We start from the raw sequence: 56,421 nt of genomic DNA on the forward strand, positions 1-56,421 counted from the left end.
GTGAAATGATTCAAGTCCCACTGGACTTTATTGAGCGCCTCGCAGACGCACTTTGCTACGCCGCCTGACAGTATCCAATGGCCAAAGTCGAGCTAAGTAGAACAACGTTTATCTTTAGATAAACCGAGCAAAGCGAGAAGGTGGAAAAGTACGGCCAGATGGGAGTGGAGGGATGGAGCGTTTTTGGCGGAATCCCAAAACGGTAATCTGGCCGTACTTAACTGCGCCGCGTAGAGACTCTGATTCAGCCGCCCATACTGCGTACTGGATTCCCAAGAATATATATAAGTCCCTCCTTGTGGGTAGTCAATTTAATTTATATAACGAAGGATACGCGGATGCTTCTGCTCACGCGCCAAGTATATTAGCCTCGGTTGTACTGTGTATCACAGCTATTACTATCACGATGCTAAAGCACCGGCTAACGCCCTGCGCGCCAAGTCTGAACTCGACTGAACTCATATTTTATATATTCTTAGGAAGCTGTACTCTCAAGGCCGTTAATTTCAATTTCTACATCTGATGCCAGTGCTGGCGAATGGATTTTGCCTTGGTGTCCGTCGAGCGGCCCGCCTGAAAAGCCCCGGCTGGCGGCCAACAACTCGGCGACGATGCTGATGGCCACTTCGGTGGTGGTATCGGCTCCAATGGCGAGGCCCAGCGGATTGCGAATGCGGCTCAGTTCGGCTGGAGTGAGGGGCAGGCCTTCGTCTTGGGCGTTGGCGGCCAGCTTGTCGAGGCGGCTGCGTGGCCCCAACAGCCCGATGAAAGGAGCCTCAGACTGTAAAGCCCGGCGCAGGCTGGCCAGATCGAGGAGAAAATGGTGGTTCATCACGACGACAAAGCTGCGCGGCCCGATGGACAATTGGGGAAACTGCTCCGGCGTAAGGGGGGAGAGGGCCGCGCCGGGAAAGCGCTCTGGCGTGAGCAGCCCCGCCCGCATATCCACCACCCGGACCCGGAAGCCCGATTCGCAGGCGAGGCGCACCACCGCTTGGCTGTCGTGCGCGGCTCCAAACAGCAGGAGCTCCGGCGGCGGGATATTGACATCCAGAAAGTAGGTCAATCCGCCTAGATCGACTAAGCCAGCTTTGGGTTGGGGCAAGGCCAGCCGCCGGCGCATAAGGGCTTCGGCCTGCTCCTGCACCGCACCGAGCGAGCCGCATACTTCCAGCGGCGTGAGGATGGTTCGCGCTCCCGAGCCGCCAAGGCAAGTCAGCTGCGCGGCCAGTTCAAAGTTCTCCCACGTCTGATGCCAGCGCTGTTGGAGGGGGTCATTGGGATTGGCCGCCTCGATATAAATATCCATTTCGCCCGCGCAGCCGATGCCCAAGCCGAACATTCGCTCCTCGTCGAGGTTGTAGCGCTGCAAACGTGCCTCGCCGGAATGCATCACTTCCTGCGCCAGAAAAACGATTTCACCCTCGAGGCAGCCGCCCGAAACGAGGCAGGTATACGTGCCGTCAGCCCGAACCAGCATCACGGTGCCCTCACGTCGGTAGGCGCTGCCGATCACGTTGACCACCGTTGCGAGGGCCGCTCGCTCACCCAGAAAACGGGCTTCACGCAAACCATTCAAAACGTCCAGACGCTCCATAGTTCCTCCACTTGTTGCCCGTTATGTTAGCCGCAAAGCCGCCGGGTAAATGGGTCTGTGCCTTCACGGGGCCAAGTGACGCTGGAGCAGCCTCACTTTTCTCTCTGTGCGAGCGGGTGGGCATTTTGCCTAAGAAGCTACCTGCAACAGTTCCACAATGAGAAGGGAGCCAAAGCGGCCATGAACACGCACGCTGTATACGAGCACGCCAAGGCCATCGTGGTGGTCGCCCATAATAAGCAGATGCCGGATTTGTGTGACCAAGTGGTGAGCATCGTCAGCGCTCAGCTCCGAGATTAAAAGAGTGCGACGCTTTTCTTCCAACAATGCCTCTCTTCAGTTCCGACCCTCCGCCACCGAGTTGCTCATTTGCCTGTTCAAGGAGTTTTGACATGAAAACACCTATCACCGTTCTGCGCTGGATCGTCCGTATTGCTGGTATCGCCGCCCTCGGAATGGGCCTCATCTTCTGGGGCGGGAGCGGCTACGCCCTGCTGAGCGCCCATCAAGGTTTAGGCTACCTCGTTACTCTCGGGCTGCTGCTGCTGGCTATTCTCGGATTCAGGCAAGGCGTCGCGCCGGGCCTGTTGATCACGGCCATCATCTGGAGCTTGGTCGTCCCGGCCATCGGCAGTATGCAGCTCAAATTGCTGCCTGGCGATCAGCACTGGGTGATTCAAGTCTTTCACCTGCTGCTCGGCGTGGGGGCCATCGCTTTCTCAGAAATCATCGCTGGCCGCGCACTGCGTAGCTGCGCCGCCTAGCGGCTTTACGGAGGCTGGCTGGCTGAGCCAAAAGCACGCTCAGCCAGCCAGCCTCCCAAACACTCCCTTTATTCCGCTGCCGTTGATTGATCAGTAAAAAAGCTCTTTCTTGACCAATGCTCTAAGCTGCCAGTAATTCTCGACACACCGAAAGAAAAAACAAAAACGGGTGTTGAGCGCCACCTCGGCACCCAAGACAGCTCTCAATCCTCGGCCCAGCGCCAGTTTTTCACGTCGGGCAGGTCGTCTCCGGTGGCACGCACATAAGCGTGATGCTCGGCGAGCTTGGCCAGAAGCTGTTGCCTGACATCTGTACCCGCCTCCTTGAGGTGAGGCACGCGGTTAATCACGTCAAGGGCGAGGTGGAAGCGGTCGAGATCGTTGAGCACTGTCATGTCAAAGGGGGTGGTGGTCGTGCCCTCTCCCTTGTAACCGTGGACGTGCAGATTGCGGTGTCCGGCGCGGCGGTAGGTCAGGCGGTGGATCAGCCAGGGATAGCCGTGGTACGCGAAGATGATCGGCGCGTCCGTCGTGAAGATCTCGTCAAAGGCCGCGTCGGACAGCCCGTGGGGATGCTCGATCTGCGGTTGCAGGGTCATTAAGTCCACCACATTCACCACCCGGATCTTCAAATCGGGAAAAGCTTCCCGCAACAGGCTCACCGCTGCGAGCGTCTCCAGGGTCGGCACGTCGCCCGCGCAGGCCATCACCACGTCGGGCGTGTCTCCCCGGTCGGTGCTGGCCCAGGCCCAGACACCCAGTCCGTCCGCGCAGTGCTTGGCGGCGTCGGCCATGTTCAGCCACTGAAGTTCGGGCTGCTTGCCCGCCACGATCACGTTGACATACTCGCGGCTGCGCAGGCAGTGATCGGTGACCGACAGCAGCGTATTGGCGTCAGGCGGCAGATAGACCCGCACCACGGCAGGCGCTTTGTTCACCATCAAATCGATGAAGCCGGGGTCCTGGTGCGAGGAGCCGTTGTGGTCTTGCCGCCAGACGTGCGAGGTGAGCAAGATGTTCAGCGACGGCACCGGACGACGCCAGGGAATTTCCCGGCTGGTGCCGAGCCACTTGGCGTGCTGCCCGACCATCGAGTCCACCACATGGATAAACGCTTCATAGCAGGAGAACAAACCGTGGCGTCCCGTCAGGGTGTAACCTTCCAGCCAGCCCTCGCACAGGTGCTCGCTCAGCACCTCCATCACCCGCCCATCTGGGGAGAGGTGAAGGTCGGTGCTGAGCTGCGGTTCCTCCCAGGTCTTCCCGCTGGCAGCGTACACGCCGTCTAAGCGGTTAGAAGCCGTCTCATCGGGGCCGAACAGCCGGAAGATGTTCATGTTGCGTTCCATGACACCCTTCAGGAACGTGCCGAGCACCCGCGTGGCCTCGCCGTCTACCGCGCCGGGCTGAGGCACGGCCAGTCCGTAGTCGCGGAAGTCGGGCAAGTCGAGGTCACGCGGCAGCAGGCCGCCGTTCGATACCGGGTTCATACCCATGCGGCGCTCGCCGGATGGAGCCAGCGCCGCGAGTTCCGGGCGCAGCATACCAGCTTCGTCGAAAAGTTCCTCGGGGCGGTAGCTGAGCAGCCATTCTTCGAGCTGGCGAAGGTGTTCCGGGGAATCGCTCAGACCGGCAAGCGGCACCTGATGGGCACGCCAAGTGCCCTCAACTGGCAAGCCGTCGACCACTTTTGGGCCAGTCCAGCCTTTGGGACTGCGCAGCACGATCATCGGCCAAGCGGGGCGCTCCTGCACGCCGTCCACGCGGGCGCGGCGCTGGATGGCGGCGATGTCGGCGTAAACCTGCTCCAGCGTCCGGGCCATCTGCTGATGCATCAGGACTGGCTCGTCGCCCTCCACGTAGTACGGCGTATGGCCGTAGCCGCGCAGCAGGGTGTCGAGTTCCGCATGACTCAGACGGGCCAGGACGGTCGGGTTGGCGATCTTGTAGCCGTTGAGGTGCAGGATCGGCAACACTGCGCCGTCCGTGCGGGCGTTCAGGAACTTGTTGCCGTGCCAGCTGGCGGCCAGCGGCCCGGTCTCGGCCTCGCCGTCGCCGATCACGCAGGCCACCAGCAGCTCCGGGTGGTCGAACGCCGCGCCGTAAGCGTGCGTCAAGCTGAAACCCAGTTCGCCGCCCTCGTGGATCGAGCCGGGCGTCTGGGGCGCGGCGTGGCTGGGAATGCCGCCGGGAAAGGAGAACTGCCGGAAGAGTTTGCGCAGGCCGTCCTCGCCTAACCCGATGTCCGGGTACAGCTCGCTGTAACTGCCTTCCAAGTAGACGTTGGCGACCACACCGGGAGCGCCGTGACCCGGCCCGGCCACGTACAGCACGCTGAGATCGTGCTCCTTGATCAGGCGGTTGAGATGAACATAGATGAAATTCAGGCCCGGCGTGGTGCCCCAGTGGCCCAGCAACCTCGGTTTGACGTGCTTCAAGGTAAGCGGCTCGCGCAGCAGTGGGTTGGCCAGCAAGTAGATCTGTCCCACCGACAGGTAGTTGGCGGCCCGCCAATAAGCGTCGAGGTGCTGGAGTTCAGTCGGTGAAAGGGTTGAGCGTGACGTCGTGGGTGCGGTCATGGTAAACCTCCGGAAGTGGACTGAGGACAGGGGCGGCGGTATCAGCAGTCTGGCAGCTGAGCGGGTAGGTCTGGTCAAGGGCCGGTCAGCACCCTCGGCGTTCAAGACGTCCCACAGATCACTCGGGTTCGGACAGCAGAGTCACAGTGAGCCGCCCACGCTCAGGCGGGCGGTCGTGGAGAAGGGGCGTTGGCCGCTTCAGGCTGGGGGCGCAGTTCTGGTTCTTCTACCGAACGGTCGCTGGCTGCGCAGCACTCGGCGGGGTAGCCGTTACCCCAAAAAGAGCGAGTACCCAGCGGTCAAGGCCCCACCAGCCCGCGACGCGCCAGCCGAGCACCAACCACGTCGCCAGAATGAACAGCAGCGGATTGGTGCTGATGGTGCCTGCCAGCAAGTAACTGGCATTCATCACGCCGCCAAAAAAAGCCGCGATGCCGGTGAACAGCCCCACGATCAGGGCCGCGCCCACCAGCACCTCGCCGTAAGCCACCAGATACGAAAAGGTGGCGGCGTTGGGCAGCGCCACATGCTGCAAGAACCAAGCGTACCAGCCCTGCACGTCGGGATGTGCGCCGCCCGTCTTGGCGAGTGCGCCGGTCAGAAAGCCGCCGACGGCGGTTCCGGCCTTCTCGCCGACCCACACCCCAGCCGGATTGGTGATCTTTTCCCAACCGGCCATCAGCCACTCGTAGCCGACATAAATACGCAGCAGCGCCCAGATGGGAGCGAGCCGGGGATCGGCGAAGAGCAGGCGCGACACATTGGGTTCGCGCAGCAGACCGGGACTGGCCCGCTGAAGGCGTGAAGTGGTCACGCACCCACCTCCTGCGCGGCGGCTTTGTGTGTCACCGGCGCAGCGGTCTTGGGTGCCCGCACCAGCAGCACCGGCACCCCGATCCGGCGCATGACGCCCTCAGCGACGCTGCCCAGGAAGAAACGGTCCAGTCCGCTGCGGCCATGTGTGCCCATCACCACCAGCGAGCACTGCTGCTGCTCGGCCACATCGGCAATCGCCTGAGCGGTTCGTGGATCGCCGCCCTCCAAGCACAACAAACGGATGTTGGGCGATCCCAGCGCTGTGCGGGCGTCTTTCAACAGGCGCTGACCCTCAGCTTTGGCGCGTTCGCTGGCGTCCGGATCATCGTAGGCGTAGACCGCGTCGCCGTAAATCAAGGGAAGCGGAGGCACGACGTACAGCACGGTCAAGGTGCTGTGGTGGCAACGGGCCATTTCGGCGGCAACTGGCAGGGCAAGAGCACTCAGTGGGCTGCCATCAATCGGGATGAGAATGTGATCAAACATAAACAACTCCTTTTTGCTGTGAGATGCAGAACGGCTTCAGTACCGCAGCACAGCGGCCAGCCCGCCCATCTGGGTGTCCAGCTGCTGGGTGTCTAACCGCTGGGCGCGGGCACCAGTCAGGAAGCGGACATGCACGCCGTAGCGCCGACGCAGCAGGGGCAGCACCTCCCGCAGGGCACGCTCGGTCACGCCGCCGCCGGTGAGCGGTGAAACGCTTGAGGCCGGAACCTGCGCGTAGACGTACCCGGAAGTGTCTTGCCAAACGCGCTGCGCCGAGCCGCTCCCAGACACGAGGAGTTGGGCCACTCGGCCCTCCTGCACCGCTGCTAGGGTGGGTGCGCCGCCGTACAGACCGCGCTCTAGAGCTTCGTCTAGGATGGCCGTTTCGAGTTGTTCTTCCAAGCTGAGCAAAGCCGCTTGAGCAGCGGTGAGAAGTGCGGCGGCAGTGGCGTCGCCGGGAGCGGCGAACTCACCGGCAACGGTGCCCCGTAAGTCTGGGCCGAGCTGTGCGCGGAAGTCGGCGCGGCCACGCACCGAACCGCCGATCAGCAACTTCTCGAAAGCCCCCACGCCATGCAGGCGCTGCACTTGGGCCAGCAGGGCGTGGTGAAAGCGGCCACCCTGCTGAGCGCTCTTATGCTGAACCGGCGCGTTTCTCGGCGCTTCCTCGGCAGCCGACTCGAGCGAGTGGGCGTCCGGCTCCGGCATGACGTGGACACGGAAGGTGTCGGCGGTGTCCAGAACATTTTCCAGCCGGTAGAGTTCGGTGATCTCGCCCAGATGAACGCTCAGCAGCCGTCCCCACTCGTCGTCGATCACAGCCAGTAAAACGCGGGCGCTGGATTCGAGGGCGAAGTGAAGCGGTTCCAAGTCTGGAGCGCCGTAGCGGCTGGTTTCATCCAGTTGGAGTTGAGTGTCCACCGTCTGCCGCTGGACGTGCCCGTGCTCATCCCACAAAAAGGATAAGCGGGTGTGGGTGCGGCGCTGGGCATCGTCGAGGTCGTCCATCACGGCGGCGGCGAGCGCGGCGGGAGCGTCCACGGCGTCCAGCAGATGCTGAGCGCGTAGGTGCAGGCCGCCGCCCTGATTGGTGACGCTGCCCGGACTGACGTCAAGCACGATGGACAGCACGCGCCGTACCGGCAGGGCCGGCTCCAGCAGCGTCAAGGTGGCGTTGCCCAGCTGGGAGTGGTGGGTCGTGGGTGCCGTGGACATAAAGTCTCCGTTGGACAGTCAAAGTGGAGTTGAGCAAAATCAGTAGCCGGGCCAACTCATGCTGGGGTAGCCGTAATGCAGGTAATAAGCATTCCAGAACGCCGCGTCGTGCCAGTTGCTGAGGACAGGATCGTAGAGCGGGGCCGACTTGACGGTGTCGAGCGTTTGGCCGAGGTGGACCTTCAGCGGCGCTAAGCTGGTAATGTCTTCCACTGGAACGAGGAAAGCCCGCTCGCCAAGCCCCAAGAAGCCGCCCGCACTGACCTGCAAGAACCGGACCTTGCGGTCTTGACGGTCGATGAACAGGGCACTGACATGCCCGATGGCTTTGCCAGCCGAGTCGGTGACGGCGCGGTGACGCAGGTCTTGGGTGGGGTCGAGCAGGGTCAGGTCGGTGTCGCCGAGTTTGACCAGGGCGATGTGATCTGCGGCGGGGTGGGGCGAGGCGGTGTTGATGCCTGGCGTTACGGGTGTCGTCATGATGAGTCCTCGCGGCGCGTGGCCGTTCCGTCAGCAGGCTGGGTGTAGGCGCAGGGCAGTTGCTGAACGGCCAGGTCGAAAGCCACGCTGAGGCTGACCTGCTGGCTGATGGTCACCAGCCGTTCGCCACCTTTTTCCCAAGCGAAGCCGGCGAGGTCGAGCCGCCTGGCCTCCAGGCCGTTTTGCTGAATGACGCGGGCCAGGGCCAGTTGCGTCGGGCTGAGGTCATTGATCCAAGCGGGAGAGGCGTTCGTGAAACTCTGGGTCATGGGTATCGCTGCTCCTTGAGGGCGCTGTTGCCAGCGCAAGTGGCGTAAATAGGGACAAGCGCAGCCGCGTAAGCTGGGCGGGTTGGTCGCCGCAGGGCCAGCAGCACGGTAGCCAGTAGCCCAGTGGTCAGCAACCCAGTGACCGTCCCCAGCACCCACAGCAGTCCATCTGGCACGGACATCAGCGCTCCTGTTCCGACTGACGCGGCGGGCGGTGCGACTGCTTGCGCCACGCGGCGTCGTCGGGATCGTCACCGCAGCCGCCCTCGTTCACCCAGCGGTCTAGGGCAATCACCCAAGGCGGGATAACCAGCGCGGGCGTGCCGGCCTGGAGCGTGCCGGCTTGGAGCGTGCCGGCTTGGAGCGTGGGCTGACTCACGGGCGTGTTCATTTGTCGGCTGGCCAAGCTTTCAGCTCTGCTTTGGTCAGCCAGCCCGCTTTGGCAGAGGAGGGAATTTTGGACAAGTAGACTTGGTGGCCCACCACGCCGCCGACCCAGCTTCTGGGGATGTAGCGGCGTTTACCGCCTGGAGCGTCGCGGCGGCGCAGCTTGATGAAGTTCTTTTTCAGACCCGCGATCCGCCCGAGGTATACGGCCTCGTCTCCGTCTCCAGCCTGCACAACCATTCCATTCTTGATTTGACCTGACTTGATGTGAATTGGAGAGTTCATAGGATACCTCCGAGGTTCATTTGAGAGTTTTCAGGTAGGCCTGCTTTGACGAGTCATTCAGCGCCGGGCTTGAAGTGACCGCAGGCGCGGCTCCGTAGAGCGCGGTCAATTAGGACTGGCGCTGAACAAGCTCAGGCTGCTCCTGCGCCGACTGGTCCAAAATGGCCTTGAGCATGTCGCTGATGGTGATGACGCCCAGCAGGTGCCCGCCCTCGCCCATCACCGGCAAACCGTGAACGTCCGCCGAGAGCATGGCTTTCATGGCTTCCTCCATCGGGGCGCTGCTGCGGACTTGTGCGCCGGACGGTTTCATCAAGTCGGTGACTTTCAGCTGGCCCAGCATGAACTGATCAGACAGCACCGTGTCGCCGTGAGCCGAAGAAGCCCGCTCCACCGCCGCGAAAACGTCCTTTTCGTGTAGCACGCCCACCAGCCTGCCGCCTTCCAGCACCGGCAGCACCCGGAGCTGCGAGATTTTGAGGCGGGCAGCTCCCTCCGACGCCAGCGCTCCGGCGTCCACGCTGACTGTGCTGGAGGTCATGTGATTGCCCACCCGCCCCCACGTCAGCGGCGCGGCTTGGGCAGCGGCCTTGAGCACGTCCGTCAGGGTCAGAATGCCGACCAGCCCGCCGTCCTCATTGACCACCGGCACACCTCCGATGCGGCGCTCGACCATCATTTCGAGGGCCGCACCCAGGCGGCTGTGTTCCTCCACCGTCAGCACCGGGGAACGCATAGCCTGACGCACCAGTAAGCTGCCCGCCCGCACGGCAAATTCCCAAGGTGTCAGGCCCTCGTGAATGGCGGGAAGGGCGCGGCGCACCTCGCCGTCGGTGAGGATGCCGACGAGCTGGCCCTGATGAACAACCGGCAACCGCTCGACACGCATCGTCTGCATGGTCATGGCCGCTTTGGCCAGGTTGGCAGACGGCGAAAGGGTAAGTGGCCTGGGCGTCATGACCTCGCTGACGGGTCTGGAAGTGTTCATGCGCTGAGTGTGGCAGCGGGGCGTTACCAGAGCATTACCTGTCGAGTGCTGGGCTGTGGTGGAGTGGGGGCCAGCAGCGGGTCAACGCCTCCCGGCTAGCGCTGACCCAGTTCGCGCCAGCGGTCTAGGGGTTCGCCGAGGGGTCCAGGCCGCGTGGTGGCCAGCGGAATGACCTGCACCGGAACGCTGGCTCCCAGCAGCACGCCGCAGGTCACGCGGCCCAGCCGCAGCCGCCGGGGATCATGGCCGCTGTGCAGGCCCAACATCACCAACTGACTGCCCCGCGCCTGTGAGGCGGCCAAGATGCTCTCACTCACTTCTTCCTCGGCCGCCAGCACCATCAGGCACACCGGAGGACGGCGGTACCAACGGGCGATTTGGGTCAGCCGCGACTCGGCCAGCTCCGCATCTTCGCCCGGGAGCAGCACGTGCAGCAGCGTGACCTGACCGCCAGACGCCCGCGTCAGGTGAGCGCCGAACGCCGCCGCCCGCAGGCTGCACGGCCCAAAGTCCACCGGCACCACCACCTGGCTGATCCTTTCTAAGCGCGGCGGAGAACGGTAGGGCAAGAATTCATCCATCGTTGACCTCCACCATCTGTGACCTCCACGCCCTGCTGAGCCTCGCCCTAGCGCGTTACTCAGGCATTACACCTTAAGCTGACCTTCACCCACCTGAAGGCCGAGCCGAGACCGACTCAAGGCTAAAAAGAGTACGATGGCTTACCAACCGGATGAAAACGGTGGTTGTCAACCCGCATCCGGGTCACAACGCACAGGCACACGCAGGGTCAAGTGTGCCAGAGGAGGAGGCGTATGATCACCCTCCACATTCAGACCCTAGGCCAGACCCGCATGACCCGTGGCGGCACTGAACTCAAGTGGAGCGCCCAGAGCGCCCGCGAACTGCTGCTGTATCTGCTTTCCTTTCCGGAAGGCCGCACCCGCAGCCAAGTTTTCGAGGACTTGTGGCAACAGGACGTAGACGCCGCCAGCAACAACCGCTTCCGCGTCACCCTGCACCGCCTACGCACCTGCTTGGAGATGCCGCAGGCGGTATCCGAGGAACATGGCCGTTACCGACTTGCCCCGGAGGTGTGGCACGGCTCGGACGTGTACGCTTTTTATCAAGCGCTCGGTCAGGCGGAAATGGGAACGGCCGCGCAGCGCCGGGAAGCCTTGCAGCAGGCCATCAACCTTTACAGCGGCGATTATCTGGCCGAGGAGGGAGAGGAGTGGGTCATCAAGGCGCGGGGCGAGCATCAGGCCGCTTACGTGCAGGCCAATCTCGAACTCAGCTTGCTGCACTGCGACGAACATGCCTGCGACCTGTCGGTTCTGGCGATGGTTCGCGCCCTGAGAGCCGATCCCTACGTGGGTGAGCAGTACCACCAGCGGCTGATGACTTGCCTGTCGGTAGTAGAGAACAAGTACCAGTCGATAGACCATTACCGCCGGTTTTTGAAGTTTCTGCGTGAGGAAGTCAACGACTTGCCGATGCCCGAGACTTTACAACTGGCCGAGCGGATCAAAGCTGGAGAGCGCATCTGCCAGCACGACGACGGAGCCGTGCTGGCAATGCCGCAGGTTCGTCACTGCCCGCTGGCCTCCGACGGGCAGTGTCCCGGCACTTTGCAGGCACTGATAGAGCTGGAGACGTGGCCTACACCGCCTACAGGCACTACCACAGCCGCAACGTTTACCACAAACGCAGCCCCGGCACCGGGTGCGGATTGAGCAGCAAGCTGATAAAGGTGGGCAGGTACATCACCATCACCAGCGCCAGTGCCAGCGCGAAGAACACCCACAGCCGCTCCAGCACCCGCACCGCGCCCGCGATTTTGGGCGAGCCGCCGTTGCCTGCCAGGGCCTCAACTTCGGCCAGCGACTGACTGAACGGAATCGGCACCTCGGCCTGTGCACTGACGCGGGTGCGGCCCAGCAGGGTGCGGAAGATCACCGTGAAGTACAGCACGGCGGCCACTGCCAGCACCATGCCGCTGATACCGGTCAGCGCCAACGGCACTTGAGCGCGGCTGATCATCTCGCTCAGGCCGGTGGCTCCCGCGAAATAGGTGCGGCGCGGAATGCCGATGAGGCCTTCCCAGTGCATGCCGACGGCGAAGATGATCATGCCCCAAAACCACAGCCAAGCTGACCAGAGGGCCATTTTGACGCTTGCCAGCGGCTTGCGGGTCAGGTGCGGCAGCAGCCAGAAGCTGATCGCGAAAAAGGTCAAAGTCGTGGCGGTGCCCACCGTGATGTGAAAGTGACCGGGAATCCAGGCAGTGTTGTGAACGGCGGTGTCCAGAGCCAAACTGGCGTTCACGATGCCGCCCGCGCCGCCGGGAATAAAGGAGATCATGGCCAGCACCTGTGCCGTGAACACCGGGTCTTTCCAGGGCAGGCGGCGCGTCCAGCCAAAGTAGCCGCCGCCGCCACGGGCCTGTGCGGCCAGTTCCAGCGACGCGCCCACACTGAAAGCGGTCAGCATTGAGGGCACCACCACCAAAAAGGTCAGCAGCATCTGCACCGTCTTCCAGCCGATCGACAGTCCGGTATCGGAATACTGGTGGTGCAGGCCCACCGGGGTGGAGAGCAGCAAGAACAGCACGAACGAAAGCCGCGCCATGCTGTCCGAGGCGATCACGCCGCCGGCTTGGCGCGGCAGCAGCGCGTACCACGAAATGTAAGCGGGCAGCACCCAGAAATACACGATGGCGTGTCCGGTGTACCAAAACAGGGTGCGGGCCAGCAGCGGATCGACGCCCTTGGTCCAGCCCAGCGACCAGGGAATCAAAAAGACGACGACCTCGACCACCAAGCCCAGCGAAGCGATTACCCACATCATCCAGGTCGCCACGCTCATGTAAGCGGCCAGGGGAGTGATTTCGCCGGGGTGTGAGCGCTTCCAGCCGGTCCAGATGACGATCACCTGCGCGGCGATAATCAAGCTGCCGACCACCAGCAAGGCCGCCCCGATGTAAAAGAGTGGGCTGCCCTGAAGCGGCGGGTAAAAAGTGTAGAGCAGCGTGGCGTTGTTGCCCAACACTGCCCAGGCGGCCATCAGCACGCCTATAGTCATTGTCCAGTAAGCGGCCCAGGCCACCACCAGATTCGGGCGCACCCCCAGGGCGCGGCAAGGCAAGTAGAGCAGCAGCCCGCTGATGAAGTAGGTGGTAAACACCAGCGCGTTGAGAACGCCGTGCAGCGACAGGCCCTGGTAATAAGACTTGAGAAAGGGCAGGTACTGATACACGTCGATGTTGGCGTAGTTGAGCGCTTGCAGCGGGCCAATGGCGACGCCGATCAGCAGCATCAGCAGGCCGGTCACCAGAAAATAAAGCGTGACCTTTTTTTCAGGGTGGCCGAGGTAGACCTGCTCGGTTGGTAAGGCAGGCGCGGAGACGGTTGGGGGCGGGGCAGTGGTCACTTGGGAGCCTCCACGATCAAGGTAAAGCTCATGGTTTGGTGCCCGCTGCCGCAGTACTCGTTGCACTGGCTCACGAAGGTGCCGGGGGACTTGAAGGTGCGCGTGAAGGTGGCGACGTGGCCGGGAATCAGCTCGGCGTTGACATTGCCCTGACCCAGCATCAAGCCGTGAATGACGTCAGCGGCGATGAAATGCAGCGTAACGGGCGTGTTGGCCGGCACCCGCAGCACGCTGGGCTGAAACTGAAAAGCCCGCGCCACCATGTAGGCGTTCACCGATCCGTCAGGGGACACCTTCAGGCCCGGCGCGGCGAACTCAGTCTGCGAGAGTTGGGTGGGATTGATATAGCGGGCGGGCGAGCCGAACATTCCCGGCACCGTCTCGGTGATCATGCTGGCGATGACGCCGGCGAACATCAGCAAGACCATGACGACGGCCACCACCAGCCAGCCGAGCTCGTAGCGCTCGATGGTGTGATGATCGAGCATCTTTAGCTCCGGCCCTGCACGACGCCCAGCACCAGCATCCACAAAATCATGGTCGTGGCGAAGACCAGGCCCACCACCAGCAAAGTGCCTTTGGGTGTTTTCTCGTTCATTTCAAGTCTCCTGTTGGACTTTGTGCTCTGCTCACAGGCCGCGCACGAAGGCGTAGAGATCGGCCATCTGGGCTTCGCTGGGCGGCTGACCGTCTAGGCCAGCGGTTCTGAAGTGCGGCATCATGGCGCTCAGGATTCGTCCGCCGGGCGCGTGGCCGTCCAGCACGGCGGCGTCAAATTCGGCGGCGCTCCAGGGCTTGACCAGACCCGCCAGCTTGGGGCCGATGCCGCCCCCGCCCGCTACGCCGTGACAGCCCGCGCAGTTGCCGGCGAACAGGGCCGTACCGCCAGTGCCCGCCGGAGCCGCCGTTGCCACGGCGGCGGATTCCTGAATGCCGGAAAGTTGGGTGCCCGCGTAATACGACAGACCCAGCACCGCGAAAAAAAGGGTCAGCAAACCCGGAAGAACGATCTGCCCGGCTCTCAAGCGTGCCGCCGGAAGATGAATGACGATGCTTGCATAAAGTGTCCTCCTGACCTTGAGCCTGCACAAAAAGCATTACCAAGCCGTTACGGCAACTTTTCGGCTTGGGCAATGCAAACTGACGCCGCGAATGGACATCCCCCAAGGACGCCACTTCAGTCTCAAGTGATGGGCACTGATTCGGTTCGGTAAACACCGCGCCACACTCAACCGACCCATCACAAGGCTGGAATGAAAGCATGCTGTTCGCTCTGATATTTACTAAATCGTCTTCTAATATTCTATTTATAACGTAATCATTGATGTTGTTTAGTATCGCTTGCACCATTCAGACTCTGGTGTTATAGTCCTGTAGAACACTTTAACCAGTGTTGTGCGTCTGCTCATCTGTTGGTGCCTTGACAAAAGAGTCGTAGAAGTGCTTTCCGCTGCCTGGCAGCCGAACAATCCAGAGGAGATCCAATGAAGAGACTGACCCGCGCCGCGCTCGCCCTTGCCGCCACGCTCTCTCTCGGTCAAGCCCTCGGCGTTACACGCGGCGGCCAGATGGTGTTTGGCCGCTACGCCGACTCGCTGTTTCTCGACCCGGTGCTCAACGACGCCAACCTCGACATCTGGATTCTGACCAACCTCTACGACACGCTGCTGCAACCCACCCCCGACGGCAAGCGCGTGCAGCCGGGCCTGGCCAGCCGCTACGTGCTGTCTAAAGACGGCAAGACGATTACCCTGACGCTGCGTCCCAACATCAAGTTTGCCGACGGCAGCCCGATCACCTCCGCCGACGTGAAGTGGAGCTTAGATCGCGCCCGCAACCCCGACAACGGCGCGTGGGTGGATCTGCTCGGCTCGATTGCCAGTGTGGCCGTCAGCGGCAACACCGTGACCGTGAATCTCAAGAACCCTGATCCTTCGATCATCCCGGCGCTGGCGACTTTCAACACCGGCATCATGCCGCAGAAGCTTTTCAACGCCGCGCCCGGCAAGAACGACGCCGAAAAAGCCAAGGCGTTTGCCGAGAAGCCCATTGGCTCGGGCCCCTTCGTGCTCAGCGAGTGGAAGCGCGGCTCGTACATGGTCCTCAAGCGCAACCCGTATTACTGGAAGATGGGCGAGGACAAGAAGTCGCTGCCTTACCTCGATACCCTGCGCTTCGAGATCATCCCCGACGACAACACCCGCATCCTCAAGATGCAGGCCGGCGAGTTGCAGGGAGCCGAATTCATTCCGCTGAGCCGGGTGGCCGAACTCAAGGCCGATCCCAAGATCAATATGGCGCTGTTTCCCTCAACACAGGTCAGCAGCGTCTTCATGAATAACCGTCCCAAGCTCAAGGACGGCAGCGCCAACCCACTATCGGACGTGCGGGTGCGTCAGGCGCTCAATTACGCCGTGAACCGTCCGGCCCTGATTCAGCTGGTGACCTTCGGCAACGGCAAACCGATGAAGTCGTTCATGTCGTCGTCTACCCCGCTGTTCGACAAGTCACAGAAAGGTTACACCTACGATTTGGCCAAAGCCAAGTCCCTGTTGGCGGCAGCGGGTTACGCCAACGGCACTGACGTAAGCATCCTGGTGACCTCCGGTAGCGCCAACGGACAGGCGCTGGCGACGGCCCTCCAGCAGATGTGGGGCGCGGTGGGCGTGCGGCTCAAGATTGAGCAGCTCGACGCTGCCAGCAGTACTGCCCGCTACCGCGCCAACGACTTTCAGATGCGCGCCAGCGCTTGGACCGACGACATCGCCGATCCCAGCGAGATCACCAGCTACTTCGCCGTGGCAGGTGCCACTGAAGCGGCCCACACCGGCTTCACCGATCCCACCATCGAAAAGCTGTTTGTGCAGAGCCAGCAGGAAACTGACAAAGTCAAACGCGCCGCGCAGTACAAGCAGATTCAGACCATCTACACCAACGCTTCTCCCATCATCTACCTCTACGAGACGCCGTATCCAGTGGCGCTGGCCCAATTCGTCAAGGGCTTTAACCAAATTCCTCTCGGCAACAACATCTTCGAGAAAACCAGCATCGAGAAATAAGCTCTGGGGACTGGGTTCCAAGAGGTAATTTCTAAATTCGAAGTCGGAAGTTTAGCTTTTCGAATACTGTAATTTTTAATAACCATCATGTTTTGCTGTGCGCCACGCTTCCTGTTCTGGCGTGGCGCATCTTCTATGCCGCAACTGTTAGGCAATTGTGCTGATAGCCCAGATTTAAGCCGTTTCGGCAGCTTCTCAAGGAGATGGAATGCATTCCAGCTATATTCTGCGGCGACTTCTTCAGATCATTCCGCTGTTCCTGGCGGTGATGGTGGTCGTTTTCGTGCTCGTTCACCTCATTCCCGGCGACCCGGTAAGCGCCATACTTGGCGACCGCGCCACCCCAGATAAAGTGGCGCGTGCCAACCGTGAGCTGGGGCTGGACAAGCCTCTGGCCGTGCAGTTCGGCCTCTTTGTGAATCAGGTGCTGCACGGCAACCTGGGCGAGAGCATCAACCTCAAGGTGCCGGTGGTGCGCCTGATTCTCGACCGGCTGCCAGTCACCCTCTTTGTGGACGTATACGCCGCCGTGTTGGGTGTGGTGATGGCGGTGCCGCTGGCGGTGCTGGCCGCTGTGCGCCGCAACACCTGGATAGACGGCCTGATCCGGGCGGTGTTTCAAGTGGGTCTGTCGCTGCCAGTCTTCTATGTGGCCCTACAGCTGCTGACGCTGCTGGGGGCGCGGTTGGGCTGGTTTCCTATTGGCGGCTACGGCACTACCTTCAGCGAGCACCTTTACCACCTGTTTTTGCCGGCCCTGACGCTGGGCCTCAACTTGGCGGCGATTTTGGTTCGCACCCTCCGCAACAGCGTGATCGAAGTCCTGACCGCCGAATACGTGGATTTCGCCCGTGCCAAGGGTTTACGCAGCCGCGTCATCATGACCCGCCATGTGCTGCGTAACGCGCTGATCGCCACCGTCACGCTACTGGGACTGAATATCGGCGGGCTGATCGGCGGAGCCGTCATCACCGAAACGGTCTTCGCCATTCCCGGCGTCGGGAAACTGATGGTCGACGCCATCTTCGGGCGCGACTATCCAGTGATTCAGGGCCTGACGCTGACCTTTGCCGTGCTGGTATCGCTGGTCTTTCTGGCCACCGACTTGATTCACGCCCGGCTCGACCCGCGTGCGGAGCTGTCGTGAGCAGCTTTGAGCTGGATCAATCCCCCGCCCTCCTCTGGCTGCTGCTCCAAGCTGCAAACCACGCGCCACACGCCGCCCGGAGGGCTCAATGACCACCATGCACTCCCCCGCGCTGGAGGTGCCGACTCGCCCGCGCCGCCGAATGCCCAAGGCGACGCTGCTGATCGGCTTGGTGCTGCTGCTGCTCTTGATCGTGGCCGCCATTTTCCCGCAGTATCTGGCCCGCTACAGCCCCACCGACTTCGATTACGAAGCGATCTTGCAGGGGCCGAATGCCAAGCATGTCTTCGGCACCGACAACTTCGGGCGCGACATTCTGAGCCGGATCATCTACGGCACCCGCGTCGATATGCAGATCGCCGTGTTTACCACTCTCTTTCCGTTCATCTTCGGCACGCTGCTGGGAGCCCTGACCGGTTACCTGGGCAAATGGAGCGACGCGGTGGTGGGCCGCTTCGCCGATCTGGTGGTGGTCTTTCCCTTCCTGGTGCTGGTCATCGCCATCGTGGCGGTGCTGGGGCCGGGCCTTACCAACATGTACATCGCGGTCAGCGCGGTGGGCTGGGTCAGCTACTGGCGGCTGACACGCGGCGAGGTCATGGCGCAGAAGAAAGCCGAATATGCGCAGGCCGGACGGGTGCTCGGGTACAGCCCAGGACGCATTCTGCTGCGCCACCTGCTGCCCAACGCCGTCACGCCCGCCATCGTCTATCTGATGACCGACATGAGCCTGGGCATTCTGCTGGGCGCGTCGCTCGGCTATCTGGGCCTGGGCGCACAGCCGCCCACACCCGAATGGGGCGTGATGGTGGCCGACGGTAAAAACTTCATGGCCACCGCGTGGTGGATCAGCACCTTTCCGGGCCTGGCCCTGACGCTGGCAGGCGTGACCTTCAGCCTGATCGGTGACGGATTGGCCGACGCCCTGAGGCCCCGCGCATGACCGCTTTTGTTAAGGAACAGGCTCCACTCCTGACTGTGCGCGATCTGAACGTCCGCATTCCCACACCTGGTGGGGTGCTCCACGCGGTGCGCGGCGTCAACTTCGATTTGATGCCCGGCGAGGTGCTGGGCCTGGTGGGCGAGTCGGGCAGCGGCAAGAGCGTGACCCTGCGCTCGCTGATCCGGCTGCACCGCCCGCCGATTCAGATGACCGGAACCGTCGAGTACGGCGGCCAGAATCTGCTGGGCGTCTCCGACTCGAAGCTGCGCTCGGTGCGCGGCGGGCAGATCAGCATGATCTTTCAGGAGCCGATGTCAGCCCTCAATCCGGTGCTGACGGTGGGCGAGCAGATCGAGGAGAACCTGCGCGAACACAAAGGCTTGCGTGGCAAGGCGGCGCAGAACCGGGCCGCTGAACTGCTGGACCTGACCGGCATTCCCAGCCCCCGCGCCCGCCTCGCGGATTACCCACACCAGTTTTCCGGCGGGATGCGCCAGCGGGCCATGATCGCCATTGCGCTGGCTTCCGAGCCGCAATTGCTGCTGGCTGACGAGCCGACGACGGCACTCGACGTGACCATCCAGGATCAGATCCTGAGACTCCTGCTGCGGCTGCGAGAGGAACTGCACATGAGCGTGATTCTGGTGACGCACGATCTGGGCGTGGTGGCGCAGACCTGTGACCGGGTGGCCGTGATGTACGGCGGGCGATTGGTGGAAACGGCGGGTGTGAACGACCTGTTTCACGCGCCCAAACACGCCTACACGCTGGGCCTCTTGCGGAGCCTGCCGGGGGCCGGGGAGCACCGACGCCCGCTTCAGCCGATTCCCGGCGGGCCGCCTGATTTGCGTTCGCTGCCGCCGGGTTGCCCCTTTGCGCCGCGCTGCGAATACGTGACGGACGACTGCCGGGGCAACGAGCCGCCCCTGCTGGAAGTTGCGCCGGGACGGTTCAGCGCCTGCATTCATTACGCCGAATTGCCAGCCCTCAAAGCCAGTCTCGAGGAGGTAGGAGTATGACCGTGCCTCTCTCCAAATCCACTCCGCCTTTAATGGAAATCCACGGTCTGACCAAGACGTTTCCGGTGGCGCAGAGCTTACTTTCGCGCTGGAGAGGCCAACCGCAGCGGGCGGTGCAGGCCCTGACCGACGTGGAGCTGAACGTGCGGCGCGGCGAGACGCTCGGCATCGTGGGCGAGAGTGGCTGCGGCAAGTCCACGCTGGCCCGCACGCTGGTCCGGCTCTACGACGCCGACCGGGGCAGCGTCCGTTACGGCGATCTGGACGTGCTGGCGCTGCGCGGCGCGGACTTGCGGCAATACAACCGCCGGGTTCAGATGATCTTTCAAGATCCCTATTCCAGCCTCAACCCGCGTATGACCGTTGAAGCTGTGCTGCGCGAGGCGCTGAGCGTCCACAAGATGCGCCCGCCCGCCGAGCAGCCCGCCCGCGTGCGCGAACTGCTGAAGCTGGTGGGTCTGCCACCCGAGGCTGCTGGACGCCTGCCGCACGAGTTCTCCGGCGGCCAACGCCAGCGCATCGGCATCGCGCGGGCGCTGGCGCTGGAACCCGAATGCCTAATCGCCGACGAGCTGGTGTCGGCGCTGGACGTGTCGGTGCAGGCGCAGGTGGTCAACCTGCTGCTGGAGTTGCAGGAACGCCTGGACCTGACGGTGCTGTTCGTGGCCCACGATTTGCGGCTGGTGCGTCACATCTCGCACCGGGTGGCGGTGATGTATTTGGGCCGGGTGGTGGAAGTCTCGGACACGGAGACGATCTTCACGGCTCCGCGTCATCCGTACACGCAGGCTCTTCTCGCCGCTGCGCCCACCCTCGATCCGAGCCAGCGCACGGCGGCCCCGGCCATCATGGGCGAGTTGCCCAGCCCGCTGAACGTGCCGAGCGGCTGCGCCTTCAGAACACGCTGCCCGTACGCCTTCGAGCGCTGCGCCACCGAGCGGCCCGCCCTGCTCAAGTTGGAAGACGGCCCGGAGGTGGCCTGCCATCTGTACGACCCTGCCCAAACTGCGCCCTTCAAGCTGGCGACATGAAATCTCCCGTGCAGGAACCATCTTCCGGAGCCGCTGAGCCTTTTGTCTGGCCGCTGGGCATCGACCGCAGTCTGGGGGTGCCGGTCAACACCCAACTGCGCGGGCAACTGGAATACGGGATTGCCTGCGGGGACATCCCGCGCGGCGCACGGCTGCCCAGCGTGCGCGAACTGTCTCAGGAACTGGGCGTGGCGCACATGACGGTGGCGGGCGTCTACAAAGAACTGCTGGGGCTGGGCCTGATCATGACCTCACGCGGGCGCGGCACCTTCGTGGCCGCCGCGCCGCAGCCGCCGCCCGGCCCTGATTTGACGCGGCTGACCCGGCTGCTCTCGGACACGCTGGCGCGGGCCGAGGGCGAGGGCTACAGCCTGCGCCAGATCGGGGAGGCCATGAACGCCCTGATCGCACGCGGCGCACAGCCGCAGCAAACCGGTGTCAGCGTGCTGCTGGTGGGCTTATTTGCCGACGCCACCCGCAGTTACGCGGCGAACGTTCAGGCGGCGCTGCCTGCCGGAGACCGGGTGCAGGCAGTCACGCTGGACGACCTGCGTTCCGGGCGCTCGCACACCGACGCGCAAAACGCCGACGTGGTGCTGGCGCTGGCCCACCGCCTGAATGAGACGCGGGCACTTTTGCCGGGCCGGGAGATTATTCCGGTGGGCTTCATTCCCTCGCAGCGCACCCGAGCGGCGCTGGCGGCCCTCGACCCGATGATCCGGCTGACGATTGTGACGACCTTCGAAGAATTTCTGCCCACCTTTCTGAGCGGCGTCAAACGTTTCGCGCCGCATGTCTTGTCTATTCAGGCCACTCACCTGCACGCCAAGGATTTACAGAGCGTGCTGGACGCCTGTGACGTGGCCACTTACGCCACCGGCTCCGAAAGAGTCCGCACCTTGATACCCAACAAGCCGGCCCTCGAATACCGCCACGTCGTCGACCCGCGCGACATCGGGGGGCTGGTGCTGCCCGCCGTGGAAGCGCAGCGAACGTCCCGAAAAACGCCATCACACAAGCCCAAAAAGGAGCTGTCATGACCGCGATTGAACAGATGAACTGGATGCAGGTCGAAGAGTACCTCAAGAGCGACAACCGCTGCATTTTGCCGCTGGGCAGCACCGAGCAGCATGCGCACCTGAGCCTGTGCGTGGACAACATCTTGCCCTCCAAGCTGGCACATGACGCGGTGGGGGGCTCCGGCGTGCCGGTCTTTCCCGTCTTACCCTACGGCGTCACGCCGTACTTCCGGGCCTATCCGGGCAGCATCAATATCCGGGTGCAGACGTATTTGGCGATCGTGCGCGATATTCTGGACGACCTGCACGAGCAGGGCTTCCGGCGAATATTGATCGTCAACGGACACGGCGGCAACACCCCAGCGCAGGGCTTTACCGCCGAGTGGATGGCCGACCATCCCGGCACGCAGGTCAAGTTTCACAACTGGTGGAACGCCCCGCAGGTCTGGGCCAAAGTGCAGGCCACCGACTCCAACGCCAGCCACGCGTCTTGGATGGAGAATTTTCCGTGGACGCGGCTAGACGGCGTGGAGATGCCGGACACGGAGAAAACTGGCGTGGACTTCGATTACATGCGGTTGCTCGGCCCGGCGGCGCTGCGCGAGTACCTTGGTGAGGGCAATTTCGGCGGCAAATTCCAGCGCCCCGACGCCGACATGCAGGCCATCTGGGACGTGGCCGTGGCCGAAACCCGCGCCATGCTGGAAAAAGGGTGGGCCGAGTGAGCGAGGAGGACTCGCAACGCCTGCTGATCTGGGGAGCCGGGGCCATCGGCGGCACGATTGGCGCGTATCTGCTGCGCGGCGGCTGTGACGTGACCTTCGTGGATGTGGACGCGGGTCACGTCACAGCCATCAATGAACGCGGCCTGAGCATCACCGGCCCGTTTGGAGAGTTCAACGTGACTGCCCCCGCCTTCACCCCAGAGACGCTGAAAAGCCAGTGGGACACCATCTTGCTGTGTACCAAGGCGCAACACACGGCGGCGGCAGCCAAAGCCCTCGCGCCCCATCTCAGCCCCGGCGGCGTGGTGGTGTCCATCCAGAATGGCCTCAACCCGCTGATCATCAACGAACACATCCCGCCGGGGCAGGTGCTGGGCAGCTTCGTCAACTTCGGCGCGGATTATCTGGAGCCGGGCGTGGTGCAGTACGGCGGGCGGGGCGTGGTGGTCATCGGTGAGCAGGACGGACAGTTGACCGATCGGGCGCGGCGAGTCCATCAGATGCTCCAGCACTTCGAGCCTGACGCCGTCCTGAGTCCCAACGTGTTCGGCTACCTGTGGAGCAAGCTCGCTTACGGGGCACTGCTGTTTGCCACCGCCGTGACCAACGACAGCATCGCCGACGCGCTTGCACGGCCCGAAGACCGCGCCCTCTACACCGAACTGGGCCGCGAGGTCATGCGGGTGGCCCTGGCGCACGGGGTCACGCCCGAAGCCTTCAACGGCTTTGACCCGGCGGCCTTTTTGCCGGATGCTGGTGACGCGGCGGCGCAAACAAGTCTGGACGAGATGGTGGCCTTCAACCGCCGCAGCGCCAAGACACACAGTGGCATCTGGCGCGATCTGGCGGTTCGCAAACGCACGACGGAGGTGGACGCGCAACTCGGCTGGGTGGTGCATTTTGGGGCGCAGCACGCCGTTCCCACACCATTAAATGCCCGACTGATCGAGCTGATTCACGAAATAGAGCAAGGAACGCGTGAGCTGGGCCGCGAGAATCTAACGGAGTTGCGCGGCCTCCTTCTTGAGGAACAAGCATGAGCGGCAGTCAACGCTTCACAGGTCAGACCGTCATTGTCACGGGCGCGGCCCACGGCTTCGGGCGCACGATTGCCCACGCTTTCGCTGGTGAGGGAGCGGCGGTCTGGGCCTGCGACGTGAACACCGAGGGGTTGGATGAAACGGCCCGGCTGATTCAGGAAGGCAGCCTGACGATCCAGACCCGGAAAGTGGACGTGGGTGACGCGGCTGCCGTCTCAGCTTTCATGGCCGAAGTCGTGGCCGAGACGGGCCGTGTGGATGTGCTGGTCAACAACGCGGGCGGCGTGCGAGGGCAGGTGGGCCGCCCCATCGAGGAGATCAGCGCCCCGGATTGGCAGGCCATCTTCGCCGTCAACGTGGACGGGGCCTTTTTCTTCGCGCAGGCGGCGGCCCCGCACATGAAGGCCCAGAAGTCGGGCCGGATCATCAACATTTCCAGCGGCGCGGGCCTAGGCATCAGCCTGACCGGTATTCAGGCGTATGCCTCGGCCAAGGCTGCCCAGATCGGCCTGACCCGCCAGTTGGCGCATGAGCTGGGCGCGTGGGGCATCACCGTCAACAACGTGGCTCCCGGTTTCGTCCGCAGCAATCCCACCACCGAGCGCCAGTGGGAAAGCTACGGCGAGGAGGGCCAGCGCAAACTGATAGACGGCATCGCGCTGAAGCGGCTGGGAACCCCTGAAGACATCGCCAATGCGGTGCTGTTCTTCGCCTCCGATCAGGCGGGCTGGGTGACCGGGCAAGTCTTGAGTGTGGACGGCGGTAAATGAGCGGCCTGAACGATGTGCTGAACAAGTTGAGTGAGCGTTCTGAGGCCTCACTCTCCGAACTGATCGAGTTCGCCAGCATCCCCAGCGTCAGCGCCCAGCCGGATCACAAACCGGACATGGAGCGGGCGGCGGCGTGGCTCTCGGAGCGCCTGAAACGCGCTGGCCTGGGGACGGTGGAACGCTGGCCCACCGCCGGACACGCCGCCGTCTACGCCGAGTACTTGGACGCGGGCAAGGACGCGCCCACCCTGCTCGTCTACGGCCACTACGACGTTCAGCCGCCTGACCCGCTGGAGAAATGGCACACGCCACCGTTTACGCTCACGGTCAAAGACGGCAGAATCTATGGGCGTGGCGTCAGCGATGACAAGGGACCGCTGCTGCTGACCGTGCAGGTGGTGGACGCTTACCTGTCCACGCTGGGCAAGTTGCCCCTCAACCTCAAATTCTTGTTCGAGGGCGAGGAGGAGGTTGGCAGCGCCCACCTGAACGAACTCGTCGCGCAGAACGCCGAGCGGCTCAAGGCCGATTTCGTCCTGAGTGCCGACGGCGGGATGTGGAGTGCGGAGATACCCTCACTGACGGTCAGCGCACGCGGGCTGGTGGCGCTGGAACTCACCGTGCGCGGCCCCACCAAAGACCTGCACTCCGGGCGGCACGGCGGCAGTGTCCACAATCCTCTGCACGCGCTAGCGACTTTGATTGCCGGACTTCACGACGAATCAGGCCGCGTGACGGTGCCGGGCTTCTACGACGGCATTGCCGAACTGACGCCCCAGCAGCGTGAGGGCATCCGGCAACTGCCCTTCACCGACGAGGCGTATCTGACCCAGACCGGAGCGCCTGCCGTCTACGGCGAATCCGGCTACTCCACGCTGGAGCGCCAGTGGCACCGGCCCACGCTGGAAGTCAACGGGATGTGGGGCGGCTACACCGGCGAGGGAACCAAAACCGTGCTGCCGAGTGAGGCCCACGCCAAAATCACCTGCCGCCTGGTGCCGGGGCAGGAACCGGGGCGGATCACGCAGCTGCTCAAGCAGCACTTGGAGGACAATTTGCCGCCCGGTGTCACGCTGGAACTTCACCCCGGCGAACACGGCGCGCGCGCCTACCACCTGCCTGATGACCACCCCGGCGGGGCGCTGGCGCGGGAAGTGCTGGCCGAGCTGTACGGCAAGCCGCCGCTGGACGTGGGCATGGGCGGCAGCATTCCGGTGCTGGAGACTTTTCAAAGCGTACTGGGCCTCGACACCGTGTTTTTTAGTTTCTCGGTAGGCGACGAGGACATCCACGCCCCCAACGAATTTTTCCGCATCCCACGCTTGTCCGAGGGCCAGAAGGCTTGGGCGCAGTTGTGGTGGAAGCTGGGCCATCAGGAGAAAAGATGAATGAATTTCAGCGCCGCTCGGCAGAAATCAACGACTTGTTGTGTGTTCTGAATGTGCTCAACTGGGACGCCCGCACCCAGATGCCCGCAGGCGGCAGTTCGGCCCGCGCCCAACAACAGGCAACCATCAGCGCTCTGGCGCAGGAAAAATTGCTCGATCCGGCTTACGAGGCGGCGGCGCAAGCGGTCAGCGCTGACGACAGCGATGATGACGTGGAGAACCGTGCCGCGCAGCAGGCTCTGGCGGCTGTCTCGGCCCTCAAGCGCATTCCCGCCGAACTGACCCGCGAACTGGCCCTGCTCAAATCAGAAGCGCAGGACGTGTGGGCGCGGGCCAAAGCGGCCAACGACTTTCAGATGTTCGCCCCGGCCCTGACACGGATGGTGGAGCTGAACCGCCAACTGGCCGAGGCGCTGGGCTACGAGGGCCACCCTTACGACGCACTGCTCAACCTCTACGAGCCGGGTGTCACGGTGGCCACGCTGCTGCCGCTGTTCGAGCGGCTCCGCGCCCATCATGTGCCGCTCCTCAAGGCCATCCAGCAGCAACCCCAGCCGCGCAGCGATTTCCTGAACCGCTCGTATCCAGCAGACGCGCAAAAGCGTGTTTCCCTGACGCTGGCGCAGAAGTTCGGCTACGACACCCAGCGCGGGCGGCTCGACGAATCGGCCCACCCCTTCGAGATCAGTTTCACCCGTCAGGATGTGCGGATCACCACCCGCTTTCAGGAAAAATTCCTATCGGGCGCACTGTTCGGCACGCTGCATGAAACCGGACACGCCATGTACGAGCAGGGCGTCCGCCCCGAGCTGAGCCGCACTGTGCTGACCAGTGATTTGACGGGCCTCTACGCGGTGGGCGGGGCCAGCTATGGCACGCACGAGAGCCAGTCGCGGCTGTGGGAAAACCGAATTGGGCGCTCAAAGGCGTACTGGAACCTGCACTTTTCGCAGCTTCAGGACGCGTTCCCAGAGCAGTTCGCGGACGTGGACACCGCCGCCTTTCACCGGGCCATCAACACCGTGCGCCCCAGCCTCATCCGGGTGGAGGCCGACGAGCTGACGTATGACCTCCACATCATGCTGCGGGTCGAGCTGGAACGCCAACTCATCGGCGGCGAACTGGCGGTTAAGGACTTGCCCGCCGCCTGGAACGCCCGCATCAAATCCGACCTCGGTCTGGACGTGCCGGACGACGCACACGGCGTGTTGCAAGACATCCACTGGTCGGCGGGTATGATCGGCTCGTTTCCCACCTATACCATCGGCAACGTGATGGCCTCGCAGTTCTATGCGGCAGCGCTGGAGCAGGTGCCAGATCTGGAAGCTGGCCTAGCGCGTGGCGAGTACACCCCCCTGCGCGAGTGGCTCACAGACAACATCTATCAGCATGGCCGCACCTTCACGCCCCACGAACTGCTGATGCGCGTGACCGGGCACGGCCTCGACCCGCAACCTTACCTGGATTACCTCAGCGGCAAATACGGCGAACTCTACGGCCTGGACCTTCAAAAAGTAGGCACTCAAAAGGAGCAAACAACATGACCCAGACAAACGGAAAACTGGCAGGAAAAGTCGCCCTCGTCACCGGAGCCTCCAGCGGCATCGGCGAGGCCACCGCCCTGGCCCTGGCCGAACACGGCGCAGCGGTGGCGCTGGTGGCCCGGCGCAAGGACCGTCTGGATGAACTGGCTGCCAAGATCGAGAGCATGGGCGGCAAGGTGGCCGTGATCGTCTCCGATCTGGCGCAGGCCGGGCAAGGCGCGGAAGTCGTCAAGCAGACCGTCAGCGCCCTGGGCCGCCTGGACATCGTGGTGAACAACGCGGGCGTGATGCTGCTCGGCCCCCTCTCCGGCGGCGATCCCAGCGACCTGACGCGCATGATGGACCTCAACGTCACGGCGCTGATGCACCTCTCGCAGGCGGCGCTGGAAGTCATGAAGCCGCAGAAGAGCGGGCACATCGTCAACATCTCCTCAGTGTCGGGGCGAGGGGCCAGTCCGCTGAGTGCCGGATATAGCGCCAGCAAATGGGCGGTGGGGGGATTTAGCGAGGGCCTGCGGCAGGAAGCCAAAGCCGACCGGATTCGCGTGACCGTCATCGAGCCCGGTGTGGTCGCCACCGAGCTGACCGATCACATTACCCACACCCAGACCAAGGACATGTACGAGGGCCGCATCAAGGACATGGAGATGCTGCAATCGGAAGACATCGCCGCTGCCGTTGTCTATGCCGTGACCCAGCCGGAGCGCGTGAACGTGAATGAGCTGCTGATCCGCCCGCTTGATCAGGGCTGAACTCAGGCTGACTGCCGCCTGCCTGCTTGGTCAAAAAAGAGTTTCTTTTGACCAAGCAGGCAGGTTCAGTAGATGCGGACAGCCCGAGACGTGGAGTCGGGTCTGGCCGTACTTATTCTTCGTGAATGGCGACGCGCATGCCCTCGGCGGTGATCCAGCCTCGGTACATGCCCTCAGTGTTATACGGCAGGGCGACGTTGCCGTCTTTGTCCACCGCGCACAGCCCCGCACCGCCGCCTGCTCCCAGCTTGCCGAGGGCCACCATTTCGCCGTGAATCATGGCGTCGGTGGCCTCACTTAACGCCGCGCCCTGATAAAGCATTCGGGCGTGGATTTCGTGACCGAGCACGCGGCGAATAAAAAACTCCCCCTTACCCGTGCCCGACAGCGCACAGGTGCGGTCATCAGCCCAGGTGCCCGCCCCGATGATCGGTGAGTCGCCGATGCGTCCGGTGGGCTTGGCAGTGTAGCCGCCCGTGGAGGTTGCTGCCGCCAGGTGACCGTGCAGGTCGAGCGCCGCCGCGCCCACCGTGCCGTGCTTGTCGCGCTCGGGAGCGGCGGCCAGTGTACCTTCACGCTCGCGCTCCAACATTCTTTCCAGCGCCTCCCGCCGGGAAGGGGTGGTAAAAAAGCTGTTGTCCACCACTTCAAATCCCCGCTGCCGCGCCCACTCGTCGGCGGCCTCACCCACCAGCAGCAGCGGATCGGCCACCTCGGCCAGTGAGCGGGCCACTCGCACCGGATGGCGAATGCGCCGCGCTCCGGCCACCGCACCTGCCAGGCCCGCCGCGCCGTCCATCACCGAGGCGTCCAGCTCATGGTAGCCGTCCCGGTTGAGGGCCGCGCCGTAGCCCGCGTTGAACACCGGGTCGTCTTCCATCACCGCGACCGCTTCCGTTACCGCGTCGGTGGCCGCGCCGCCCGCCGTCAAGACGCTGAAGCCCGCTTGAAGCGCCCGGCGCAGCGCCTCACGGGCGGCCCGGTTGAGATCCGGGGTCAATTCGTCTTTGGGAATCGCGCCGCAGCCGCCGTGGATCGCCAGCACTGGAGTCCGTCTCGTGGTCGTCATTTGCACCTCTCGCCTCAGCATAGCAACCTTCCCGGTTGTTGGAATGGCCCAGTTCGGTTGAAAAAGTCCAGCACCGGGAACGGGATCACTCGGGCTCCTCGCCCGCCGGTTTGGTTTCTGATTGTGGCAGCGGCAACTCGGGGCCGTTCTTGAATTCTTCCAGCACCACGCAGGTCTGAATCCGGTCGATCACGTCTTGGGCCTGCGCCAGCGTCTGCAACAAATCGCGCAGCTCACTTTGATCGCGCACCAAGATTTTGAGAATGGCGTCACTCGTTCCGGTCAGCGTGTAGCATTCCAGCACCTGAGGAATGTCCGCCACCGCCCGGCGCAGGGCGTCCTGGTTCTCGAAGCGCAAGTTGGAGCGAAACGTCACCAGCATGAACGCCAGCAGGTCAAGTCCCAAGCTGCGCCGGTTCAGGAGCGCCACCGTACGCTGAAAGTACCCCTGACTTTTGAGGCGGGCCAAGCGCTTGTGCAGCCCAGCCGGTGAGAGGCCCACCTCACGGGCCAGCTCAGCGCGGTTGACTTCAGCGTCGCGTTGCAGGGCCGAGAGTAATTGCCGATCTATCTCATCCAAGCGTTCAGGCCGCATAAGAGGGAAAATATATCAACAATTTTGCCGGTCTGGGTAAATAGTCTAGACGGTCGTTGCACTTCTAGAAACATTCATCTACTCTACGGCATGCAACCAAGGGGCTATTTGCTGAAGGGCGCTGGGCCTACCAAGGAAACAAGCTAGATGGGAGCTGATCTCCTGTCAGCTGCCCCCCTCCTGGAAACGCGCGACCTCGCCAAGTCTTTTCGCGGTTTGAGGGCGCTCAGGAATCACGCCATCAGTGTACGCGAACGCGAGATCGTGGGCATTATCGGGCCGAACGGCAGCGGTAAAAGCACGCTGTTTAATCTGGTGACTGGCTTCCTGAAACCGACAGCGGGAGCGGTTTATCTGCGCGGACAGGCCGTCACCAATCTGCCTCCGGCTCAGGTCAACCGGCTGGGCATTGCCCGCACCTTTCAGGGCACCCGGCTGTTTGCTCAACTCAGCGTGCTGGAAAATGTGCTGGCCGCCGCGCAGCTCCGGCACCCCAGCTCGCTGCCCGGCGTGCTGCTGGGCCTGCCCGCCGCCCGCGCCGCCCGGCAAGCCGCCGAGAACACCGCCCGTGAGCTGCTGGCCCTTACCGGCTTGGAACATCAGGCCAATCTGCGGGCTGCCAGCTTGCCCTACGGCGACGGACGCCGCTTAGAGATCGCGCGGGCGATGGCGACCCGCCCCGCGCTACTGATGCTGGACGAACCTGCCGCCGGGCTGAACGCAGGCGAAACTCAGGCTTTGGCGCAGCTGATCGGCAGTCTGCGCGACCGCTACAGCGTGGCCGTCATCGTGATCGAGCACGATATGGATTTGGTCATGAATCTGTGCGAGCGGGTGCAGGTGCTGGCGCAGGGTCAAGTCATCGGCGAGGGCACGCCCGCCGAGGTGCAGGCCAGCGTGCGGGTGCGCGAGGCGTACTTGGGGAGTGACGATGCAGCCTGAGATGAATCAGCCGCTTCTCGCCCTGAATGATCTCTACGTCAATTACGGCGCGGTCAGCGCCCTGCGGGGCGTCAGCTTGCACCTGTATGCCGGTGAAGTCGTGGCGCTGTTGGGAGCCAACGGCGCAGGCAAATCCACCACCCTGCGGGCCATTTCTAACCTCATCAAAGTCGCCAGCGGTCAGATTTTACTGGACGGCTCCCCACTCACCGGCCTGAGTCCCACCGAGGTGGTGGCGCGGGGCGTGGCGCACTGCCCGGAAGGAAGGCGGGTCTTCGGCGGCATGAGCGTGCTGGAAAACCTGCGGCTGGGAGCCAGCGTGCGGAGTGACAGCGAGGGGATTAAAAGTGACACCGAGCGGATGCTGAGCCTCTTCCCGATTCTGGCCGAGCGGCGCAGTCAGGCGGCGGGCACGCTCTCGGGCGGCGAGCAGCAGATGCTGGCGCTGGCCCGCGCCCTGATGGCCCGCCCACGCTTGCTGCTGCTGGACGAACCCTCGCTGGGCGTGGCTCCGCTCATTATCAAAGAAATCTTCAAGATCCTGCGCGAGCTGCGCGAAACGGGCGTGACCATCTTGCTGGTGGAACAAAATGCCCGCGCCGCGCTGGGCTTGGCCGACCGGGCCTACGTGCTGCGAACCGGCAGCGTGGCCCTCTCCGGCAGCGCCGCCGATCTGAGCCAGAGTGAGGAAGTGGCGCAGGCTTACTTGGGTGGGGGCGCGGCGTGACCGGCTTTGAGTACCTGTTCCAGCAACTCGTGAACGCTCTGAGCGTAGGCAGCCTGTACGCCCTGATCGCGGTGGGCCTGTCTCTGATCTTCGGCATCCTGCGACTCTCCAACTTCGCGCACGGCGACATGATGATGATCGGGGCGTTCGCCACCGTGCTGCTGACCACCTCCGGCCTCAGCTTCTTGCCTGCCTGCCTGCTGGGCATCGCCGTCGCGGCGCTGGCGGGCGTCATCATCGAGCGGGTGGCCTACCGCCCAGTGCGCGGCGCACCCGACGTGACCATGCTGCTGACCAGCCTGGCGCTGACCTTCATTCTGGAAAACCTGGGTATTCTGCTGTTCACCGCCTCGCCGCGCAACTTCCCGCTGCCCGATTGGATGACCAAACTGTGGAGTCTGGCGGACGGACGCGTGACCTTTACCAACATCAATGTGTTGAGCGTGGGCCTGACCCTCGTCTCGCTGCTCTTCCTGACTTGGTTCATGCGCCGCACCACCGTCGGGCTGGGGATGCGGGCCGCCGCCGAGGATCTGGGCGCGGCGCAGCTCGTCGGGGTGCGGGTCAACCGGGTCATCGTGGTGGCGTTCATGCTGGCCTCGGCCTTCGCGGGGCTGGCGGGCGTGCTGTGGGCGGCGCAGGCCGGGGTGGTCGATCCGCTGATGGGCTTCACGCCGCTGCTCAAGGCGTTTGTCGCCGCCATCATCGGCGGGCTGGGCAGTTTGCCGGGCGCGGTGCTGGGCGGCTACCTGCTGGGAGCCTTGGAAGTGCTGATCGTGGCCTTTTTGCCGCCGGAAGTCTCGCCCTACCGCGACGCCATCGTGTTCGGCTTGCTGATCGGCTTTCTGCTACTCAGACCCGGCGGCCTGCTCAATGTCACCCGCGAGGTCAAGCTGTGACGCGCTTCTGGCGGCTCAGCGTGGGCCTAGTTCTATTGGCGTTGCTGGCCTGGCTGGGGCCACAGCTCATGCCCGATTACTTCGTGCGGGTGCTGATCGTGATGGCGGTCAACGTGGTGCTGGTTTCCAGCCTGGGGCTGTCCAACGGCTTTACCGGAGTGTTCTCGCTGGGGCATGTGGGCTTCGTGGCGCTGGGCGCGTACAGCAGCGCCATCCTAACCCTGGCGCTGGACAAAAAATTGGCTTACCTGCCCTACCTCCCCGGCTGGCTGGCGCAAATTCAACTCGGCTTTCTGCCCGCCACCCTGATCGCGGGTTTGCTGTGCGCCCTCGTGGGATTGATCGTGGGTGCGCCCCTGATGCGCCTCAACGGCAACTACGTCAGCGTCGCGACCCTGGGCTTTCTGATCATCGTCAACGTGGTGCTGGTCAACGCCGAGAGCTTCACGCGCGGGGCACGGACGTTTACCGGCATCGACACCTCCACCACCTTGCCCTGGGCGCTGGGCTGGATGGTGCTGACCCTATTTATCCTCTCGCGGGTGGCGTACTCGCCGTTTGGCCGGGCCATGCGGGCTACCCGCGAAGACCTGATCGCGGCGCAGGGCATCGGCATCCGGGTACTGCCCACACGGCTGATGGCCTTTATTATCGGGGCCTTCTTCGCGGGCGTGGGCGGTGCGCTGTATGCCCATTACCTCGGTTCCTTCTCCCCGGCCACCTTCTACTTCGCCCTGATGGTCACGCAACTGGCGATGCTGGTGGTGGGCGGGCAGGGCAGTCTCACCGGGGCGGCGGTGGGCGTGGTGCTGGTCACGCTGCTCTCCGAGGTGCTCCGTAACCTCGAGCGCGGCTTCTCGCTCGGCTCTCTCACGCTGCCGCCGCTTTACGGGGTCAGTCAGATCGTGCTGGGCATGGTGTTCATTCTGGTGATGGTCTACCGCCCGTCAGGGCTGCTGGGCGACCGCGAACTTCAACTCGTTGACTCATCGAAGGCGTCTCAGGGCGCTTCATCTGAACAGGAGGCTGTATGAACAATAAGAATCTCGTCCGCTTGATGCTGGCCGCTGGGCTGGCCTCGCTCACCCCCTCGCTGGCGCAGGGAAAGACGCCCATCAAGATCGGCGGAGCGTTCAACCTCACCGGGGCACTCTCCAGCCTGGACGCGCCCGCCGCCAACGGGGCCAAACTGGCGGTCAAGGAGATCAACGCCGCCGGGGGCGTGCTGGGCCGCCCGCTGGAACTGGTCGTCTACGACGGAAAGAGTGACGCCGCCACCATCACCAACGTCGCCTCGCAGCTCATCAGCAGCGCCAAGGTGCGGGCCATCGTGGGCTTCACCGACTCGGACTCGGCTCTGGCGCTGGGCCCGATTGCTCAGAAGGCTGGCGTGCCCTTCGTGACGGCAGGGGCCACTTCACCGCAACTGCCCACCCAGATCGGCGACACCATGTTCCTGGCTCCTTTTGGCGACAACGTACAGGCGGCGGTGGGAGCCGAGTTCGCTTACAAAAACCTGAAGGGCAAAACCGCTTACCTGCTGGTCGACCGCAGCGCCGAGTACACCACTCTGCTCGCCAAGTATTTCAAAGACGCTTACCTCAAAGCGGGCGGCAAGATCACTTTGGAAGACTCGTACAAGTCCGGCGACAAGAACTTCGGGGCGCAGATCACCCGGCTGCGGGCGCTGGCCCAAAAGCCGGATATCCTCTACATCGCCGCTTTACCCGACGACATCGGCACGCTGGTCAAGCAGGTCAGGCAGGCGGGCATCATATCGCCGATCGTGGGGGGCGATGGGTACGACACGCCGCTTCTGGTGCAGGTGGGCGGCACGAGCGCCAACAACGTCTACTTTACCACCCACGCCCTGATCAGTCCCAAGAGCACCCCCGCCGTCAAGAAGTTCATGGCCGGCTATCAGAAGGATTTTGGTAAGGAGCCGGAGAACGCTTTTGCCGCGCTGGGCTACGACTCGGTTTACCTGGTGGCTGACGCCATCAAGCGGGCGGGCAGCGATGAGCCGGCCAAGATCAAGGCGGCGCTGGCAACCACCAAGAACCTCAAAACCGTGACAGGCACCATCACTTACGCGCCCGGCTCGCGGGTGCCGCAGAAAGGCGTGACAGTGATCGGCGTCAAGAACAAAGAACTCACCCTGGCGGCGGAGATGACGCCTACTTATGTCCCCAAACCCTGATCCTTCCACGTCTGAGCAGTTGCCGGGCCTGTGGGCCGCCTACCAGCAGCACCTTCGCGGCGCGACCTACACCGATTTGACCCACGCCTTCTTTCCCGGTCAGCCCCACTTCCCGGCCTTTCCCGATCAAACGTTCGGCAATTTTGTGAGCTTAGCTGACGGCGCACTCTTCGAGGTGCATCAGTACGGCTTTGTCGGGCAATGGGGCACGCACGTCGATCCGCCCTCGCACATGGTGGCGGGCGGGCGCACCATCTCCGAACTGAGCGTCAATGAAATGCTGCTGCCGCTGTGCGTGCTGAATATCAGCGAGCAGGTGAAGGCCGACCCAGATTACCGTCCCACGTTGGCCGATCTGGAAGCCTGGGAGTCGCAACACGGCCGCGTGCCGGAGGGCAGTTTCGTGGCTCTTAGAACCGACTGGTATCAGCGCTGGCCGGACCGGGAACGCATGGCCAACGCGGACGCTGAGGGCGTGGCCCACTTCCCTGGCTGGAGTCTTGAGGTGCTGAAAGCGCTGCTGGAGGAGCGCAGCGTCGTGGCGGTCGGCCACGAAACCACCGACACCGACGGCGGCATTTCTAGCACCCGTGACGGCGATTACAGCCTGGAAGCCTATATCCTGGGCCGCGACTGCTGGCAACTGGAACTCCTCACCAACCTAGATAAAGTGCCTGAAACTGGCGCACTGCTGCTGGCAAGCTGGCCCAACCCGAGGGGCGGCTCCGGCTTCCCGGCGCGGGCGGTGGCAATCCATTTATGATTCCCGACACCGAGACGATCCTTCAGCAAGACGTCCAACTCACCCGCATCCTGTGGACCGACAACGCGGGCCTGACCCGTGCCAAGGCCGTGACCCGCCCCAGTTTGCCGGGAGCGCTGCTGCGCGGCGTGGGCCTGAGTATGGGTCAGCAGGCACTGGCGATGATGGTGGACAGCGTAGTCCCGGAAAGTGGCCTGAGCGCGGTGGGTGAAGTGAGAATCGTGCCCGATCCGGCCAGTTACGTCACTTTGCCCTACGCGCCCGGCTCAGCAGCGATGGTGAGCGACATGCGGACCCTGGACGGAAAAGCCTGGGCGCACTGCCCCCGCGACTTCCTACGCCGTCAGGTAGAGGCCGCTCGGCAACTCGGCTTCACGGTGATGGCGAGTTTTGAAAACGAGTTTTACCTGTTCAAGGACGGAGAGCCGCTGGACAGCAGCGTGTACGGAGCGCTGGAGGGCTTTTCAGCTTCTAACGCCTTCGCGCTGGATGTCCTGGCGGCACTGGACGCCCATGGCCTGAGCCCCGAGATGTACTATCCCGAATCCGGCCCCGGCCAGCAGGAGATTTCCATTGCACCTGCCGAAGGGATAGTCGCCGCTGACTGTCAGGTGCTGTTCAAGATGGCGGTGAATGGCGTGGCGCGTCAGCACGGCCTGCGGGCCTCGTTTGCCGCCAAGCCGGTCAGGGACGGAGCGGGCAGCGGGTGTCACATTCACCTGAGTCTGTGGCGAGACGGAGTCAATACTTTTTATGATCCCAGTGACGATCTTGGATTGTCCCTGACGGCGCGGCAATCCATCGCGGGTGTGCTGACCCATTTACCGGGCCTGTGCGCCCTGACGGTGCCTTCGGTCAATTCATACCGCCGCTTGCTGCCGGGCTGGTGGGCGGGCAGCTACGCCTGCTGGGGCTTGGACAACCGCGAGGCCAGCGTGCGGGTCGCCAGCGGCCACCTGTTGAGCGGCGCGGGCGGGGGCAGCACCAACTTCGAACTCAAGACCTGCGACGCCAGCGCCAACCCGTATCTGGCACTGGGCGGACTGCTGGCCTGTGTACTGGACGGCCTGAAACGCGAACTAGACCCCGGAGCGCCGCTGGATAAGCCGCCGGGCGACCTCACCGACGCAGAGCGGGCCGAGCGCCGCATTCAACGCTTGCCCGAATCGTTACCGGAAGCGCTGGCCACTTGCGAGCAAGACGACGTGCTTCAAGCGGCCCTCGGCCCCGATCTGGCCCGCTCGTTTACGGCTGTGCGCCGCGCCGAGGCCGCCTACTTTGCCACTCAGAACGAGGACACCGAACTTCATATGCACCGTTTCGTCTACTAATTCCGCTTCCGCTCAGGAGACTGCTTTGAACCTCGATCACATCCCGATTCTCGATCACCACGCCCACGCCATCTTTCACGAAGCGGGCTGGCGCACGGCCCCATTGGAAAGCTACTTTACCGAAGCTTACGACCCCGAAGTGCTGAAGCGCCACACCCCGCACGGTATCTTCTACCGCCGCTCCCTGCGCGAGCTGGCTGAATTCTACAGCTGCGAGCCAGAGAGAACGGCGGTGGACGCGGCGCGGCAGGCGGCGGATTATCTGGACGTGGCGCGGCGCATGATCCGTGAAGCCAACATCGACACCGTGCTGCTGGACGACGGCCTGTTCACGGGTCAGTTGATGAGCGTGGCCGAATCGGATTCGCTGCTCCCCTGGCAAGCCCGGCGCGTCCTGCGGCTGGAAGCGGTGCTGGCCGGATTGGTTTGGCAACATGACCGCGTCCCCGATTTGCTTCACTCGTTTGAATCGCATCTGCGGCAAGTCGCCCCCACACTGGCCGGACTCAAGAGCGTCATCGCTTACCGCACCGGGCTGGCGGTGGAGAAGTGGGACGCGGGCGAGGTGCAGGCTGCTTACGACGCCCTCAAACGCGACTTGAAAACAGGTGAGACACCAAAACTCACCAGCAAGCCACTTCTGGACACAGCGCTGCTGCTGGCCTTGCGAGTAGCACGTGACGTGGATTTGCCCGTCCAGTTTCACACCGGCTACGGCGATCCTGACCTTGATTTGCGCCTCGCCAATCCGCTCCATCTGCGCTCCCTGTTTGAAGACCCCGATTTGCGCGGCCTCAAAATCGTGATGCTGCATTGCTACCCGTTTACCCGCGAGGCGGGCTACCTCGCCAGCGTCTACCCCGGCGCGTACCTCGATCTCAGCCTGAGCATTCCCTTCCTCAGTCAGCACGGCATGAGGACACACGTCCATGAGGCGCTGCACCTCTCGCCGCTGAGCAAACTCCTGTTTGCCACCGACGCCTCGCGCACGCCGGAGCTGTTTTATCTGGGCGCTCGCTGGGGCCGCCGGATGCTGGGCGAGGTGCTGGACGACACCGTGCGGGTGGGCGATTTGACGGCCAACGAGGCTGAGGAAGCCGCCGTGATGCTGTTGCGTGGAAATGCTTCGGCGCTGTATCCGGCTCCTGTGCAGCTAACGGCGCCCACACAGGCTCAGGCGTGACCACGCTGCCCGTCGTCAAAACCGCGCCCGCTGCAAAAACGCGCTCGGTGGCCTGGCGGCGCTTCTCACGTGACCGGGCCGCCTTGACCGGACTCGTCATCTGCATTTTGATCGTGCTGGCCGCGCTGCTGGCTCCCTGGCTTTCGCCACACGATCCCAATTTTCAGTTCCCTGACGGCCTCTCTCTGGAGGGTGCACCCCAGTCGCCCAGCCGCACCTTTCTGCTGGGCACCGACCTGCTAGGGCGCGATCTGCTCTCGCGGCTGCTGTGGGGGGCGCGGGCGTCTCTCTTGGTGGGCGTGCTCGCCAACGGGCTGGCGGTCATCATCGGCGTGCTGCTGGGCGCACTCGGCGGACTGTGGCGCGGTGTGGTTGGCACCCTGATCATGCGCTTTACCGACGTGATGATGGCCTTCCCAGTGCTGCTCCTCGCCATCGCTCTGACCGCCATCCTGCGCCCCAGCTTGTGGATCGTGACTTTGGTGATCGCGCTGCTCAACTGGGTGGCGGTGGCGCGGGTCATCTATGCGCAGGTCGTTTCGCTACGCGAGCGCGAATTCGTGGAAGCGGCGCAGGCGGTGGGCGCGTCCGGCACCCGGGTTCTGTTCCGACATGTCGCGCCGCACCTGCTGCCCACCGCGCTGGTGTGGGGGTCGCTGGGCATCGGCACCACCGTACTGTTAGAAGCCACGCTGTCCTTTCTGGGTGTGGGCGTGCAGCCGCCGACGCCGAGTTGGGGCGGCATCATCAATGAGTCACAGAGTTACCTGACCACCGCGCCCTGGCTGGTGCTGTTTCCCGGCGCGGCCATTTTGCTCACCTCGCTGGGCTTCAATCTGCTGGGCGAGGGCCTGCGCGACGCGCTCGATCCCAACGGGAACGGCTGATGCTGCCGTTCGCCGCCTCGCGGGTGATGCAGAGCTTGTTTGTGCTGCTGATCGCCTCGGTGATGACCTTCAGCTTGATTTTTTTGCTGCCTGCCGACCCAGCCCGCTTGGTCGCCGGGCCGAGCGCCAGCGTTCAGACCGTCAACAGCATCCGGCGCGAGCTGGGATTAGATCAGCCGTTCGCCGCCCAGTACGCGCAGTACCTCGGGAAGTTGCTGCAAGGCGATCTGGGCCGCTCCTACAAGCAGCAGTCCAGCGTGCGCGAGTTGCTGGCCTCGCGCATCTGGCCGACCACTCAACTGATGCTGGGGGCCATCGCCCTGGAGCTGCTGCTCGGCCTGCCGCTGGGCATCTGGGCAGCGCTCAGGCGCGGGCGCTGGCCCGACCGGGTGGTGATGGGCTTCGCCTTTCTGGGAGCCTCTGCGCCGCAGTTCTGGCTGGGCCTGAGCTTAGTCTACTTGCTGGCTTACGGCCTGAACCTCTTTCCGCTGGGCGGCTACGGCGGACTGTCGCACCTGTTCTTGCCCGCCCTTACCCTTGGGCTGGGCGGCGCGGGCTGGTACGCACGGGTGATCCGCTCCAGTTTGCTGGAGGTGCTGGCCCGCGATTATGTCCGCACCGCCCGCGCCAAAGGCCTATCACCCTCACGGGTGGTGATTCGCCACGCCCTGCGCAACGCCGTACCGCCCATCATCAGCATGATCGGATTGGATATCGGCGTGTTCATGGGCGGGGTGGTGGTGGTGGAAAGCGTCTTCGGTTGGCCGGGCTTAGGGCGACTCGTCTGGGACGCCATCCGGGTGGTCGATCTTCCGGTCATCGTGGGGGTTGTCATCTTCAGCGCCGTCGTCATCACGCTTGCCAACCTGCTGGCCGACCTCGTTCAGCTCGTCATTGATCCGCGTATTCGCTACTCGTAGTTCCGTTTCCAAAGGAGAAATTATGAAAACACTGACCACAACGGCGCTCCTCGGTTTGACCCTTTTGCTCGGCGGCGCTCTGGCCGCGCCGGGCGGCAACATCACCGTCTCTTACAAAGATGACGTGACCACCCTCGACCCAGCAGTGGGCTACGACTACCAAAACTGGCCGATGGAGAAGATGGTCTTCGACGCTCTGCTGGACTACAAACCCGGCTCCACGACGCTGACGCCGCGCCTGGCCGCCAAGATGCCGGACGTTTCCAAAGACGGCAAGACGTATACCTTCACCCTGCGCAAAGGCGTCAAGTTCCAGAACGGGCGGGTGATGACGGCGGACGACGTGAAATACACCCTGGAGCGCGTCCTCAACCCCAAAACCAAGAGTCCGGGCCAGAGCTTTTACACCGGGATCGCGGGCGCACAGGCGTTCGTGGACGGCAAGGCCAAGGCGGTCTCGGGCATCACCGTGCTGGCCCCTGACAAGCTGCGGATCACGCTGGACGCGCCCAACGCCGCTTTCCTCAACATCATGGCCATGAACTTCGCTTTCATCGTACCCAAGGAGGCGGTCGCCAGCGCCGGAGAGGATTTTGGCCACAAGCCCGTCGGCACCGGGCCGTTTACCCTCAAGTTGTGGGTCAACGGACAGCAGCTCGTGTTTGAACGCAATCCCAATTACTTCATGCCGGGCTTGCCGCAACTTGCCAGCGTCACCGTCAAGGTCGGCCTCGACCCCAGCGTGGCTTACCTCAGCCTCCAGCGCGGCGAGATCGATCTGCTCGGTGACGGCATTCCGCCCGCTCAGTTTCTGCAAGTCACCCGTGATCCTAAGCTCAAGGCCAGCGTGGTGTCCAAGACTTCAGTCAACACCACCTACCTGAGCCTCAACACCGGCATCAAGCCGCTCAACGACCTGCGGGTGCGTCAGGCCATTAACATGGCAGTCGACAAAACCAAGATTTTGCGGATCATCAACGGGCGCGGTGAGATTGCCAAAGGCGTGCTGCCGCCGCTGATGCCCGGCTACGACAAGACTGAAGCGGGGTACGCTTACGACCCGGTTAAAGCCAAAGCGCTGCTGGCGGCGGCGGGCCTGAAGTCCGGCTTCGACACCACGCTCTACACCACCTCCACCGACCCAAATCCGCGTATCGCCCAGAGCATCCAGCAAGACCTCGCCCAGATCGGCGTGCGGGTACAGCTCAAGAGCCTGGCTCAGAGCAGCGTGATCGACGCGGCGGGTACGCCCAAGACGGCGGCGATGGTCTGGTCAGGCGGGCTGGCCTGGACGCAGGACTATCCCGATCCCAGTGATTTTTACTGGCCGATCTTGTCGTGCAAAAGTGCGGTGCAGGGCGGCTGGAACTGGCCTTTCATCTGTGACAAAGCGCTGGACGCCCGCGCCGACAAAGCCGATAGGATGGTGGCCCCGGCTCAGCAAGCGGCCCGCCTGAAAGAATACGCCAGCATTTTCGCCGCCATGAACAAGCAGGCCGCGTGGGTGCCAGTCTTCCACGAGGTGCGCTACACCATGAAGTCTGATCGTCTGGTGGGCAGCGTGGACGATCTGCTTGACCCGACGCACTTCATCAATTACGAGCGGCTGTCGGTCAAATAAAGACCGCGCTGGGCCGACCGTAAGAAGACCGAGCAAGCGCTTGTGGGGAGAGGCGGTGTCATCTCTTTTCCCACAAGCCGCCCGCCACAAATGCAATGGCAAGGAGCAACATGACCGCCAGACCAAAATGCACCATCCACGATCACCATTACGGCTGGGACAACAGCCTAGCGCCCGCTTTGGAAGTCGAGAGCGGCGAGACCATCGAATTTGAAGTCGTCGATTCCGGCGGCGGCCAGTTCACGCCCGCGTCCACCTCCGCCGACGTGACCGCGCTGGACTTCTCCAAGATCAATCCGGTCACTGGCCCGGTGTACGTCCACGGCGCAGAGCCGGGCGACGCCCTGCAAGTCGAGATTTTGGAGTTCCGGCCCTCCGGCTTCGGCTGGACGGCGATCATTCCCGGTTTCGGGCTACTAGCCGATGAATTTTCCGAGCCGTACCTCAAGCTATGGAATTACACCGACACTTCAGCGGAGTTTCATCACGGCATTCAGGTGCCGGTGCGTCCCTTTCCTGGCACCATCGGCAACGCGCCCGCTGAGGCTGGCCATCACAGCGTCGTGCCGCCGAGAGCGGTGGGCGGCAACATGGACATCCGCGATCTGACGGCAGGCAGCACCCTCCACCTGCCCGTCGCGGTCAAGGGCGCACTCTTCTCGGTGGGCGACACCCACGCGGCCCAGGGCGACGGTGAGGTGTGCGGGACGGCGATTGAATCGGCCATGCACATCACGCTGCGTTTTACCTTGAAAAAGGCTGCGAAGCTGAGAACGCCGCGCTTCTCCACGCCCGGCCCGGTCACCGCACATATCGACCAGAAGGGCTATCAGGTGACGACTGGCATCGGCCCCGACCTGTACGCCGCCGCGCAGGACGCCACCCGCAACATGATTGAGCTGATGATGGCCGAGTACGCTCTCAGCGCCCAGGACGCTTACCTGCTGTGCAGCGTGTGCGCCGACCTGCGCATCAGCGAAATTGTGGACGCCCCCAACTGGCTGGTCGGGCTGTACTTGCCAAAGAGTATTTTCAGTTAGAGCCTCTAGGAGGAGCTTCGTAGGCTGCTCCCGGCGACAGGCCCGTGAGGACGCCTGTCATCGGGAATACGCCAGTCCTCAGTCGTCCCAGACGATCACCACTTTGCCAGTCTTGCCAGTATCGAAGGTTTCGTAAGCGCTCTGGGCTTGTTCCAGCGTGAAGCGGTGCGTCACCGTGACTTCAGGGTGCAGCTTCCAGCGCTCCAGCAACTCCACCAAGCGCTGCATTTGCCCAATGCTGCACACCCACGACCCCAGCAGGCTCAGCTGCTTGTGAATCAGCAGCGGGCTGGGCTCAAAATTGAGGGTGCCGCCCTCGCCCACCAGCACCACCCGTCCCCACGTCCTTGCCGCCTCCAAGCACAGGTGCCGCGCTGACGCTACGCCCGAGCAATCGAAGGCCACTTCAAAGCCGCGCTGCCCGCTGAGTGCCATCAACTGCTCCAAGGCGTCCTCACCGGGTTCGGCGATCTGTTCAAAGCCCAGCGAGCGGGCCAGTTCACGCCGTTCTGCGACGCCCTCGACGCCCACCACCTCGGCACCGAGGGCGCGGCAGAGTAGGGCCACACTCAGTCCCACTGGGCCAAGTCCGGTGATCAGCACCCGGTCTTTTCCAGAGACGGCGGCCCGCTCGCAGGCGGCAAAAGCGGTGCCGAACCCGCAGGCGATGATGGCTCCGTCCACGTAGCTGAGCGAGTCGGACAGCCGGACGAGGGTGCGCTCCTCGGCCAGCAGGTACGGCGCGTGGCCGCCGTCGCGCTGCCAGCCGTAAGCGGCCCGCTGCGGCGAGGTACATGAGATCATGTATCCGGCGCGGCAATCGTCGCAGGCCCCGCATCCGGCGATGTGATACAGCACCACCCTATCGCCCGGTGCAAAGGTTTTCACGCCCAGCCCTACCTCCTCCACCACGCCGCAGGGTTCATGTCCGGCGATCACGCCCCGGTACGCCTCGGGGCCATGTCCCTGATCCTTGGGCCGGTAAATGGCCCTGAGGTCGCTGCCACACAAGCTCGACGCCTTCATCCTCACCAGCACCTGACCGGCCTGCGGCCGAGGAATGGGCAGATCACGAAATTCGAATTGCCGCTCACCCGGCAGCACCACGCCCCGCATTGTCGTCATTGACTCTCCTTATTGGGGTCAGCTGCTTGCACTTCCAGAACTGGTTATTAGAAAATTTGTCGTAAAAGTTACAAAACTTTTATGACCGAGCGGAGCGAGTGAAATACGTGCTAGAGCAGATGGGAGTGGAATTGGTGGGGTTCTTTTCCACAACAATGGAACGGACGAATGCTCTAGTCCACTGCGCTGAGTTCAGAGCCTCAACTCATTTGGCCTACAACGTCAGCGGGCAAGGCGTCAGGGCTTGGCCATCACTGGAATCGGCAATGTCAGCGCCTTGCCGCCCCAGTCTTGGCGCATCCAAGCCCAATCCGGCTCATCCACGGGCGGCGTGCTTCTGGCCCCGCCGAGCGCTTCACCGGCCATAAAATTGAGGTAGTAGACATTGCTGCCGGGAGCCGCCGCCACCGGATGATACCCGCGCGGGCTGAGAATGAGGTCGCCGTCACGGGCAATCAGCGCTTCGTCGTAGGCGTCTTCAGGGCTGTAATTGCGGTGAATCGCCCAGCCGTGTTCTGGTTGAATGCGGTAATGGTAGGTTTCTTCGATGTAGAGACTGCCGTGCTGGCCGTCGTGCCGGTGCGGGGGCCAGCCGCTCCAGTTGCCGCTGGGGGTGTAGACCTCATAGATCAGCAGCCGCTCGGCCAACTGGTCAGGGCCGAGCAGGTGGCTGACTTGCCGAGCAGCGTTGGCTCCGCCGCGCATCTCCACTTTGATGTCTTGTGGCCGGATGACTCGCGCCGGGTATTGCCCGGTTGCCGGTGCGCCGCCGTGAGCGAAGGTGCCGCTGCCCGACACCGTGTAATGGGTGTGCGGCGGCAGGTAAACCACCGTCGGCAATTCTTCAAAGACACCTACTCTGGAGAGGTCGTGTTCTTCTTCTCCGAAACGGACACTCAAACGGCCAGATTGCGGCACGATGGCGACCTCGTTCTCGCCGCTGTTGCCCTCAAAACTCGCGCCGTCGAGCGTCATCACACCGAACGAAAGATACGTCCAGCCCGCGCTCTGGGGCGTGACGCTGAGGCTGCCGCCTGCGCCGGGCTTGAGATGGGTTCCCGCGATGTTCACGGGTTAGCCTGAACGTCTTGCACCCGCACTGGGCGATCTTCCTTGAGACTCTGGGTGCAGGCCAGCGCCAGCCGCAAGGATTCCAGCGCGTCGTGGGTGCCGGGATTAGGCGATTGGCCCGCCTGCAACGACGCGACGAAGGCGGCGATCTCAGCGCGGTAGGCGTCTTTGAAGCGGTCCATGAAAAAGTGGTAGTGATCCATCTTGACGCTCTCGCCGTATGCCAGCAGCGGCGTTTTGGGGGTGGCGTCCAGCACGAACTTGCCACCGGAGCCGAAGATTTCGGTGCGGACATCGTAGCCGTACACCGCGCGGCGCGAGTTCTGAATCACGCCCTGAGCGCCGCCGACAAACTTGAGCAGCACGGTGGTGGTGTCGGCGTCGCCCATCTCGGCGATGGCCGGGTCAACTTTGGCGTCCCCGATGGCGATAACTTCTTCCACCTCGCCCACCAAGAAGCGGGCAATATCGAGGTCGTGAATGGCTTGATCCAGAAAAATCCCACCCGACACTTTTAGATATTCCAGTGGCGGCGGGGCGGGGTCGCGTCCAGTGGCGGCAAACTGCTCGATGGTGCCGAGTTCGCCCGCCTCGATGCGCTGCTTGGCCTGAGCAAAGGCCACGTCAAATCGCCGCTGGAAGCCGATCTGAAACGGCACGCCGCATTCCTGCACAATTTTCATGACCCGCTCAGTTTCCACGAGGTCTGCTGCCACAGGCTTCTCGCAGAAGATGGCTTTTCCTGCTTTAGCAGCGGCCTCAATCAGTGCCGCGTGGGTGCTGGTCGGCGTCACGATAATCACCGCCTGCACCTGCGGGTCGTGGATGGCGTCCAGTGGGTCGGCGTAAACCTGATCGGCCCGCAGCAGCCCAGCCAGAGCCTGCGCGGCGTCTGGCAGCGGATCAGCCACCGCAACCACCCGAGTTCTCGGCAGGCCCAGCAGCGCCTGGCCATGTTCGCGGCCCATGCGCCCCGCGCCCAGCAAGGCAAAACGAATCGGGGCGTCGGTGTAAGGGTTGGGTTGTTTCATGACTTGTTCTCCTTGGATATCGGTCTTTGGATTGACTGACGGTTAATGACGGCCTGAGCTTCGTCCCAAGTTGGCGCGAAGTGCGAGCAGCCGATCTCGCCCACCACCACCGCGCCGCAGGCATTGCCCAGGCGGGCGGCTTCCTGCCAGTTCAGCCCGCGCAGCCGCCCGGCAATCAGCCCGCCCGCGAAGGCGTCACCCGCGCCCAGCACACTGATAATCTCAACCGGAAAACCTAAAACGGGCAGGGGAGAGCGGCCCCGCTCGAAGACGGTGCAGCCCCGCGCTCCCTCTTTGCGGATGACCACGCCCACTTCTGCGAGGAGCGCGGTGGTGTTGGCCTCCAAGTCACCCGCGATTTCCGGCGCAGTGTACTGGCTGTGCTTAACGACGACCTGCGACGAGTTCGTCAGCAGCGCGGCGTTGATCTCCTCTTCGGTGCCCAAAATGACGTCCACATCGCGCAGGACCGCCCGAACATTCAGCCCAAACGCCATCGGATCGGGCCACTGATCGGCGCGGAAGTCGAGGTCGAGGTAAACGGTGACGCCCGCCGACTTAGCTCGCCGAGCGGCGCTGAGGGTGGCCGAGCGGCTGGGCTCCCGCGCCAGCGCCGAGCCGTTGATGACCAGAGCACGGGCCTGCTCGATGGGAGCCGCCGACACATCCGCGATGCTGAGCTGGGTGTCTGCCGGGTTGTCACGGTAAAAGGTGATTGGGAATTTGTCGGGCGGCAAGATCGCCAGCAGCACGGCGGGCGTGCGGGTGCCGGGCTTGCGCGGTATATAGCGGGTGTCCACTTTCTCGCGCTCCAAGCCCGCCAGTACGAAGTCGCCCACCTGATCTTCGCCCACCGCCGTCAGCAGAGCTGCCTTGACGCCGAGACGGCTGGCTCCCACCGCGATATTCAGCGGGCTGCCGCCCAGATAAGCATTGAACTGCTGAATGTCAGGGAAGGCCGCGCCGACATTGTTGGAATACAAATCGATGGAGCAGCGGCCCAGCGTGAACAGTTCTACGGCTTGGACTTGGTCGCTCACTCGGACACCGAAGGGGCTTCCAAGCTCCGCAGATACTCTCGGTTGGCCGTAGCGCTCACCAGCGGCTCGCCCATACCCGGCAACACGTCTTGCTCCACTGTGACCCAGCCCCGATAACTGCTGGCGTGCAGAGCGTTTAGCACTGCCCCAAACGGCACCACGCCCTGACCAAGTTCGCAGAAGACGCCCGCGCCCACCGCGTCCTTGTAGGCCATGCCAATTTGCCGCGCTTTGGCTGCCACCTCGGCGCTCATATCTTTGAAATGCACGTACCAGATGCGCTTCCGGTGGGTGTTAAGCAGATCCAAAACGGTGGCCGGGTCGCTGCCACCACTGCCGTACAGCGCGTGCCCGGTGTCGTAGACCAGCCCAATCAAGTCGGGGTCGGTGCGGGCCAGAAACTCAGCGATTTCGGCGGGCGTTTCTACATAGCCGCCGCAGTGGTGGTGAAACACCGTCCTTAATCCGGTCTGCTCCCGCACCGCTCTGGAGATCCGTTCGGCTCCCTGAGCGAAATGTGTCCAGCCTTCTTCATCCAGCGAAAGGTCTGCGGTGATGCGTCCAGCATTCCCGGAGCGGGCCACGTCGCGGCTGTGTTCATCAGCCAATACCACCAGCGGCTGCCAGTTGGGGTCGCCCAGATCGGCCACCGCCGCCAGCTGACGCGCCACCCGCAGCACCCGCGCTTCTCCCTCGGCGTGGGCAGCGGGGTCGCGCAGATACACACCCTCGTAAGCGCCCAGCATGGTTAGGTGCCGAGAGGTCAGGGCCGCTCGCAAGTCGGCCAAGTCGGTAGGCAGGTAACCGTAGTCGCCAAGTTCGGTGCCGCTGTACCCGGCCTGCACCAGTTCGTCCAGCATCTGCACAGCAGGAACGCCCGCTCCGAAGCCCTCAATGGTGCCCCAGGAGCACGGCGCGTTGCCAAAATGAATTTTCTGTTCGGTCATGCCTTTTCCTCTATCTGTGTGGGTGTAAATATCCGCACCTGTTTTTCCAAATTTTGGCGATAAGCGGCGTGGGTGGCGTTCACGGCGGCCTGCCCCGACACCTCGGCAATCGGCACGTCCCACCAACTCTCAAAGCCCGGCACCCGTTCGCGCAGATTGACCGGCACCACGATCACCTGCACGCCGCCTTCTTGCTCGGCGGTCTCCAACGCTTCCTGTAGGGCGTCCAGCGTTTCGGCTTGCCTCGCTTGCGCCCCCAGTCCACGGGCATGTTGCACGAAGTCCAGCTTGACGATTGATCCATCGGTTCGCCCCGTTTTGGGGTCGCGGTGGCGCAGTTCGTTGTTGAAACTGGGGCTGCCAGATTCCATCTGGAGGCCGCGAATGCTCATGAAAGCGCGGTTGTCCACCAGCACCACCGTCAGGCTCAGGTTCTCGGCCACCGCCGTGACCAGTTCGCTGTTCATCATCAGGTAGCTGCCGTCACCGACCATTACCACCACCCGCCGCGAAGGCTCGGCCAGCTTGACGCCCAGCCCCGCCGGAATCTCATAGCCCATGCAAGAATATCCGTACTCCACGTGGTAACTCTTGGGATCCTCGGCCCGCCACAGCCGCACGAGGTCGCCCGGCAAGCTGCCTGCCGCGCAGATGACAGTGGCGTAGCCGCCCACCACGTCGTTGACGCGCCCGATCACACTGCCCTGCGAGGGGGGAGTGCTGCCGCTGTCCCGGCGTTGCTCATCCACGGCGGCGTCCCACTGACTTTTCAGATCGGTGACTTCGCGGGTGTACTCGGCGTCTACCTGATAGCTGCCCAGCGCCCCCAGCAGCGTTTCCAGACCCGTGCGGGCGTCGGCGACCAGGCTCAGCGCTCCCAGTTTGGCGGCGTCCATTGCCGCGACGTTCAGTCCGATCACCTTGACCTCTGGGTTCTGGAAGGCCGTTTTGCTGGCGGTCACGAAGTCGCCCAGCCGCGTGCCCACCGCCAGAATCAAATCGGCGTCGCGGGCCAGCCGGTTGGCAGCCAGTCCCCCGATGCTGCCGACTGGCCCAGCGTTCTGTGTGTGGTCCCAGCGCACCGCTCCCTTCCCGGCCTGCGACTCGCAGAAGGGAATGCCGGTGGCCTCAACGAGTGCGGCCAGTGCGTCCTGCGCCCCGCTGTAGATCACGCCGCCGCCGCCCACGATCAGCGGGCGCTTGGCTGAGCGGATCAGCGCCGCCGCCTGCTGAATCAAGTCCGACTCGGGCGGCGGTCTGCGAATGCGCCAGATTCGCTCCACAAAAAAGGCGGCGGGCCAATCATAGGCCTCGGCCTGCACATCCTCTGGCAAGCTCAGCACCACCGCGCCCGTCTCGGCGGGGTCAGTCAGCACCCGCAGGGCTTCGGGCAGCGCCGAGAGGAGTTGCTCTGGGCGCGAGATGCGGCTGTAAAATTTGCTGACGGGCCGAAAGCAGTCGTTGACCGACAGGTCGTGTTCAGATGGATGTTCCAACCCCTGTAACACCGGATCGGGAATGCGGTTGGCGAAGTGGTCGCTGGGCAGCAGCAGCACCGGCAAGCGGTTGACTGTAGCCAGCGCAGCACCAGTAATCATATTGGTGCTGCCCGGCCCCACGCTGGCAGTGCAGGCGTAGGTCGCCAGCCGGTTTTTATGCCGGGCGAACGCCGAGGCGATATGCACCATGCCCTGCTCGTTTTGCGGGCGATAGGTGGGTAAGTTCAGAGCGTCGCCGTATTCCTCCAACGCCTGCCCTAATCCTGCCACGTTGCCATGCCCGAAGATGCCCCAGACGCCGGGGATCAGCCGCTGACGTAACCCGTCCTGCTCGCTGTACTGCGCTGCCAGCACCCGGATCAGCGCTTGCGCAACGGTCAGGCGAATCGTTTTTTCTGTGTTCATGCTGACTCCACTTGCTCCATCCATTCCCTCCCGAACTCCTGAACCCGCACCGTTTCGCCGCTGACCAGCGCGTGCTGCGCGGCCAGAGCCAGCCTGAGCGAATGAAGCGCGTCTCGCACTGAGGGTGTCAATGTGCGGCCCGCCTGCACCCCCTCAGCAAAAGCAGTGATCTCGGCGGCGTAGGCCTCGGCAAAGCGCTCGCTGAAGTGGCGGGGGCGGTCATGATGCACGCCCGCCGCATCGTACACGCTCAAATCCGGCTGCTTGTCACGCTCGATGTGCAGCCGCCCGCGCTCGCCCAGTACTTCAGTGCGGATGTCGTAGCCGTAGGCGGTTCGCAGGCCAACTTCCAGCGTGCCAAGTGCACCGTTCTCAAATCTCAGCAGCGCCACTGCCGTGTCGTGTTCGCCGTGCTGGGCCAGTTCAGGCTTGACAATCGCCCCGCCGATGGCCCGCACCTCGGCCACCTCGCCCACCATAAAGCGGGCCAAGTCAAGGTCATGGCCGCCCATGTCTACCAGCAAGCCGCCTGCGCCGACCAAGTATTCGGTGGGCGGCGGTTCAGGGTCGCGGCCCACCGCCCTAAATCCTTCTAGTCGCCCCAGATCGCCCGCGTCTATCCGTGCTTTGGCGCTGACATAAGCCGGATCGTAGCGGCGCTGAAAGCCCACCTGATTCGGCACGCCCGCCGCTTCCACCGCTCTGACGGCGCGAACGGCGTCTTCTAAAGTTTTGGCGAGTGGCTTCTCGCTAAAAATGGCTTTGCCTGCTCTGGCCGCTGCTTCGATGGTGTCGGCGTGGGTTCCAGCGGGCGTGCTGATGAGGACGGCTTGTACATCCGGCTGCGACAAGACTTCTTCCAAACTGGTGCTGGCCCGTGCGCCGAGTTGCGCGGCCACTCTCTCCGCATTCTGGGCATTTACGTCCATCACCCAAGTGACTTGAACGCCGCTGAGCCGGGTGAGGACATTGGCGTGCGCCTGCCCCATCCGGCCCGCCCCGATCAGGGCGCACTGCAAGACGGGCTTCATCGTTTGACTTCTGGATGTGTGAAGGAGGGAAAGCAGAGCGTGGTCTTGATCATCAACAAACTCCAGAGTTGAATTGAACTGGATAATTAGGAAGGAGTAGAGCGCTTCTTGGCCTCAAACTGCGCCTTGACCTGATCCTGGTGGGCCATTTCACTGAGTTCCACACTCAGTTCTTCGAGCGCCTCGCCGCCCGCCATCATCTCCAGCAGAGCCTCGCGGCTGGTCTGCTCGCGTTCAAACGTCCCGTAACTGCGCCCCCGATTCAGGATGGTGAAGGTGTCGCCCACTGCCCAGGCGTGGTGGACATTATGGGTGATGAAGACTACGCCCAAGCCCTTAGCCCGCGCCTGAAGCACGTATTTGAGCACCATCGCCGCTTGGTTGACGCCCAGAGCGCTGGTCGGCTCGTCTAAGATCAGCACTTTCGCGCCGAAGTAAACGGCCCGCGCAATCGCCACGCATTGCCGTTCGCCACCGGATAAAGTGCCCACCGGCTGATCGGGGTCGCGCACGTCGATGCCGATTTTCTTGAGTTCCTCGCGGGCAATTTTGGTGGTGGTGACTTCGTCCAGTACCCGGATGCCCAGCAAACTGCGAGTCGGCTCGCGGCCCAGAAAGAAATTGCGCTTGATGCTCATCAGCGGCAGCATGGCGAGGTCTTGAAAGACGGTGGCGACTCCGCTTTCCAAGGCCGCTCTGGGCGAGTCCAGCACGGCCTTCTTGCCCTCGATCTGCACCTCGCCCTCGCTGGGCTGATGCACCCCCGACAGCACTTTAATCAGCGTGCTTTTGCCCGCGCCGTTGTCACCGAGCAGGCAATGCACCTCGCCCGCGAAGACTTTCATGTTGATGTCTTTGAGGGACGTGACCGGGCCAAAATACTTGCTGACTCCTGCCACCTCGATGACTGGAGTTCCAGTGCGGTTGACTGGGGTGCTCACTTTTTCCTCCGGCTCAGCATCGAGCGGCCCCGCAGTGCATTGTTGAGCACCACTGCGCCCAGAATCATGCCGCCGACCATAACCTGAAACCAGTCCGAATCCACGCTGGTATAGATGATGCCCTGCTGCACCATCCCCAGAATCAGTGCGCCGATGCTGGCTCCGATGACACTGCCGTACCCGCCGGTCAGCAGGCAACCGCCGATCACTGCTGCCGCCACCGTGTTGAGTTCGAGCTGGGTGCCGCGCAGCACATCGGCGCTGCCGTATTTGGTGACCTGAATGATAGCCACCAGCGTGGCCGCCATCGCCGTCATCATAAACAGCACCGTCTTGACCCGGCGCACCGGCACGCCCACGTTGCGGGCCGCGTTGGCGTCGCCACCCACTGCGAAAATCCAGTTGCCGAAGCGCGTCGAATTGAGAATGAAGCCCATGATGATGGTCAAAATCAGCCACCACCACACCGAGGCGGGCACGCCAAACAGATCGCCGCTGAACAGGCGGCCCAGCGGTGTATTGACCTGATCGCTGATGCCCTGCACCAAAGTCAGGTTGGTAATCAGTTTGGTGAAGCCGAGTGCGCCGCCGCGCAACACGAACAGCATGGCCAGCGTGACAATAAAGCTGGGAAGTCCCGTTTTGAGCACCAGCCAGCCATTGAGCCAGCCGATGGCGGCGGCCACCACGAAGGTGATCAGAATGGCCAGTGCCAGCGGCAGGTGTCCGTAATCGGGATGCACCAGAAGCGCCAGCACGATACCCGCCACGCCCAGCATCGAGCCGACCGAGAGGTCAAACTCCCCGCCGATCATCAGCAGACCCACGAACACCGAAACAATGCCGACCTGCGCGGCGACTTCCAGATAATTGACTGTGCCGCTCAGCGACAAAAACCCGGAACCGCCCGCCGCAGCGGTGAAGATGAAAAAGACCAGCAACAGTCCGGCAAGTGCGCCGAACTCGGGCCGGGCGATCAGGCGTTGCCAGGGGCTGAGCGTTTGAATTCGCTCGTCGCGGGCGGCAGGTTCAGTGGTCATGCAGTGCCCTTTGTCATGCAGCCTCCTTCAGGAAAGCGGCCAGCCCACATCGCTTGGGGCTGACCACATAAAACCGGCGCGGGGAAGAAATTGGATATTCTCCCCGCTTAGGCGTCAGCGGATGCCTTTCTTGGCCAGATCGACCACCTGTTTGGCGTTTTGCTGAGTCACGAAGCCGGGTCCGGTGTAAATGATCGGGCTGGCCGTCATCAGGCCGTAGCGCTTGTAGTTGGTCAGCAGCACCACCGGCATATAGCCTTGCAGCCATTGTTGCTGGTCAATGGCGAAGGTCATCTTGCCCGCCGTGAGGGCGTTCAGCACATCGGGGCTGAGATCGAAGGTGCCGAATTTGACAGTTTTGAGTTTGCCGCTCGCTTCCAGCGCGGCCAGTACCGGGGTGGCGGCGCTGGGGCCGAGGGTCAGCACGCCGTTGATGGTGGGATTTTTCTGCATGTAAGCAGTGATGGCGTTTCTGATGCCCGTCGGGTCAGCCAATTTGACCGGCAGCACGTCGCCCTTGATCCCCAGCCCGTCGAAGAAGCCCTTGCAGCGGGCGTCGAGCGAGGCGTTGCCGACTTCCTGGTTGATGCAGACCGCTTTGGTGACGCCCAGCGACTTCATGCGTTTGCCTGCGCCCACGCCCGCCGGGTACTCGTCCTGGCCCACGTGCGCCAGGATGCCGAGCTTCTCGGCCACGTCGCTGCCGGAGTTCATCGACACCACCGGAATGCCCGCCTTGACCGCGCGGGTGATCGCCGCGCTCAGCGCCGTCTTGTCGGGAATGGTGACGATCAGGCCATCGGGCTTACTAGCCACAGCCGCGTCAATCAGCTGGCTCATGCGCACCATGTCAAAGGTGTCGGGCGCACGCCACTCGACGCGCACGCCCATTTCCTTGGCGGCTTCCTCGGCCCCGTTCTTGGCCACACTCCAAAACGGGTCGGAGGCCTGACCGTGCGACACCACCACGATCCGCAGGGGAGTTTGGGCGGCGGCCAGAGAGGCAAAAGCAAACAAGCTGAGCAGGGCGATCTTTTTCATGATTTTCTCCTTGAACTTGAACCCTTGATCTGAAGCACGGGCTAGAGGGGCGAGATGAACGAACGGGCAGCGAATCAACTCTCTATTCTGAGAACGTGGCAAAGCGTCTGCGGAGCGCTCAGCTCGAACTGGGCTACGGAGGGGCGGTCGAGCCCCTGGGAATAAAAGGGGCTTCCAGCCGCAGGTGTTGAGGCTCACCGCCTTCCAGCGCCCGCACCAACACTTCGCAGGCCCGCTTGCCCAGCTCATACGTGGGCTGCGCAACCACGCTGATCGGCGGCTCGTGAAGCAGCATCAAGCGCGAGTCGTCGAAGCTGGCCAGTGAGAGGTCACGGGGAATCTTGAGGTTCAGGCTCCGCAGGGCGATAATCGCGCCCACCGTCATCTCATGGTTGCTGACAAAAAGGGCAGTGGGCCGCCGCGCAGCTTCCGCGAGCAGACTCAGCGCCGCTGCTCGCCCACTGGCTTCGAGGTCGTTGCCGTAGCGCACCAGCGTTTCGTCGTAGGCAATTCCCGCTTCCTGTAAAGCCTGAACGTACCCTTCAAAACGGGCGCGGGCGGTGCTGATGTGGAGCTGGCCAAAAATTGCCCCGATATTGCGGTGGCCCAGCGCGGTCAGGTGACGCACGGCTTCCAGCGCTCCCTGACGGTTTTGCGCCTGCACCGTGTGGGTACCTGTCAAACCCGATTCGCGGTCGAGTTCCACCACCGTCAGGCCCTGAAGCAGCTTCTGGTGCTGACGGGTATGCGCGGTGGGAATCAGGATCAGGCCCTGCGGCATGTGGCTCCGCAACGTCAGCAGCGCTTCGCGCTCACGGCTTTCCGAGTCGTCACTGGTAAACAAGATGACATTGAGGTCGTTTTGCTCTGCCGTGTCCTGAACCGCCTTGACCAAGGTGGCGTGAAAGGGATTGAGATCAGTGACCACCAAGCCGATGCTGCGCGATCCTTGCTGCCGCAAGCTGCGGGCCAGCTCGTTGGGTCGGAAGCCAGTGGCCTGCACCGCGTTCATCACCCGCACTCGGGTGCGCTCGGCCACCAATTCTGGCCGGTTGAGCGTTCTGGAAACCGTCGCCGCCGAGACTCCAGCTAGTTTGGCAATTTCAGCGAGTCGGTTCACCTTCACCTCCAAAAGCCGGGATCACCAAAGATGAGAGAGATGCAAACGTTTGCAGCACGCGGCGGAACTTGAAAGAAGGGTCAACCCAACTTGCTCTATGGACTTTAAATGAAGATTTATATTTACCTTAACCAGCCCGCAGCGACTTGTCAAGGCGGAGGTACGAGGCTCATAAAGCGCCCGCAGAGAAGAGGGGGAAGTATTGGCAGCCTGATCGGGTGCGGCGCTCCGCTGCCTTGAAGGCCAACTCCGAATGCCCAAGATTCATGTCAATCTCGTATGGGCAGAAGAGAGATGTATGGCTGTTCAAATGTTAAAGAGTTGACTCCGTTTCTTTGTGTTTCGACAAACACCTTATGAGCGGCGCAGCGCACTCAGGACGCCCGCCGCGATTTCTTCCACGCTGGTGCTGGTGGTGTCTCTCACCGGCAAACCCACACGCTGAAATAAGCGCTCGGCGCGGCGAACCTCGAACTCGCACTGCTCAAGGCTGGCGTAGCGGCTGGCCGCCTTGCGCTGGGTGCGGATGGCGTGCAGGCGGCGCGGATCAATGGTCAGACCATACAGCTTACCACGGTGCTTTTCCAGCGGCAGCGGCAAGCTCTCACGCTCAAAGTCGTCTTCGGCCAGCGGGTAATTGCTGGCGCGGATACCGTGTTGCAGGGCTAAAAATAGGCTGGTGGGGGTCTTGCCCACCCGGCTGACCCCCACCAGAATCACGTCGGCCAACCCGTACTGCTTATCTCCCACGCCGTCGTCGGTGGCCAGAGCGAAGTCCAGCGCCTCCATGCGCCCCAGATACGCGCTGGTGTCGTGCATGTCGTGGTAGCCGCCCACGGTACGCGCCGCCGTCTGCCCCAACTCCACCTCCAACTCGTTGATGCCGGGGGTCAGCAAATCGAACAGGTGGGCCGGAGAAGCCTGCAACTCGGCCAGCACCTCCGGCTGAGTGATGGTGGTAAAGAGAATCGGGCGCTCTCCCGCCGCGCTCAGCGCCGTGACCTCCTGCGCCACCGCCCGCGCCGCCGCCACATCTGCGGTGAATGGCCGGGCAATGTAGCGCAGCGGCTGCCCCGGAAAATGCGCCAATAGAGCGCGGGCGATATTGTCGGCGGTCAGGCCGGTGTGGTCACTGACGATCAGCACCGGGCGGGCAGGCGGAGTGGTGGTGGGCATGCCTTCAGGGTGACAGGTTTGAGGCCGGGTGTCTCCCCGAGCGGAACAGCCCGCGTCCCGAACGCCCAAACCCGCTAAGCTGTAGGGGTATCCAACACTAATCCGGCTGCTTCCCGCACGTTATTGCCCATACCAACGGAGAAAACCCATGCAGATGACCAGAGCGTTCCAAACACTAAGGATGACCGACGTGGACACGGTGGGCGGCAAGAACGCCTCCATCGGCGAGATGATTCATGGGCTGGCAGCGGCCGGGGTGCGGGTGCCGGGGGGCTTTGCCACCACCGCCGACGCCTTTCGGTTGTTCCTGGCTGAAAATAGAATCGAGGAAAAGATCAACGCCCGCCTCTCGGCGCTGGATGTGAATGACGTGGTGGCGTTGGCCGCTGCGGGCAAGGAAATCCGCGCCTGGGTGGAAGCGGCGGCGCTGCCAAAAGAGCTGGAAGACGCAGTCCGCACTGGTTACGAGGAGATGGCCCGCGAATCTGGCGTCACCGATCCCGACGTGGCCGTGCGCTCCAGCGCCACCGCCGAAGATTTGCCCGAAGCCAGTTTCGCCGGGCAGCAGGAAACCTTCCTGAACGTGCGCGGCATCGACAGCGTGCTGCACCATGCCCGCCTCGTCTTTGCTTCTCTCTACAACGACCGGGCCATCAGTTACCGCGTCCACCAGAATTTCGCGCACGCGGAAGTGGCGCTGTCCGCCGGGATTCAGCGGATGGTTCGCACCGATCTGGGCGTGTCGGGTGTGGCCTTTACCCTCGACACCGAGAGCGGCTACCGCGACGCGGTGCTGGTCACCGCCGCCTACGGTCTGGGCGAACTGGTGGTGCAGGGCGCGATCAACCCCGACGAGTTCTTCGTCTACAAACCCGCGCTGAAGGCGGGCAAGAAAGCCGTGCTGCGCCGCACTCTGGGCAGCAAGGCCCGCAAGATGATCTACGCTGACGGCGGCGGCGTGGACAGCGTGGACGTATCTATGGAAGAGGCGCAGCGGTTCTGTCTCTCCGACGCCGACCTGACCGAACTGGCGCGGCAGTGC

General features: G+C 63.2%; 56 protein-coding genes (1 of these 56 only partly in view). 27 read left to right on the forward strand and 29 right to left on the reverse strand.

What is annotated here, in order from left to right; all coding sequences use genetic code 11:
• Positions 1-475: 475 nt before the first annotated feature.
• The gene (locus FNU79_RS14425; protein ID WP_143721514.1) at positions 476-1,597 is read right to left on the reverse strand and encodes an XdhC family protein; all 1,122 of its coding nucleotides are present in this window, start codon (positions 1,595-1,597) and stop codon (positions 476-478) included.
• Positions 1,598-1,989: 392 nt separating this feature from the next.
• On the opposite strand from FNU79_RS14425, the gene FNU79_RS14430 reads away from it, so the two are divergent.
• Positions 1,990-2,361: a hypothetical protein gene (locus tag FNU79_RS14430; RefSeq protein WP_143721515.1), complete on the forward strand. Its 372-nt coding sequence runs from the start codon at positions 1,990-1,992 to the stop codon at positions 2,359-2,361.
• A 203-nt stretch (positions 2,362-2,564) separates the two neighbouring features.
• Here FNU79_RS14430 and FNU79_RS14435 read toward each other — a convergent pair whose 3' ends face one another.
• The 11 genes from FNU79_RS14435 to FNU79_RS14485 all read right to left on the reverse strand — a co-directional run bounded on the left by FNU79_RS14435 (position 2,565) and on the right by FNU79_RS14485 (position 10,447).
• On the reverse strand, positions 2,565-4,940 hold the full coding sequence (locus tag FNU79_RS14435; protein WP_143721516.1) for a phosphoketolase family protein: 2,376 nt from the start codon (positions 4,938-4,940) through the stop codon (positions 2,565-2,567).
• Positions 4,941-5,166: 226 nt separating this feature from the next.
• A complete protein-coding gene (locus FNU79_RS14440) occupies positions 5,167-5,754 on the reverse strand; it encodes a DoxX family protein (RefSeq protein WP_225430090.1) in 588 nt (195 codons plus the stop codon).
• Positions 5,751-6,242 carry a universal stress protein gene (locus FNU79_RS14445; RefSeq protein WP_143721517.1) on the reverse strand — a complete coding sequence of 164 codons (492 nt, stop codon included), beginning with the start codon at positions 6,240-6,242 and terminating at the stop codon, positions 5,751-5,753. The genes FNU79_RS14440 and FNU79_RS14445 overlap by 4 nt, the downstream gene beginning before the upstream one ends.
• A 36-nt stretch (positions 6,243-6,278) precedes the next feature.
• Positions 6,279-7,457: a baeRF10 domain-containing protein gene (locus tag FNU79_RS14450; RefSeq protein ID WP_143721518.1), complete on the reverse strand. Its 1,179-nt coding sequence runs from the start codon at positions 7,455-7,457 to the stop codon at positions 6,279-6,281.
• A gap of 39 nt (positions 7,458-7,496) precedes the next feature.
• Positions 7,497-7,937, reverse strand: a complete 441-nt coding sequence (locus FNU79_RS14455; RefSeq protein ID WP_143721519.1) for a PRC-barrel domain-containing protein — start codon at positions 7,935-7,937, stop codon at positions 7,497-7,499.
• The gene (locus FNU79_RS14460) at positions 7,934-8,206 is read right to left on the reverse strand and encodes a hypothetical protein (RefSeq protein WP_143721520.1); all 273 of its coding nucleotides are present in this window, start codon (positions 8,204-8,206) and stop codon (positions 7,934-7,936) included. Before FNU79_RS14460 ends, FNU79_RS14455 begins: the two co-directional genes overlap by 4 nt.
• Positions 8,203-8,388: a hypothetical protein gene (locus tag FNU79_RS14465; protein WP_143721521.1), complete on the reverse strand. Its 186-nt coding sequence runs from the start codon at positions 8,386-8,388 to the stop codon at positions 8,203-8,205. The genes FNU79_RS14460 and FNU79_RS14465 overlap by 4 nt, the downstream gene beginning before the upstream one ends.
• Positions 8,388-8,585 (reverse strand): hypothetical protein, encoded by a 198-nt coding sequence (locus FNU79_RS14470; protein ID WP_143721522.1) that lies wholly within the window; start codon positions 8,583-8,585, stop codon positions 8,388-8,390. The genes FNU79_RS14465 and FNU79_RS14470 overlap by 1 nt, the downstream gene beginning before the upstream one ends.
• Before the next feature lie 8 nt (positions 8,586-8,593).
• The gene (locus tag FNU79_RS14475) at positions 8,594-8,878 is read right to left on the reverse strand and encodes a DUF2171 domain-containing protein (RefSeq protein ID WP_143721523.1); all 285 of its coding nucleotides are present in this window, start codon (positions 8,876-8,878) and stop codon (positions 8,594-8,596) included.
• A 109-nt stretch (positions 8,879-8,987) separates the two neighbouring features.
• Positions 8,988-9,866: a CBS domain-containing protein gene (locus FNU79_RS14480; protein WP_143721524.1), complete on the reverse strand. Its 879-nt coding sequence runs from the start codon at positions 9,864-9,866 to the stop codon at positions 8,988-8,990.
• Positions 9,867-9,961: 95 nt separating this feature from the next.
• The gene (locus FNU79_RS14485; protein WP_143721525.1) at positions 9,962-10,447 is read right to left on the reverse strand and encodes a universal stress protein; all 486 of its coding nucleotides are present in this window, start codon (positions 10,445-10,447) and stop codon (positions 9,962-9,964) included.
• Between the two features lie 234 nt (positions 10,448-10,681).
• Between FNU79_RS14485 and FNU79_RS14490 the strand changes: the two genes are divergently transcribed.
• A complete protein-coding gene (locus tag FNU79_RS14490) occupies positions 10,682-11,602 on the forward strand; it encodes an AfsR/SARP family transcriptional regulator (RefSeq protein ID WP_143721526.1) in 921 nt (306 codons plus the stop codon).
• Here FNU79_RS14490 and FNU79_RS14495 read toward each other — a convergent pair.
• The 3 genes from FNU79_RS14495 to FNU79_RS14505 all read right to left on the reverse strand — a co-directional run bounded on the left by FNU79_RS14495 (position 11,565) and on the right by FNU79_RS14505 (position 14,293).
• Positions 11,565-13,298, reverse strand: a complete 1,734-nt coding sequence (locus tag FNU79_RS14495; protein WP_225430091.1) for a cbb3-type cytochrome c oxidase subunit I — start codon at positions 13,296-13,298, stop codon at positions 11,565-11,567. The genes FNU79_RS14490 and FNU79_RS14495 overlap by 38 nt on opposite strands.
• Positions 13,295-13,786, reverse strand: a complete 492-nt coding sequence (locus tag FNU79_RS14500; protein WP_143721527.1) for a cupredoxin domain-containing protein — start codon at positions 13,784-13,786, stop codon at positions 13,295-13,297. The genes FNU79_RS14495 and FNU79_RS14500 overlap by 4 nt, the downstream gene beginning before the upstream one ends.
• Positions 13,787-13,927: 141 nt before the next feature.
• Positions 13,928-14,293 carry a c-type cytochrome gene (locus FNU79_RS14505; protein WP_185974732.1) on the reverse strand — a complete coding sequence of 122 codons (366 nt, stop codon included), beginning with the start codon at positions 14,291-14,293 and terminating at the stop codon, positions 13,928-13,930.
• Between the two features lie 489 nt (positions 14,294-14,782).
• Here FNU79_RS14505 and FNU79_RS14510 point away from each other — a divergent pair, with 489 nt between their 5' ends.
• The 12 genes from FNU79_RS14510 (at position 14,783) to FNU79_RS14565 (ending at position 27,735) form a co-directional block, all read left to right on the forward strand.
• On the forward strand, positions 14,783-16,357 hold the full coding sequence (locus tag FNU79_RS14510; RefSeq protein ID WP_143721529.1) for an ABC transporter substrate-binding protein: 1,575 nt from the start codon (positions 14,783-14,785) through the stop codon (positions 16,355-16,357).
• 208 nt (positions 16,358-16,565) lie between these two features.
• Positions 16,566-17,504 (forward strand): ABC transporter permease, encoded by a 939-nt coding sequence (locus FNU79_RS14515; RefSeq protein WP_143721530.1) that lies wholly within the window; start codon positions 16,566-16,568, stop codon positions 17,502-17,504.
• 88 nt (positions 17,505-17,592) lie between these two features.
• Positions 17,593-18,447 (forward strand): ABC transporter permease, encoded by an 855-nt coding sequence (locus FNU79_RS14520; protein ID WP_143721531.1) that lies wholly within the window; start codon positions 17,593-17,595, stop codon positions 18,445-18,447.
• Positions 18,444-19,466: an ABC transporter ATP-binding protein gene (locus FNU79_RS14525; protein ID WP_143721532.1), complete on the forward strand. Its 1,023-nt coding sequence runs from the start codon at positions 18,444-18,446 to the stop codon at positions 19,464-19,466. Before FNU79_RS14520 ends, FNU79_RS14525 begins: the two co-directional genes overlap by 4 nt.
• Complete coding sequence (locus tag FNU79_RS14530) at positions 19,463-20,497, forward strand: ABC transporter ATP-binding protein (protein WP_225430092.1); 1,035 nt, start codon at positions 19,463-19,465, stop codon at positions 20,495-20,497. The genes FNU79_RS14525 and FNU79_RS14530 overlap by 4 nt, the downstream gene beginning before the upstream one ends.
• Positions 20,494-21,537 carry a GntR family transcriptional regulator gene (locus tag FNU79_RS14535; protein WP_143721533.1) on the forward strand — a complete coding sequence of 348 codons (1,044 nt, stop codon included), beginning with the start codon at positions 20,494-20,496 and terminating at the stop codon, positions 21,535-21,537. The genes FNU79_RS14530 and FNU79_RS14535 overlap by 4 nt, the downstream gene beginning before the upstream one ends.
• Positions 21,534-22,241, forward strand: coding sequence for a creatininase family protein (locus FNU79_RS14540; RefSeq protein WP_225430093.1), 708 nt, complete (start codon positions 21,534-21,536; stop codon positions 22,239-22,241). Before FNU79_RS14535 ends, FNU79_RS14540 begins: the two co-directional genes overlap by 4 nt.
• On the forward strand, positions 22,238-23,281 hold the full coding sequence (locus FNU79_RS14545; RefSeq protein WP_143721534.1) for a ketopantoate reductase family protein: 1,044 nt from the start codon (positions 22,238-22,240) through the stop codon (positions 23,279-23,281). The genes FNU79_RS14540 and FNU79_RS14545 overlap by 4 nt, the downstream gene beginning before the upstream one ends.
• Positions 23,278-24,051 carry an SDR family NAD(P)-dependent oxidoreductase gene (locus FNU79_RS14550; protein ID WP_143721535.1) on the forward strand — a complete coding sequence of 258 codons (774 nt, stop codon included), beginning with the start codon at positions 23,278-23,280 and terminating at the stop codon, positions 24,049-24,051. Before FNU79_RS14545 ends, FNU79_RS14550 begins: the two co-directional genes overlap by 4 nt.
• On the forward strand, positions 24,048-25,439 hold the full coding sequence (locus FNU79_RS14555) for a dipeptidase (RefSeq protein ID WP_143721536.1): 1,392 nt from the start codon (positions 24,048-24,050) through the stop codon (positions 25,437-25,439). Before FNU79_RS14550 ends, FNU79_RS14555 begins: the two co-directional genes overlap by 4 nt.
• Positions 25,436-26,983 (forward strand): carboxypeptidase M32, encoded by a 1,548-nt coding sequence (locus FNU79_RS14560; RefSeq protein ID WP_143721537.1) that lies wholly within the window; start codon positions 25,436-25,438, stop codon positions 26,981-26,983. Before FNU79_RS14555 ends, FNU79_RS14560 begins: the two co-directional genes overlap by 4 nt.
• Entirely contained in the window at positions 26,980-27,735 is a 756-nt protein-coding gene (locus FNU79_RS14565; protein ID WP_143721538.1) for an SDR family NAD(P)-dependent oxidoreductase, read from the forward strand. The genes FNU79_RS14560 and FNU79_RS14565 overlap by 4 nt, the downstream gene beginning before the upstream one ends.
• 112 nt (positions 27,736-27,847) lie before the next feature.
• Here the strand turns inward: FNU79_RS14565 and FNU79_RS14570 are convergent, their stop codons facing one another.
• Together FNU79_RS14570 and FNU79_RS14575 are read right to left on the reverse strand one after the other, a co-directional pair.
• The gene (locus FNU79_RS14570; protein WP_143721539.1) at positions 27,848-28,804 is read right to left on the reverse strand and encodes an isoaspartyl peptidase/L-asparaginase family protein; all 957 of its coding nucleotides are present in this window, start codon (positions 28,802-28,804) and stop codon (positions 27,848-27,850) included.
• 85 nt (positions 28,805-28,889) lie between these two features.
• Positions 28,890-29,399: an Lrp/AsnC family transcriptional regulator gene (locus FNU79_RS14575; protein WP_143721540.1), complete on the reverse strand. Its 510-nt coding sequence runs from the start codon at positions 29,397-29,399 to the stop codon at positions 28,890-28,892.
• 147 nt (positions 29,400-29,546) lie between these two features.
• On the opposite strand from FNU79_RS14575, the gene FNU79_RS14580 reads away from it, so the two are divergent.
• The 12 genes from FNU79_RS14580 to FNU79_RS14635 all read left to right on the forward strand — a co-directional run bounded on the left by FNU79_RS14580 (position 29,547) and on the right by FNU79_RS14635 (position 41,912).
• Positions 29,547-30,341 carry an ABC transporter ATP-binding protein gene (locus FNU79_RS14580; protein WP_143721541.1) on the forward strand — a complete coding sequence of 265 codons (795 nt, stop codon included), beginning with the start codon at positions 29,547-29,549 and terminating at the stop codon, positions 30,339-30,341.
• Position 30,342: 1 nt separating this feature from the next.
• A complete protein-coding gene (locus FNU79_RS14585; protein WP_143721542.1) occupies positions 30,343-31,068 on the forward strand; it encodes an ABC transporter ATP-binding protein in 726 nt (241 codons plus the stop codon).
• Positions 31,065-31,967, forward strand: coding sequence for a branched-chain amino acid ABC transporter permease (locus FNU79_RS14590; protein WP_143721543.1), 903 nt, complete (start codon positions 31,065-31,067; stop codon positions 31,965-31,967). Before FNU79_RS14585 ends, FNU79_RS14590 begins: the two co-directional genes overlap by 4 nt.
• A complete protein-coding gene (locus tag FNU79_RS14595) occupies positions 31,964-33,001 on the forward strand; it encodes a branched-chain amino acid ABC transporter permease (RefSeq protein WP_225430094.1) in 1,038 nt (345 codons plus the stop codon). The genes FNU79_RS14590 and FNU79_RS14595 overlap by 4 nt, the downstream gene beginning before the upstream one ends.
• On the forward strand, positions 32,998-34,167 hold the full coding sequence (locus tag FNU79_RS14600) for an ABC transporter substrate-binding protein (protein WP_143721544.1): 1,170 nt from the start codon (positions 32,998-33,000) through the stop codon (positions 34,165-34,167). The genes FNU79_RS14595 and FNU79_RS14600 overlap by 4 nt, the downstream gene beginning before the upstream one ends.
• Entirely contained in the window at positions 34,151-34,930 is a 780-nt protein-coding gene (locus FNU79_RS14605; RefSeq protein ID WP_143721545.1) for a cyclase family protein, read from the forward strand. Before FNU79_RS14600 ends, FNU79_RS14605 begins: the two co-directional genes overlap by 17 nt.
• Positions 34,927-36,261: a glutamine synthetase family protein gene (locus FNU79_RS14610; RefSeq protein WP_143721546.1), complete on the forward strand. Its 1,335-nt coding sequence runs from the start codon at positions 34,927-34,929 to the stop codon at positions 36,259-36,261. Before FNU79_RS14605 ends, FNU79_RS14610 begins: the two co-directional genes overlap by 4 nt.
• Before the next feature lie 25 nt (positions 36,262-36,286).
• On the forward strand, positions 36,287-37,444 hold the full coding sequence (locus FNU79_RS14615; protein ID WP_143721547.1) for an amidohydrolase family protein: 1,158 nt from the start codon (positions 36,287-36,289) through the stop codon (positions 37,442-37,444).
• Positions 37,441-38,331 (forward strand): ABC transporter permease, encoded by an 891-nt coding sequence (locus FNU79_RS14620; RefSeq protein WP_143721548.1) that lies wholly within the window; start codon positions 37,441-37,443, stop codon positions 38,329-38,331. The genes FNU79_RS14615 and FNU79_RS14620 overlap by 4 nt, the downstream gene beginning before the upstream one ends.
• A complete protein-coding gene (locus FNU79_RS14625) occupies positions 38,331-39,251 on the forward strand; it encodes an ABC transporter permease (protein ID WP_124874988.1) in 921 nt (306 codons plus the stop codon). Before FNU79_RS14620 ends, FNU79_RS14625 begins: the two co-directional genes overlap by 1 nt.
• 22 nt (positions 39,252-39,273) lie before the next feature.
• The gene (locus FNU79_RS14630) at positions 39,274-40,872 is read left to right on the forward strand and encodes an ABC transporter substrate-binding protein (RefSeq protein ID WP_143721549.1); all 1,599 of its coding nucleotides are present in this window, start codon (positions 39,274-39,276) and stop codon (positions 40,870-40,872) included.
• A gap of 110 nt (positions 40,873-40,982) precedes the next feature.
• Positions 40,983-41,912 (forward strand): acetamidase/formamidase family protein, encoded by a 930-nt coding sequence (locus tag FNU79_RS14635; protein ID WP_143721550.1) that lies wholly within the window; start codon positions 40,983-40,985, stop codon positions 41,910-41,912.
• Between the two features lie 78 nt (positions 41,913-41,990).
• On the opposite strand, the gene FNU79_RS14640 is transcribed toward FNU79_RS14635, so the two are convergent.
• The 12 genes from FNU79_RS14640 to FNU79_RS14695 all read right to left on the reverse strand — a co-directional run bounded on the left by FNU79_RS14640 (position 41,991) and on the right by FNU79_RS14695 (position 55,379).
• Positions 41,991-43,037 carry a zinc-dependent alcohol dehydrogenase family protein gene (locus FNU79_RS14640; protein ID WP_225430095.1) on the reverse strand — a complete coding sequence of 349 codons (1,047 nt, stop codon included), beginning with the start codon at positions 43,035-43,037 and terminating at the stop codon, positions 41,991-41,993.
• A 237-nt stretch (positions 43,038-43,274) separates the two neighbouring features.
• Positions 43,275-44,108, reverse strand: coding sequence for a 5-deoxy-glucuronate isomerase (gene iolB, locus FNU79_RS14645; RefSeq protein ID WP_225430096.1), 834 nt, complete (start codon positions 44,106-44,108; stop codon positions 43,275-43,277).
• A complete protein-coding gene (iolG, locus tag FNU79_RS14650) occupies positions 44,105-45,139 on the reverse strand; it encodes an inositol 2-dehydrogenase (RefSeq protein ID WP_143721551.1) in 1,035 nt (344 codons plus the stop codon). Before iolG (FNU79_RS14650) ends, iolB begins: the two co-directional genes overlap by 4 nt.
• Positions 45,136-46,179 carry a 5-dehydro-2-deoxygluconokinase gene (gene iolC / locus FNU79_RS14655; RefSeq protein ID WP_225430097.1) on the reverse strand — a complete coding sequence of 348 codons (1,044 nt, stop codon included), beginning with the start codon at positions 46,177-46,179 and terminating at the stop codon, positions 45,136-45,138. The genes iolG (FNU79_RS14650) and iolC overlap by 4 nt, the downstream gene beginning before the upstream one ends.
• Positions 46,176-47,126, reverse strand: coding sequence for a TIM barrel protein (locus FNU79_RS14660; protein WP_143721552.1), 951 nt, complete (start codon positions 47,124-47,126; stop codon positions 46,176-46,178). Before FNU79_RS14660 ends, iolC begins: the two co-directional genes overlap by 4 nt.
• Positions 47,123-49,030 (reverse strand): 3D-(3,5/4)-trihydroxycyclohexane-1,2-dione acylhydrolase (decyclizing), encoded by a 1,908-nt coding sequence (iolD, locus tag FNU79_RS14665; protein WP_143721553.1) that lies wholly within the window; start codon positions 49,028-49,030, stop codon positions 47,123-47,125. Before iolD ends, FNU79_RS14660 begins: the two co-directional genes overlap by 4 nt.
• The gene (gene iolG, locus FNU79_RS14670) at positions 49,027-50,061 is read right to left on the reverse strand and encodes an inositol 2-dehydrogenase (protein WP_185974733.1); all 1,035 of its coding nucleotides are present in this window, start codon (positions 50,059-50,061) and stop codon (positions 49,027-49,029) included. The genes iolD and iolG (FNU79_RS14670) overlap by 4 nt, the downstream gene beginning before the upstream one ends.
• A gap of 86 nt (positions 50,062-50,147) precedes the next feature.
• A complete protein-coding gene (locus FNU79_RS14675) occupies positions 50,148-51,002 on the reverse strand; it encodes an ATP-binding cassette domain-containing protein (protein ID WP_225430098.1) in 855 nt (284 codons plus the stop codon).
• A complete protein-coding gene (locus tag FNU79_RS14680) occupies positions 50,999-52,042 on the reverse strand; it encodes an ABC transporter permease (protein ID WP_143721554.1) in 1,044 nt (347 codons plus the stop codon). The genes FNU79_RS14675 and FNU79_RS14680 overlap by 4 nt, the downstream gene beginning before the upstream one ends.
• A gap of 114 nt (positions 52,043-52,156) precedes the next feature.
• Positions 52,157-53,083, reverse strand: a complete 927-nt coding sequence (locus FNU79_RS14685; RefSeq protein ID WP_143721555.1) for a sugar ABC transporter substrate-binding protein — start codon at positions 53,081-53,083, stop codon at positions 52,157-52,159.
• Between the two features lie 133 nt (positions 53,084-53,216).
• Positions 53,217-54,203, reverse strand: a complete 987-nt coding sequence (locus FNU79_RS14690) for a LacI family DNA-binding transcriptional regulator (RefSeq protein WP_143721556.1) — start codon at positions 54,201-54,203, stop codon at positions 53,217-53,219.
• Positions 54,204-54,557: 354 nt separating this feature from the next.
• Positions 54,558-55,379 carry a pyruvate, water dikinase regulatory protein gene (locus FNU79_RS14695; RefSeq protein WP_124875000.1) on the reverse strand — a complete coding sequence of 274 codons (822 nt, stop codon included), beginning with the start codon at positions 55,377-55,379 and terminating at the stop codon, positions 54,558-54,560.
• Between the two features lie 148 nt (positions 55,380-55,527).
• Here FNU79_RS14695 and ppsA point away from each other — a divergent pair, with 148 nt between their 5' ends.
• Positions 55,528-56,421, forward strand: the beginning of a protein-coding gene (ppsA, locus tag FNU79_RS14700; RefSeq protein ID WP_143721557.1) for a phosphoenolpyruvate synthase. The gene runs 1,473 nt beyond the window's last position; the window shows 894 of its 2,367 coding nt (coding positions 1-894); its start codon is at positions 55,528-55,530; the stop codon falls past the right edge of the window.

It is taken from the genome of Deinococcus detaillensis, assembly GCF_007280555.1.
Taxonomy (GTDB): domain Bacteria; phylum Deinococcota; class Deinococci; order Deinococcales; family Deinococcaceae; genus Deinococcus; species Deinococcus detaillensis.

Bases quoted from the DNA above. Each gene is read 5' to 3' on its own strand.
- FNU79_RS14425 (WP_143721514.1), bottom strand. From the start codon at position 1,597: ATGGAGCGTCTGGACGTTTTGAATGGTTTGCGTGAAGCCCGTTTTCTG.
- FNU79_RS14430 (WP_143721515.1), top strand. From the start codon at position 1,990: ATGAAAACACCTATCACCGTTCTGCGCTGGATCGTCCGTATTGCTGGT.
- FNU79_RS14435 (WP_143721516.1), bottom strand. From the start codon at position 4,940: ATGACCGCACCCACGACGTCACGCTCAACCCTTTCACCGACTGAACTC.
- FNU79_RS14445 (WP_143721517.1), bottom strand. From the start codon at position 6,242: ATGTTTGATCACATTCTCATCCCGATTGATGGCAGCCCACTGAGTGCT.
- FNU79_RS14450 (WP_143721518.1), bottom strand. From the start codon at position 7,457: ATGTCCACGGCACCCACGACCCACCACTCCCAGCTGGGCAACGCCACC.
- FNU79_RS14455 (WP_143721519.1), bottom strand. From the start codon at position 7,937: ATGACGACACCCGTAACGCCAGGCATCAACACCGCCTCGCCCCACCCC.
- FNU79_RS14460 (WP_143721520.1), bottom strand. From the start codon at position 8,206: ATGACCCAGAGTTTCACGAACGCCTCTCCCGCTTGGATCAATGACCTC.
- FNU79_RS14465 (WP_143721521.1), bottom strand. From the start codon at position 8,388: ATGTCCGTGCCAGATGGACTGCTGTGGGTGCTGGGGACGGTCACTGGG.
- FNU79_RS14475 (WP_143721523.1), bottom strand. From the start codon at position 8,878: ATGAACTCTCCAATTCACATCAAGTCAGGTCAAATCAAGAATGGAATG.
- FNU79_RS14480 (WP_143721524.1), bottom strand. From the start codon at position 9,866: ATGAACACTTCCAGACCCGTCAGCGAGGTCATGACGCCCAGGCCACTT.
- FNU79_RS14485 (WP_143721525.1), bottom strand. From the start codon at position 10,447: ATGGATGAATTCTTGCCCTACCGTTCTCCGCCGCGCTTAGAAAGGATC.
- FNU79_RS14490 (WP_143721526.1), top strand. From the start codon at position 10,682: ATGATCACCCTCCACATTCAGACCCTAGGCCAGACCCGCATGACCCGT.
- FNU79_RS14500 (WP_143721527.1), bottom strand. From the start codon at position 13,786: ATGCTCGATCATCACACCATCGAGCGCTACGAGCTCGGCTGGCTGGTG.
- FNU79_RS14510 (WP_143721529.1), top strand. From the start codon at position 14,783: ATGAAGAGACTGACCCGCGCCGCGCTCGCCCTTGCCGCCACGCTCTCT.
- FNU79_RS14515 (WP_143721530.1), top strand. From the start codon at position 16,566: ATGCATTCCAGCTATATTCTGCGGCGACTTCTTCAGATCATTCCGCTG.
- FNU79_RS14520 (WP_143721531.1), top strand. From the start codon at position 17,593: ATGACCACCATGCACTCCCCCGCGCTGGAGGTGCCGACTCGCCCGCGC.
- FNU79_RS14525 (WP_143721532.1), top strand. From the start codon at position 18,444: ATGACCGCTTTTGTTAAGGAACAGGCTCCACTCCTGACTGTGCGCGAT.
- FNU79_RS14530 (WP_225430092.1), top strand. From the start codon at position 19,463: ATGACCGTGCCTCTCTCCAAATCCACTCCGCCTTTAATGGAAATCCAC.
- FNU79_RS14535 (WP_143721533.1), top strand. From the start codon at position 20,494: ATGAAATCTCCCGTGCAGGAACCATCTTCCGGAGCCGCTGAGCCTTTT.
- FNU79_RS14540 (WP_225430093.1), top strand. From the start codon at position 21,534: ATGACCGCGATTGAACAGATGAACTGGATGCAGGTCGAAGAGTACCTC.
- FNU79_RS14550 (WP_143721535.1), top strand. From the start codon at position 23,278: ATGAGCGGCAGTCAACGCTTCACAGGTCAGACCGTCATTGTCACGGGC.
- FNU79_RS14555 (WP_143721536.1), top strand. From the start codon at position 24,048: ATGAGCGGCCTGAACGATGTGCTGAACAAGTTGAGTGAGCGTTCTGAG.
- FNU79_RS14560 (WP_143721537.1), top strand. From the start codon at position 25,436: ATGAATGAATTTCAGCGCCGCTCGGCAGAAATCAACGACTTGTTGTGT.
- FNU79_RS14565 (WP_143721538.1), top strand. From the start codon at position 26,980: ATGACCCAGACAAACGGAAAACTGGCAGGAAAAGTCGCCCTCGTCACC.
- FNU79_RS14570 (WP_143721539.1), bottom strand. From the start codon at position 28,804: ATGACGACCACGAGACGGACTCCAGTGCTGGCGATCCACGGCGGCTGC.
- FNU79_RS14575 (WP_143721540.1), bottom strand. From the start codon at position 29,399: ATGCGGCCTGAACGCTTGGATGAGATAGATCGGCAATTACTCTCGGCC.
- FNU79_RS14580 (WP_143721541.1), top strand. From the start codon at position 29,547: ATGGGAGCTGATCTCCTGTCAGCTGCCCCCCTCCTGGAAACGCGCGAC.
- FNU79_RS14585 (WP_143721542.1), top strand. From the start codon at position 30,343: ATGAATCAGCCGCTTCTCGCCCTGAATGATCTCTACGTCAATTACGGC.
- FNU79_RS14600 (WP_143721544.1), top strand. From the start codon at position 32,998: ATGAACAATAAGAATCTCGTCCGCTTGATGCTGGCCGCTGGGCTGGCC.
- FNU79_RS14605 (WP_143721545.1), top strand. From the start codon at position 34,151: ATGTCCCCAAACCCTGATCCTTCCACGTCTGAGCAGTTGCCGGGCCTG.
- FNU79_RS14610 (WP_143721546.1), top strand. From the start codon at position 34,927: ATGATTCCCGACACCGAGACGATCCTTCAGCAAGACGTCCAACTCACC.
- FNU79_RS14625 (WP_124874988.1), top strand. From the start codon at position 38,331: ATGCTGCCGTTCGCCGCCTCGCGGGTGATGCAGAGCTTGTTTGTGCTG.
- FNU79_RS14630 (WP_143721549.1), top strand. From the start codon at position 39,274: ATGAAAACACTGACCACAACGGCGCTCCTCGGTTTGACCCTTTTGCTC.
- FNU79_RS14635 (WP_143721550.1), top strand. From the start codon at position 40,983: ATGACCGCCAGACCAAAATGCACCATCCACGATCACCATTACGGCTGG.
- FNU79_RS14640 (WP_225430095.1), bottom strand. From the start codon at position 43,037: ATGACGACAATGCGGGGCGTGGTGCTGCCGGGTGAGCGGCAATTCGAA.
- iolG (WP_143721551.1), bottom strand. From the start codon at position 45,139: ATGAAACAACCCAACCCTTACACCGACGCCCCGATTCGTTTTGCCTTG.
- FNU79_RS14660 (WP_143721552.1), bottom strand. From the start codon at position 47,126: ATGACCGAACAGAAAATTCATTTTGGCAACGCGCCGTGCTCCTGGGGC.
- iolD (WP_143721553.1), bottom strand. From the start codon at position 49,030: ATGAACACAGAAAAAACGATTCGCCTGACCGTTGCGCAAGCGCTGATC.
- iolG (WP_185974733.1), bottom strand. From the start codon at position 50,061: ATGAAGCCCGTCTTGCAGTGCGCCCTGATCGGGGCGGGCCGGATGGGG.
- FNU79_RS14680 (WP_143721554.1), bottom strand. From the start codon at position 52,042: ATGACCACTGAACCTGCCGCCCGCGACGAGCGAATTCAAACGCTCAGC.
- FNU79_RS14685 (WP_143721555.1), bottom strand. From the start codon at position 53,083: ATGAAAAAGATCGCCCTGCTCAGCTTGTTTGCTTTTGCCTCTCTGGCC.
- FNU79_RS14695 (WP_124875000.1), bottom strand. From the start codon at position 55,379: ATGCCCACCACCACTCCGCCTGCCCGCCCGGTGCTGATCGTCAGTGAC.